Annotated in this window: 62 protein-coding genes (2 of these 62 cut by a window edge); 3 read left to right on the forward strand and 59 right to left on the reverse strand. The window is 28.4% G+C overall.

From position 1 onward, the window contains the following. From ACN6I1_RS11190 to ACN6I1_RS11440, 51 genes are all read right to left on the reverse strand, one after another. Positions 1–1,714, reverse strand: the 5' portion of a protein-coding gene (locus tag ACN6I1_RS11190; protein ID WP_419741980.1) for a histidine kinase dimerization/phospho-acceptor domain-containing protein. Its footprint begins 569 nt before the window's first position; the window shows 1,714 of its 2,283 coding nt (coding positions 1–1,714); it begins with the start codon at positions 1,712–1,714; its stop codon lies beyond the left edge, outside the window. A gap of 31 nt (positions 1,715–1,745) precedes the next feature. Continuing rightward, complete coding sequence (locus tag ACN6I1_RS11195) at positions 1,746–4,118, reverse strand: ATP-binding protein (protein WP_419741981.1); 2,373 nt, start codon at positions 4,116–4,118, stop codon at positions 1,746–1,748. Positions 4,119–4,242: 124 nt separating this feature from the next. Continuing rightward, positions 4,243–4,893, reverse strand: a complete 651-nt coding sequence (sigK, locus tag ACN6I1_RS11200) for an RNA polymerase sporulation sigma factor SigK (protein ID WP_021429616.1) — start codon at positions 4,891–4,893, stop codon at positions 4,243–4,245. A gap of 79 nt (positions 4,894–4,972) precedes the next feature. After that, complete coding sequence (locus tag ACN6I1_RS11205; RefSeq protein WP_419741982.1) at positions 4,973–6,670, reverse strand: peptidoglycan D,D-transpeptidase FtsI family protein; 1,698 nt, start codon at positions 6,668–6,670, stop codon at positions 4,973–4,975. A 61-nt stretch (positions 6,671–6,731) separates the two neighbouring features. After that, positions 6,732–7,361, reverse strand: coding sequence for a uridine kinase (gene udk, locus ACN6I1_RS11210; RefSeq protein ID WP_021429643.1), 630 nt, complete (start codon positions 7,359–7,361; stop codon positions 6,732–6,734). 29 nt (positions 7,362–7,390) lie between these two features. Beyond that, positions 7,391–8,326 (reverse strand): peptidase U32 family protein, encoded by a 936-nt coding sequence (locus tag ACN6I1_RS11215; protein ID WP_419741983.1) that lies wholly within the window; start codon positions 8,324–8,326, stop codon positions 7,391–7,393. Continuing rightward, positions 8,319–8,987 carry an O-methyltransferase gene (locus ACN6I1_RS11220; RefSeq protein WP_419741984.1) on the reverse strand — a complete coding sequence of 223 codons (669 nt, stop codon included), beginning with the start codon at positions 8,985–8,987 and terminating at the stop codon, positions 8,319–8,321. The genes ACN6I1_RS11215 and ACN6I1_RS11220 overlap by 8 nt, the downstream gene beginning before the upstream one ends. A gap of 102 nt (positions 8,988–9,089) precedes the next feature. Continuing rightward, a complete protein-coding gene (gene mltG / locus ACN6I1_RS11225; RefSeq protein WP_419741985.1) occupies positions 9,090–10,145 on the reverse strand; it encodes an endolytic transglycosylase MltG in 1,056 nt (351 codons plus the stop codon). Positions 10,146–10,283: 138 nt separating this feature from the next. Continuing rightward, positions 10,284–11,609 carry a pyrimidine-nucleoside phosphorylase gene (locus ACN6I1_RS11230; protein WP_021429623.1) on the reverse strand — a complete coding sequence of 442 codons (1,326 nt, stop codon included), beginning with the start codon at positions 11,607–11,609 and terminating at the stop codon, positions 10,284–10,286. Positions 11,610–11,660: 51 nt separating this feature from the next. After that, a complete protein-coding gene (locus tag ACN6I1_RS11235) occupies positions 11,661–12,482 on the reverse strand; it encodes a purine-nucleoside phosphorylase (protein WP_021429593.1) in 822 nt (273 codons plus the stop codon). Positions 12,483–12,503: 21 nt separating this feature from the next. Continuing rightward, positions 12,504–13,673, reverse strand: coding sequence for a phosphopentomutase (locus ACN6I1_RS11240; protein WP_114543125.1), 1,170 nt, complete (start codon positions 13,671–13,673; stop codon positions 12,504–12,506). Between the two features lie 25 nt (positions 13,674–13,698). Then, entirely contained in the window at positions 13,699–14,580 is an 882-nt protein-coding gene (locus ACN6I1_RS11245) for a tyrosine-type recombinase/integrase (RefSeq protein ID WP_419741986.1), read from the reverse strand. Positions 14,581–14,592: 12 nt separating this feature from the next. Next, positions 14,593–15,192, reverse strand: a complete 600-nt coding sequence (locus tag ACN6I1_RS11250; protein ID WP_419741987.1) for a hypothetical protein — start codon at positions 15,190–15,192, stop codon at positions 14,593–14,595. A 65-nt stretch (positions 15,193–15,257) separates the two neighbouring features. Then, positions 15,258–15,788, reverse strand: a complete 531-nt coding sequence (locus ACN6I1_RS11255; protein WP_021429595.1) for an NUDIX hydrolase — start codon at positions 15,786–15,788, stop codon at positions 15,258–15,260. Continuing rightward, positions 15,760–16,857, reverse strand: a complete 1,098-nt coding sequence (locus tag ACN6I1_RS11260; protein WP_419741988.1) for a DUF3866 family protein — start codon at positions 16,855–16,857, stop codon at positions 15,760–15,762. Before ACN6I1_RS11260 ends, ACN6I1_RS11255 begins: the two co-directional genes overlap by 29 nt. Positions 16,858–16,861: 4 nt before the next feature. Beyond that, entirely contained in the window at positions 16,862–17,686 is an 825-nt protein-coding gene (locus ACN6I1_RS11265) for a glycosyl transferase (RefSeq protein WP_419741989.1), read from the reverse strand. Positions 17,687–17,691: 5 nt separating this feature from the next. Beyond that, complete coding sequence (locus ACN6I1_RS11270; protein ID WP_021429728.1) at positions 17,692–18,384, reverse strand: glycosyltransferase family 2 protein; 693 nt, start codon at positions 18,382–18,384, stop codon at positions 17,692–17,694. A 19-nt stretch (positions 18,385–18,403) separates the two neighbouring features. Beyond that, on the reverse strand, positions 18,404–19,273 hold the full coding sequence (locus ACN6I1_RS11275) for a copper transporter (protein WP_419741990.1): 870 nt from the start codon (positions 19,271–19,273) through the stop codon (positions 18,404–18,406). 19 nt (positions 19,274–19,292) lie between these two features. Beyond that, entirely contained in the window at positions 19,293–20,414 is a 1,122-nt protein-coding gene (gene steA / locus ACN6I1_RS11280; RefSeq protein WP_021429752.1) for a putative cytokinetic ring protein SteA, read from the reverse strand. Positions 20,415–20,504: 90 nt separating this feature from the next. Further along, the gene (locus ACN6I1_RS11285; RefSeq protein ID WP_419741991.1) at positions 20,505–21,707 is read right to left on the reverse strand and encodes a CCA tRNA nucleotidyltransferase; all 1,203 of its coding nucleotides are present in this window, start codon (positions 21,705–21,707) and stop codon (positions 20,505–20,507) included. A 97-nt stretch (positions 21,708–21,804) separates the two neighbouring features. Further along, positions 21,805–22,623: a sporulation transcription factor Spo0A gene (spo0A, locus tag ACN6I1_RS11290; RefSeq protein WP_419741992.1), complete on the reverse strand. Its 819-nt coding sequence runs from the start codon at positions 22,621–22,623 to the stop codon at positions 21,805–21,807. A 120-nt stretch (positions 22,624–22,743) separates the two neighbouring features. Further along, entirely contained in the window at positions 22,744–23,727 is a 984-nt protein-coding gene (locus tag ACN6I1_RS11295) for a SpoIVB peptidase S55 domain-containing protein (RefSeq protein WP_419741993.1), read from the reverse strand. Between the two features lie 102 nt (positions 23,728–23,829). Next, positions 23,830–25,515 (reverse strand): DNA repair protein RecN, encoded by a 1,686-nt coding sequence (gene recN / locus ACN6I1_RS11300; RefSeq protein WP_419741994.1) that lies wholly within the window; start codon positions 25,513–25,515, stop codon positions 23,830–23,832. Between the two features lie 18 nt (positions 25,516–25,533). After that, positions 25,534–26,343, reverse strand: coding sequence for a TlyA family RNA methyltransferase (locus tag ACN6I1_RS11305; RefSeq protein WP_021433814.1), 810 nt, complete (start codon positions 26,341–26,343; stop codon positions 25,534–25,536). 13 nt (positions 26,344–26,356) lie between these two features. After that, complete coding sequence (gene dxs, locus ACN6I1_RS11310; protein ID WP_419741995.1) at positions 26,357–28,219, reverse strand: 1-deoxy-D-xylulose-5-phosphate synthase; 1,863 nt, start codon at positions 28,217–28,219, stop codon at positions 26,357–26,359. A 43-nt stretch (positions 28,220–28,262) separates the two neighbouring features. Next, positions 28,263–28,700: a divergent PAP2 family protein gene (locus tag ACN6I1_RS11315; protein WP_021429973.1), complete on the reverse strand. Its 438-nt coding sequence runs from the start codon at positions 28,698–28,700 to the stop codon at positions 28,263–28,265. A 9-nt stretch (positions 28,701–28,709) separates the two neighbouring features. After that, on the reverse strand, positions 28,710–29,597 hold the full coding sequence (locus ACN6I1_RS11320; protein ID WP_419741996.1) for a polyprenyl synthetase family protein: 888 nt from the start codon (positions 29,595–29,597) through the stop codon (positions 28,710–28,712). Between the two features lie 2 nt (positions 29,598–29,599). After that, positions 29,600–29,815 (reverse strand): exodeoxyribonuclease VII small subunit, encoded by a 216-nt coding sequence (xseB, locus tag ACN6I1_RS11325; RefSeq protein WP_021429988.1) that lies wholly within the window; start codon positions 29,813–29,815, stop codon positions 29,600–29,602. Positions 29,816–29,827: 12 nt separating this feature from the next. Then, positions 29,828–31,024 (reverse strand): exodeoxyribonuclease VII large subunit, encoded by a 1,197-nt coding sequence (gene xseA, locus ACN6I1_RS11330; RefSeq protein WP_053831745.1) that lies wholly within the window; start codon positions 31,022–31,024, stop codon positions 29,828–29,830. A gap of 2 nt (positions 31,025–31,026) precedes the next feature. Then, complete coding sequence (locus ACN6I1_RS11335; RefSeq protein WP_419741997.1) at positions 31,027–31,992, reverse strand: O-sialoglycoprotein endopeptidase; 966 nt, start codon at positions 31,990–31,992, stop codon at positions 31,027–31,029. Further along, the gene (nusB, locus tag ACN6I1_RS11340) at positions 31,973–32,479 is read right to left on the reverse strand and encodes a transcription antitermination factor NusB (protein WP_419741998.1); all 507 of its coding nucleotides are present in this window, start codon (positions 32,477–32,479) and stop codon (positions 31,973–31,975) included. Before nusB ends, ACN6I1_RS11335 begins: the two co-directional genes overlap by 20 nt. Before the next feature lie 93 nt (positions 32,480–32,572). Further along, complete coding sequence (locus tag ACN6I1_RS11345; protein WP_021430087.1) at positions 32,573–32,920, reverse strand: Asp23/Gls24 family envelope stress response protein; 348 nt, start codon at positions 32,918–32,920, stop codon at positions 32,573–32,575. A 295-nt stretch (positions 32,921–33,215) separates the two neighbouring features. Further along, the gene (locus ACN6I1_RS11350) at positions 33,216–33,860 is read right to left on the reverse strand and encodes a SpoIIIAH-like family protein (RefSeq protein WP_021430062.1); all 645 of its coding nucleotides are present in this window, start codon (positions 33,858–33,860) and stop codon (positions 33,216–33,218) included. Positions 33,861–33,938: 78 nt separating this feature from the next. Continuing rightward, positions 33,939–34,487 carry a stage III sporulation protein AG gene (locus ACN6I1_RS11355; RefSeq protein ID WP_419741999.1) on the reverse strand — a complete coding sequence of 183 codons (549 nt, stop codon included), beginning with the start codon at positions 34,485–34,487 and terminating at the stop codon, positions 33,939–33,941. Between the two features lie 15 nt (positions 34,488–34,502). After that, the gene (locus ACN6I1_RS11360) at positions 34,503–35,072 is read right to left on the reverse strand and encodes a stage III sporulation protein AF (protein WP_046821555.1); all 570 of its coding nucleotides are present in this window, start codon (positions 35,070–35,072) and stop codon (positions 34,503–34,505) included. A 13-nt stretch (positions 35,073–35,085) separates the two neighbouring features. After that, on the reverse strand, positions 35,086–36,258 hold the full coding sequence (spoIIIAE, locus tag ACN6I1_RS11365) for a stage III sporulation protein AE (RefSeq protein ID WP_419742000.1): 1,173 nt from the start codon (positions 36,256–36,258) through the stop codon (positions 35,086–35,088). Between the two features lie 14 nt (positions 36,259–36,272). Continuing rightward, positions 36,273–36,650 carry a stage III sporulation protein AD gene (gene spoIIIAD, locus ACN6I1_RS11370; RefSeq protein ID WP_226887897.1) on the reverse strand — a complete coding sequence of 126 codons (378 nt, stop codon included), beginning with the start codon at positions 36,648–36,650 and terminating at the stop codon, positions 36,273–36,275. A gap of 21 nt (positions 36,651–36,671) precedes the next feature. Next, on the reverse strand, positions 36,672–36,869 hold the full coding sequence (spoIIIAC, locus tag ACN6I1_RS11375; protein WP_021122904.1) for a stage III sporulation protein AC: 198 nt from the start codon (positions 36,867–36,869) through the stop codon (positions 36,672–36,674). A 10-nt stretch (positions 36,870–36,879) separates the two neighbouring features. Beyond that, the gene (locus tag ACN6I1_RS11380) at positions 36,880–37,401 is read right to left on the reverse strand and encodes a stage III sporulation protein AB (protein WP_220796367.1); all 522 of its coding nucleotides are present in this window, start codon (positions 37,399–37,401) and stop codon (positions 36,880–36,882) included. After that, positions 37,391–38,359 (reverse strand): stage III sporulation protein AA, encoded by a 969-nt coding sequence (spoIIIAA, locus tag ACN6I1_RS11385; protein ID WP_220796368.1) that lies wholly within the window; start codon positions 38,357–38,359, stop codon positions 37,391–37,393. The genes ACN6I1_RS11380 and spoIIIAA overlap by 11 nt, the downstream gene beginning before the upstream one ends. Positions 38,360–38,653: 294 nt before the next feature. After that, a complete protein-coding gene (fabF, locus tag ACN6I1_RS11390; RefSeq protein WP_021433826.1) occupies positions 38,654–39,892 on the reverse strand; it encodes a beta-ketoacyl-ACP synthase II in 1,239 nt (412 codons plus the stop codon). Between the two features lie 13 nt (positions 39,893–39,905). Continuing rightward, positions 39,906–40,130, reverse strand: a complete 225-nt coding sequence (gene acpP, locus ACN6I1_RS11395) for an acyl carrier protein (protein WP_021429992.1) — start codon at positions 40,128–40,130, stop codon at positions 39,906–39,908. A gap of 46 nt (positions 40,131–40,176) precedes the next feature. After that, positions 40,177–40,926 carry a 3-oxoacyl-[acyl-carrier-protein] reductase gene (gene fabG / locus ACN6I1_RS11400; protein WP_053831750.1) on the reverse strand — a complete coding sequence of 250 codons (750 nt, stop codon included), beginning with the start codon at positions 40,924–40,926 and terminating at the stop codon, positions 40,177–40,179. Next, a complete protein-coding gene (fabD, locus tag ACN6I1_RS11405) occupies positions 40,926–41,876 on the reverse strand; it encodes an ACP S-malonyltransferase (protein WP_419742001.1) in 951 nt (316 codons plus the stop codon). The genes fabG and fabD overlap by 1 nt, the downstream gene beginning before the upstream one ends. Before the next feature lies 1 nt (position 41,877). Continuing rightward, positions 41,878–42,819 carry an enoyl-[acyl-carrier-protein] reductase FabK gene (gene fabK, locus ACN6I1_RS11410; protein ID WP_419742002.1) on the reverse strand — a complete coding sequence of 314 codons (942 nt, stop codon included), beginning with the start codon at positions 42,817–42,819 and terminating at the stop codon, positions 41,878–41,880. Positions 42,820–42,829: 10 nt separating this feature from the next. Next, positions 42,830–43,816 (reverse strand): beta-ketoacyl-ACP synthase III, encoded by a 987-nt coding sequence (locus tag ACN6I1_RS11415; protein ID WP_114542389.1) that lies wholly within the window; start codon positions 43,814–43,816, stop codon positions 42,830–42,832. 25 nt (positions 43,817–43,841) lie between these two features. Next, positions 43,842–44,855 (reverse strand): phosphate acyltransferase PlsX, encoded by a 1,014-nt coding sequence (gene plsX, locus ACN6I1_RS11420; protein ID WP_247012001.1) that lies wholly within the window; start codon positions 44,853–44,855, stop codon positions 43,842–43,844. Positions 44,856–44,867: 12 nt separating this feature from the next. After that, positions 44,868–45,425: a transcription factor FapR gene (gene fapR / locus ACN6I1_RS11425; protein ID WP_021430034.1), complete on the reverse strand. Its 558-nt coding sequence runs from the start codon at positions 45,423–45,425 to the stop codon at positions 44,868–44,870. Between the two features lie 191 nt (positions 45,426–45,616). Continuing rightward, positions 45,617–45,793 (reverse strand): 50S ribosomal protein L32, encoded by a 177-nt coding sequence (rpmF, locus tag ACN6I1_RS11430; protein WP_021430121.1) that lies wholly within the window; start codon positions 45,791–45,793, stop codon positions 45,617–45,619. A gap of 13 nt (positions 45,794–45,806) precedes the next feature. Further along, positions 45,807–46,334 carry a YceD family protein gene (locus tag ACN6I1_RS11435; protein WP_021429977.1) on the reverse strand — a complete coding sequence of 176 codons (528 nt, stop codon included), beginning with the start codon at positions 46,332–46,334 and terminating at the stop codon, positions 45,807–45,809. Between the two features lie 144 nt (positions 46,335–46,478). Beyond that, the gene (locus ACN6I1_RS11440; RefSeq protein WP_021430090.1) at positions 46,479–47,675 is read right to left on the reverse strand and encodes an acetate/propionate family kinase; all 1,197 of its coding nucleotides are present in this window, start codon (positions 47,673–47,675) and stop codon (positions 46,479–46,481) included. Between the two features lie 312 nt (positions 47,676–47,987). On the opposite strand from ACN6I1_RS11440, the gene ACN6I1_RS11445 reads away from it, so the two are divergent. Continuing rightward, positions 47,988–49,256, forward strand: coding sequence for a nucleotidyltransferase (locus ACN6I1_RS11445; protein WP_419742003.1), 1,269 nt, complete (start codon positions 47,988–47,990; stop codon positions 49,254–49,256). Between the two features lie 167 nt (positions 49,257–49,423). Then, a complete protein-coding gene (locus ACN6I1_RS11450; protein ID WP_419742004.1) occupies positions 49,424–50,614 on the forward strand; it encodes a nucleoside recognition domain-containing protein in 1,191 nt (396 codons plus the stop codon). 28 nt (positions 50,615–50,642) lie between these two features. On the opposite strand, the gene ACN6I1_RS11455 is transcribed toward ACN6I1_RS11450, so the two are convergent. The 6 genes from ACN6I1_RS11455 to ACN6I1_RS11480 all read right to left on the reverse strand — a co-directional run bounded on the left by ACN6I1_RS11455 (position 50,643) and on the right by ACN6I1_RS11480 (position 56,381). Further along, positions 50,643–51,161, reverse strand: a complete 519-nt coding sequence (locus ACN6I1_RS11455) for a hypothetical protein (protein ID WP_021433836.1) — start codon at positions 51,159–51,161, stop codon at positions 50,643–50,645. A gap of 1 nt (position 51,162) precedes the next feature. After that, positions 51,163–51,660: a pantetheine-phosphate adenylyltransferase gene (coaD, locus tag ACN6I1_RS11460; RefSeq protein WP_419742005.1), complete on the reverse strand. Its 498-nt coding sequence runs from the start codon at positions 51,658–51,660 to the stop codon at positions 51,163–51,165. Between the two features lie 2 nt (positions 51,661–51,662). After that, entirely contained in the window at positions 51,663–52,217 is a 555-nt protein-coding gene (gene rsmD / locus ACN6I1_RS11465) for a 16S rRNA (guanine(966)-N(2))-methyltransferase RsmD (RefSeq protein WP_021430067.1), read from the reverse strand. A gap of 41 nt (positions 52,218–52,258) precedes the next feature. After that, positions 52,259–54,319, reverse strand: a complete 2,061-nt coding sequence (gene recG / locus ACN6I1_RS11470) for an ATP-dependent DNA helicase RecG (protein WP_419742006.1) — start codon at positions 54,317–54,319, stop codon at positions 52,259–52,261. A 73-nt stretch (positions 54,320–54,392) separates the two neighbouring features. Continuing rightward, the gene (locus ACN6I1_RS11475) at positions 54,393–56,015 is read right to left on the reverse strand and encodes a DAK2 domain-containing protein (RefSeq protein ID WP_021433839.1); all 1,623 of its coding nucleotides are present in this window, start codon (positions 56,013–56,015) and stop codon (positions 54,393–54,395) included. 15 nt (positions 56,016–56,030) lie between these two features. Beyond that, on the reverse strand, positions 56,031–56,381 hold the full coding sequence (locus tag ACN6I1_RS11480; RefSeq protein WP_021429975.1) for an Asp23/Gls24 family envelope stress response protein: 351 nt from the start codon (positions 56,379–56,381) through the stop codon (positions 56,031–56,033). Positions 56,382–56,589: 208 nt separating this feature from the next. Between ACN6I1_RS11480 and rpmB the strand changes: the two genes are divergently transcribed. Beyond that, a complete protein-coding gene (rpmB, locus tag ACN6I1_RS11485; protein WP_021122933.1) occupies positions 56,590–56,778 on the forward strand; it encodes a 50S ribosomal protein L28 in 189 nt (62 codons plus the stop codon). Positions 56,779–56,933: 155 nt separating this feature from the next. On the opposite strand, the gene ACN6I1_RS11490 is transcribed toward rpmB, so the two are convergent. Then, positions 56,934–57,080: a hypothetical protein gene (locus tag ACN6I1_RS11490; RefSeq protein WP_021430102.1), complete on the reverse strand. Its 147-nt coding sequence runs from the start codon at positions 57,078–57,080 to the stop codon at positions 56,934–56,936. A gap of 128 nt (positions 57,081–57,208) precedes the next feature. Then, positions 57,209–57,671 carry the 3' portion of a thiamine diphosphokinase gene (locus ACN6I1_RS11495; protein WP_419742007.1) on the reverse strand. The gene runs 188 nt beyond the window's last position, so 463 of the gene's 651 nt are visible here — the last part of the coding sequence; its start codon lies beyond the right edge, outside the window; its stop codon occupies positions 57,209–57,211.

The raw sequence follows: 57,671 nt of genomic DNA on the forward strand, positions 1-57,671 counted from the left end.
TATAACTTTGTTTTTTTACTGAATTCGTAACAGCAGCTATCAATCCGCTTTCATTATTTAAAATCTCATCTTTGAAAATAGATTGAATCAATTGATTAGATGACATTATTAAATTTAATGGAGTTTTTAATTCATGCGACATATTTATAAAAAAATGATTTTTTTGTTTATATTCTAGTTTTTTCTTAGCTATTTCTCTTTCTATATTTTCAGCCTTAACTTTTTCAGTTATATCATTCATTATCCCTATACATGTCATTTTATTATTTATTTCCAGGGTAATTCCCCCTAGTTCTACATCTATATATTTTCCTTTCCTATTTTGTATCTTATGTCGCATAAATTTGACATCTTGCCCAAATTTATTTAAAACCCAAGAAATGTCTTTAATTATATGGCTATCATTAAATTCATTTAAACTTTCAAAACCCGACATATTCAAAAGTACTTCATTTACATAAGTAGTTTTTTTATCTTCAAAATCATATATATATATTCCTTGAGGAATAGCATTAACTAACGATATGTAGTTTTTGGCACTTTGTTCTATGCTTTTCAAAAGCACATTATACTCTGTAGTATCCCTTATTATTGCTATATCTTTTTTTATATTGTTTTCTTCAAAACTAGCTTTATTTATATTTAAGTATTTTTTAGTATCTTTATTTAAATATCCTTCAAAACTTCCTTTTGATTTTGTATTTAAAATAAAATCTTTTAATCTATCTTCATATATATCAATTTCTAAATTATTATTATTGTTGTATGTAATTTCATTGTCCTTTGTCACCACAATAGTATGAGGTATAGTTTCTATAGTTTTTTTATACTTTATTTTGTTATAATTAATTATTTTCTGTGAGTATTTTTTATATGTTATATCAGTCATTATACATATAACTCCAATTATTCGATTGCTCACTTTTAATGGAGTATACTCACAGTCAAAATATCTATTGTCTTTGCTAATTATCTCTCTATTTAGCTTAATCCCTATATCATATACCTTCTGCACATCTAATAATACATCCGTACTGTTTTCTATACTCTTATTTAAAAAATGTGAAAACTTTATTTTGTAATTGCAACATGAGTATTCTTTCCAAACATTTGAAAAGCTGCTATCTTCATTTGAAATATATCCGTACTTATCTATTAAAATTACACACTTGTTATTTTGTTCTAATATTATATTTAAAATTTCTTTTTTATTGTTTAATATATCCAATAGTTTTTTTGTTTCTTTTTTACTAGCTTTTAGATTGTCGTTTTTACCTTTAATTTTATTTTTAAGAATCTTTAAATCAATTACTAGATGACTGTTCTTGTCCCTATCTTTTTTTGAATATCTCCTTAAAACTATAAAAAACAATCCTATACTTATAAATGCATTCATTACTATGTTAAATTGTAAAAAATTTTTATTTAAAAAGATTATTAATAAAGATATTAAACACAAAGAGCCTATTTTAAGCTCTCTGTATTTGTATTTTTTAATATTAAAATTGTAAATAGATTGTATAACCATAAAACTACTAATAGTAGCAGCCATATATAAATATGGTGATTGCTTTAAATTTATAAAATTCAAAACTATAGATATTATCAACATTGAACTCATAAAAACTTTATTTTTTCTAGCATACGAGGAAATATAAAATCCACTAGCTAGTAAAATTGATATATTTAATATATATATCAGCTTATATCCCATAATTTACGCCCCCTATGTATTTATGGCCTTATTAGAAATATATATCCGCAAACTCTATATGCATATTTTCAAATATAGAATCTTTTAATACATTTGTATCAACTAATTTTTTTTCATCTATATTTTCAAACTCTTTTAATGAGATTATAAACTCGCTACCTTTACCTTCCTCACTATTTACATTTATATCCCCACCTTGTAATTTTAAAAATGCTTTTACTAAGGTTAATCCAACTCCACACCCTTCTGTATTTCTAGATAAGGTTTTATCAACTTGTCCAAACTTAGTGAATATAAATTTCAATCTATCTTTAGGTATCCCTACTCCATTGTCCTTAACAGCTATATTTATAAAATCATTTTTTTTGTATATATATACTTCTATCAAGCTCCCAATTTCACTAAATTTTATAGCATTAGAAATTAAATTTAAAATTATTTTTTGAACTTTATCTAAATCTATTTTTAAAATACTATAATTTATATCACTATTAAATTTAATATATACACCTTTGTCGTTTAAATAGCCATTCACACAATCTACGATATGTTTTGTAAGATTTATAATGTCACAGTACACAAATTCAACGCCGCAAACTCCATTTTCTACATCTACAATTTCATTCATGTTGTTTATAACTCTTTGTAATCTATAACAGTTTTGTTTAACTAATTTTGTGTAATTTTCTATATGTTTGGAGTTAAATTCAGATTTATTTTGTTCTAATATCTTATTCATATTAGCTACATTATTTATAGGGTCTTTTAGTAATTTAGATGTGTTTATTAAAAATTCATTTTTTACATGATGTTGAGCATTTACTAAATCGAGTTCTTTTATAGCTTCTAAAACTCTTTCTTCATTTTCTAGCAGTCTTACTATAGCTAATAACTGTTGTTCTTCTTTTCTATCTATAATAGTTATACTTGCAAAACAACTTTTACTTTTATCTATTTCATACCTTTTAGTTTCTCCATAGTATTCATTGGAAATATAATCATTTATAAATTTATTTATGCTATCCATTTTAACTTTCTTTAAAATTTTTATCATGGATTTATTTTGATATACATAATCTTTACTGTCTTTATCTATAACTACAATTCCGTCTGGTAAATTTTGTGCTAGTGCTCTATATGTTTTTTGATTTGCTTCTAATTGTTTAAGTGCTTCTTCCATTTCTGTTATGTCTACAACTATACTCAATAAAATATTTGAATCATCAGTTTCTATTTTTGTAGTTATCAATTCTATAAAAATGTTATCTACAGTTTTAAATTTATTTATGCATTTACTTACTTTTCCAAGTTTTACTTCTTCTAAACTTTCATTTAATTGATTCATTTCATTCATATGTATTTTACTTTTTAAATTTTCTAAGCTAATATTTTTTCTACTCTTTTCTATTTTTAATATTTTAAATGCTGAGTCATTTATATACTTTATCTCATTCATATCATGAATTATAACTCCATCAGTTAAAACATCCATAAGTTTTCTATATTTTTCTTCACTATCATTTAGTTGTTTTTGAATCAGAGTACTTTGTGTTATATCATTAAATATACATATTTTGATTTCTTTATTATCTCTTATTTCTTTTGTACATATAAACCTATATACTTTTTCTTCGTTATCATACAAGTTTATAGACTCAAAGCTATTTATTCCTACTTTATTAATCATATCTATACACTCTTGTCCATTTTTAAAATTAGTGCATAAATAATTTAAAATATTAACCTTATTTAGATTAATATTTCTCCAAGAATTCTGATTACAATAAATCATATTATTTTTTTTATTTAACATAACTATAGGCATATCAGACTCTTCAATAGATTTATTTATATTCTTTTCTATTTTTAACGTATCTTCTTTATATTCAAATTGTTTTACTGCTTCATTTTTTATATTTAAGTTCAGTACACTTATATTTTCATTTAATTTTTTTAGTTTTTGTATGTTTTCATCGAGTTTTTCTTTTTTAATTTTCATATTGTCTAGTATAAAAAACTTGCATATAAGTAAATTCATTAAAATATTCAAAGATATATATATATTAAAGTTAATCCCTATATAAATTAAACTTATAATATTTAATGTCACTACAAATATAAATTGTATGTTTTTAATCTTTAATTTGTGCCTTATAAAGCAAAAATACATAGATTTTATAAACGTATATACAGCTAATATATACATATCTATTTTTGTAAATCTATAATTGTTAGAAATTATATATACATATATCAAAACTTCTACAAAATATATAAAATTTATATATTTTGTATTTTTAATTTTTTCAAAAAAACCTATGTATATACCATTTACGAGTGCAGCTATCACAATGATTAAGTTTATATCCAAGATTCTCCCAAAATTACTTGTATAATTAATCATATATTCCCACCTTTTATCCCTTAATTTACTATTTACAATTATATTAGCAGATACTTTCCAAATATTTTGTCATTTCTTGAATAAGCAAAAAAATAATTTTTATTTCTTAAGCGCAAAAAAAGCCTTAATTAAGGCTTTTTTCACATTTTAATTCTTTTCTTAACTTTTTCAATGCTCGTTTTTCTATTCTAGAAACATATGATCTAGAAATATCCAACTTTTGAGCAATTTCTCTTTGTGTTTTATATCCAAGAGGAGTTAATCCATATCTTAACTTTACAATTTCTCTTTCTCTTGGACTTAATATATTTTCCAATTTTTCATAAAGCTTACTGATTTGAACCTTTAACTCTACTTGGTCTAAAATATGGTCTATATCAGTACCAAGTACATCAATTAAACTTATTTCATTACCTTCTTTGTCAGTACCTATAGGATCTTGTAATGAAACTTGCACTTTATTTTTCTTATTAGTTCTTATGTTCATTAATATTTCATTTTCTATACATTTTGACGCATACGTAGCTAATCGAGTTCCTTTTTCCACGTTATAAGTTTCTATAGCTTTTATAAGACCTATTGTTCCTATAGAAATAAGATCATCTTGATCTTCAGTTGAGTTATTATATTTTTTTGCTATATGCGCTACTAATCTCATGTTTCTTTCAATTAATACTTCCTTAGCTGATTCATCTTTTTCTAATTTAAATTTAGTTAGATAATTATACTCTTCTTCAGGAGTTAAGGGTTTTTCAAAAGATTTTAATATAGTCAATCAGGCCACCCCTTTCTTCCTTCCATGTCATTTTAAATTATATGAAAGTGGCCTGATAAAATTGCTTGTATAAAAAAATTTATTTTAATATAGTTTCACAAATCTCTTTAAATAAAGGCGTTGCAGGCTTGCTAGAATCCTTCGTACCTTCAATTATTACAGTTATTGCATATTTAGGATTTTCTTTAGGGTAAAATCCTGTTACCCATCCATGTGTTATTATTTTTTTGCCCATAGTCTTATCTGCATTCTCTACATTAATAGTAGCCTGAGTCGTTCCTGTTTTTACTCCACTTCCTTTTTCTAATGTAGCTAATTCTTTTGCAGTTCCTTCACTCGCTACGGACTTCATCATATTTTTTATTTTACTTACAATATATGGAGATATATCTCCTTTATCTTCCTTCGTGGACCTAAATGCCTTTACGATTTCCTTTTTATTGTTTATTATACTATCATAAATTTGTAAAGGCTCATATGTCCCATTGTTGGCAATCACTTGCGTCATTTGGTTAACTTGAAGCGGTGTAAACATCATTTGCCCTTGACCAATACATAAGTTAACTATATCTATTTCATCTTTTATAGTTCCGCTTTTTTCTCCATATATATCAATTCCTACTTCTTGATCTAAATGAAGTTTTTTAGCAGTATCCATTATCTTTTCTTTACCTACTTTAAGCCCTATATCTAAAAATGCAGTATTACAAGAATTAGCAAATGCTTGTTCTAGAGTTAAGGTTCCATGTCCCTCCAATTTATTACATTTTAGAACTCTATTATGTACTTCTGAAGATCCTGTACATGTATAAGTGTAATTTTCATCTACTACACCTTCTTCTAGTGCAGCATATAAAACCACTATCTTAAATACAGAACCAGGTGCATACATATATTTTATAGCTCTATTTTCCAATTCTCCATTATTCATCTTTAAATATTCACTTATAGAATCTCTATCAAAATTAGGCCTAGATGTCATAGCTAATACTTCTCCACTTTTTACATCAGATATAACTACCGAGCTTGGATTTTGTTCTTTGTCTACTAGCTTTTCTAATTTTTTTTGAATATCATAATCTATAGTTAACTTTAAATGTCTATCATCTTTGTTCTTTTCATTTACTTTTACACTACCATCTAGAACTCCAATTTTTTTGTTCTTACCTGCATTACCTGAACTTCCAGCTTTAAATACTTCTACATAGTCTAAATTTTTATCTTTTAATACGTCATCCTTACTTTTTTCAATACCACTTACTCCATTACTATCTTTATCTATGTATCCTATAGTATGAGCTAGTATATCTTCATCTGAATACCTATATGTCTTTTTGTCTATTATTATGTTTTCCTTTTCCAATCTACCTTTTAAGTTATCATTCATTTTACTTACTTTTAATTCAACTATTGGTGAAACTGGATTTTCTTGTATTTTTTCATATATATGGGAGTTATCAAGCCCTGTAACTTCTTGTATTAATTCCATATATCCATCATCCACATTAATTTTATCTTTTTGAATTATTATTATATCTTCACTTTTAGTATCTGTTATTTTTTTATTGTTTCTATCATATATAGTACCTCTCCCTGAGCTTAAGTTTATGCTAGAGCTACTCTGATCTCTAACACACTTTTTATAAAAGTCAGAATGTGTAATTTGGATGTCTACCAATCTATATATTAAAAATCCATAAATTAATATAAACAATACAAATATAGAATACATTCTGTTTTTACTTGTATATTTTATTGAACTCTTTTTTCTAGACATAAAATCACCCCTTAGTAATTGTAATTCTTGACAATTTCTAAGGGGTTAATACTATTTATTGTTAATGTAATTGTGTTTTTATTCTTGCTATTACCATATCTATTGCAACTTCGTTTTGTCCACCTTCTGGTATTATTATATCTGCATATTTTTTATATGGCTCTATAAATTGATCGTGTGCAGGTTTAACAGTTGTTAAATATTGCTCTATAACAGAATCTACTGTTCTACCTCTCTCTTTTATATCTCTTTGAATTCTTCTTAAAATTCTTAGGTCATCTTCTGTATCTACATATATTTTTATATCTAACTTATTTCTTAATTCTTCATCTTCAAGTATCATTATCCCTTCAACAATTACTATGTCCTTAGCCTCTGTAGTTACAGTATTCTCTAAGTCTCTAGTGTGAAGTTCATAGTCATATATAGGTTTTTCTATACTTTCTCCATTACATAACATATCTAAGTGCTTTATTAATAATTTATTATCAAAAGCTAATGGATGGTCATAGTTAGTCTTTAATCTATCTTCAAATGATAAATGCGCTTGATCTTTGTAGTACGCATCTTGTTCTATTATAGCTATGTTTTCCTCTGGTATACTTTCCTTTATTGATTTGCAAACTGTACTTTTTCCTGATCCTGTCCCACCTGTAATACCTATTATCAGTGTCTTTTTGTCCTTTGTCATCTTTGAATCTCTCCTTAAAAATTTTTTATTTATTCATAATCATCTGGCATAGCTTCGCCTGTGTAGAATCCATGTGTCAATGGTCTATGACTTTTTTCTTTTATTTGCTCTAACCAAATAGGATTGAATTCCCATTCATTAGGGTTTTTATAAAATTCATCTAGAGCTTTTCTATAGACTTTTATAACTGTTTCTAAGTATTCGTCGCTTTGTAATCTTGAATCTATCTTTAAACTAGTCACACCTGCTTTTACAAAGTCAGGTACAAAGTTTAACATACATAGGTCTTTTGAGTTAAATAAGAAAGTTCCTTTTTCATCTTCAAAAACTGGGTAGTATTCCCCTTGTCTTTTTTCTTCTAATAAGTTATACTTATTGTTTCCTTCTTTGTACTCTACATTATCTTTACTTCCTAAATAGCTACTTAAAAGCCTTCTTCCTGAATAAGATATACATATAGGTCCATGGACAAAAGTTTCTATTTCCATATCTAATGGAGTTTTAGCTCTTATTGTACTTATTTCATCAAAAGATAATTCACTAGTAATAATTATCCTTCTAACTCCTTGGTCATACCAAAAGTTAACTGAATTAAAATTAGTTACGTTTGCTTGCTGCCCCATGTGAATTTTAACGTTAGGTATAGTATTTTTAGCTATTGTTAAAACACCAGGATCTGTTACTATTATTCCATCTATGTTTAACTTTTCAAGTTCTACTAAGTAATCCTTTAAACTATCAAAGTCCTCATTGTGTGGCATAACATTAACAGCTACATAAACTTTTTTATTGTTGTGATGGGCAAATTCAACGCCTTGCTGTAATTCTTCTCTTGAGAAGTTTTTAGCTATAGCATCAATTCCAAATGAATCTCCACCTATATAAACAGCGTCTGCACCACTTTCAAACGCTAATTTCAAGCTATTTAAATCTTTAGCTGATGATAAAAGCTCAACTTTATGCATTAAAATCACCTCTTACTTTCTTTTTATAGCTAAGTGTAACTCCATCTCCAATAGGGATTATAGATGTGTCTAAGTAATCACAATTGCATATATAATCTAGATAACTTCTCATTCTCTTAACTATAGTTTTTTTTCTTCTGATTACATAACTGTCATGAGCTACCATTCCTTTGTACAGAATATTATCAGATATTAAAAGTCCATCTACTTTTAATTTATCTATTATCATATCATAAAATAACTTATATTGTCCTTTAGCTGCATCTAGGAAAATCATGTCAAATTCACCTTCAACTTGTTTTAAAAGTTCTTCTGCATCTCCTTCTAATATAGTTATATTATTTTCTAATCCAGCTTTTTTAATATTTTCTTTTGCCTTTTCGATCATTTTTTCATTTCTCTCAACAGTTATTATTTCTACATTTTTATCTAAAACTGTTGCAAATAGTATAGATGAGTATCCTATTGCACAACCAACTTCTAAAATTCTCTTTGGTCTTTGAACTTTTAATAATACTTTTAAAAAATCTGAAACTTCTTTATGAACTATTGGAACATTATGCTCTTTAGCATACTCTTCCAATTCTTTTAGTAACCCTTCTTTATCCCTTAAAGTATTTCTTATATAATCTTCAACTAAATCATCAACTATATTACTCATATCTTCAACTCCTTGAGTTGCCCTAAAAAAAGACAAAGTTACGCCTTAAAACTTATATTAAGCTTTGCGATAATCCTTTGCCTTTTTGGACAAATATTTTATTTATTTTTCTGTTTTGTCTTCTTTAACTTTATCTCTTTCTTGCTTGTAACTTTCTACATGTTTTAAATGTTCTTTATACGTTTTGCTGTAATTATTCTTTCCTCCTACAGTTGCTACAAAATATAGATAATCCGTATTAGATGGATATAGTGCAGCTTCTATCGATTTAACTCCGGGACTACATATAGGAGTAGGTGGTAATCCTTTATTTAAATAAGAATTATAAGGAGAATCGACTTTTAAATCCTTATACATTACTCTTTCTTTTCTTTTATCAAACGCATATTGTAAAGTAGCATCTGACTGAAGAGGCATTCCTATTTTTAACCTATTATAAAAAACACTAGCAATCATAGGTCTATCTTCATCTACAACAGCTTCCTTTTCTATTATAGAAGCTAAGTTTACAACTTGTTGAAGAGTTAATCCCATTTCCTTTTGCTTTTCTTTAAATTTATCATTATAAACTTGTTCAAATCTCTTTAGCATTGCATATAAAACTTCTTTTTCTGTACTTTCTTTATCAAAATAATAAGTATCAGGATATAAAAATCCCTCTAAGTTCTTTATATCGGATTCTTTTAAGAATGCAAAATCAGCGTAAAATTCTTTAGGATTATTGATTAATTGCTCATATTTTTCAGCACTTCCTAATTTTTTATCTGTTAAAGATTTTATTACTTCCTTATAAGTTAATCCTTCCGGTATAGTTACCTTTGTTCCATCGTTGTGAACTTTTCCATCAGTAAGTATACTTAAAATTTTAGAGTTTGAATAACTTTGACGTAATAAATACGTCCCCGCTTTGACTCCATGTTTATTAGGTTTTACCTTTTCTACAGCTTTAAATAAAACTTTATTTTTAATTAATTTATTTTCTTGTAAAATATCTGCTACATCAGTTAATGTTGCTCCATTAGGTATTTCAACTATTATTTCTTTTTTGCTGCTTTTATTGTATGGTCCTATTTGACTATATATATATCCAGCAAGTAAAGCCAATATAATTACTATTATAATAGCTACTATTTTCAAGTTTACCTTTCTAAAATTCATAGGGTTATCTACTCCTTATGTATATTTATATCCTTTATATTATAAATCTAAGAATAAAAATTTTCAATAAAATTGTCGAAACTAAATAAAAAGCCTAACGTTATTTTTTACACGTTAGGCTTTTTTTAATCATATCTATTAGAATTTTAAAGTTTTATCTTTAGTTACAACCCCATAAACTAGTTTTCCTGCTTCCACTTTTTCATCAGATATTGTATAAGCTTTTAAGAATCTATCTTTTGCTCCTTCAATTTTATCTAATTTATTGTAATGCATATATGCTATTGTTTCGCCTTCATTTACAAAGTCTGAAACTTTTTTAGTTAAAACTATACCTGCTGATAAATCTAGTTCATCTTCTTTAGTTTCTCTTCCTGCCCCTAGCATCATAGCAGAAACTCCAACTTCTTCAGCTTCTATTTTTGCTATATAACCAGTTTTCGGAGCTTTTATTTCCATTATTTCTTTTGCTTGAGGTAAAAGAGAATAATCATCAACTATATTACTATTTCCACCTTGATTTTCTATAAATTCTTTTAATTTATCAAGTGCACTTCCTGTAGTTATAGCTTCTTGAATCTTGGCTTTACCATCTTCAAAATTATCAACTACTTTTGCTAATAGTAACATATATGCACCTAATGTTTCGCATAACATTACGAAATCTTTAGGTCCTCTTCCTTTTAAAGTTTCTATAGCTTCTATAACTTCTAATGAGTTACCTACTGCAAATCCTAGCGGTTCATCCATATCAGTTATAAGTGCTATAGTTTCTCTATTCATATTATCTCCGATATCAACCATTTCTTTTGCCAGTGCAAATGAATCTTCTATAGTTTTCATAAATGCACCGTCTCCAGTTTTGACATCCAATACTATAGCATCAGCTCCAGATGCTAATTTTTTGCACATTATACTACTTGCAATTAACGATATATTATCAACTGTTGCTGTTACATCTCTAAGTGCATACATCTTTTTATCTGCTACAGCTATAGATGCAGTTTGTCCACATACAGCTATATTATGCTTATTAACTGATTGTATAAATTTTTCTGGTTCCATTTCTATAGAAAATCCAGGAATAGCTTCTAGTTTATCTAATGTTCCTCCTGTATGCCCTAGACCTCTTCCTGACATCTTAGCAACTGGTGCTTTACATGCAGCAACTAACGGTGCTAATGCTATTGTAGTTTTATCTCCTACACCACCTGTACTATGCTTGTCCACTTTAATTCCATTTATAGCTGATAGGTCTATAACTTCACCTGAGTTCATCATAGCCTCTGTTAGAAACGCAGTTTCTTCTTTAGACATTTTATTTATATATATAGCCATTAAAAGAGCAGATGCCTGATAATCAGGAATCTCTTCTTTAGAGTATTTCTCTACGAAAAAGTTTATTTCTTCTTTAGTTAATACTTCTCCATCTCTTTTCTTTTTTATAATGTCATAAATTCTCATAACGAGTCTCCTTTGTATCATTATTTTATAGTTTTGTAGTACGTTAAATTCTTATAATTTGTTAACTATTGATTTAACTAAGTTTAAAAATTCTGATTTAACTTTTTGTGTTGTCTCTATAACTTCTTCATGATTTAAAGGTTGATTTAATATTCCTGCTGCCATATTTGTTATACAAGATATACCTATAACATCTAAGTTTGAATGTCTAGCTACTATAACTTCTGGAACAGTTGACATTCCAACTGCATCTGATCCTAAAATTTGAGCTAATTTAACTTCTGCAGGTGTTTCATAAGTTGGACCACTAAAGAAAGTGTATACGCCTTCTCTTACTTGTATTCCTAAATCTTTAGCACATTCCTTTGCTAATTCTACATACTTTGGAGTATATGCTGTTGACATATCTGGGAATCTTACTCCTAATCTATTATCATTAGATCCTATTAGTGGATGATGACCACTAAAGTTTATATGATCTCTTATTATCATTAAATCTCCTGGTTTGAAATCTTTATTTGCTCCACCAGCTGCATTAGTAACTATTACAGTTTTAACACCTAAAGCTTTCATAACTCTTACAGGGAATGTTACGCTCTCCATTGAGTATCCTTCGTAAAAATGGAATCTTCCTTGCATAGCTATAACAGTTTTTCCTTGTAAAGTTCCTATTACTAATTGTCCATTATGTCCTTCTACTGTAGAAACTGGGAAATTTGGTATTTCATCATATTTTATTTTTACAGGATTTTCTATCTCATCACCTAAAACACCTAACCCAGAACCTAATATAAGTCCTACTTCTGGAGCTTGTTCTATTTTAGATTTTATATAATCTGTACTCTCTTGAATTTTATCATATAAATTTTTCATATTTTTCCTCCAACTAGCTAATTATTTTATAATGTCATTTTTAAAACTATTACCATGTTTAGGCATTTTTACATTTAATAGATCAGCAACTGTAGCTCCTATATCTGCAAAACTGCTTCTAGTTCCTAAATTTAATCCACTCTTAACGTTTTTACCGCAAATTAACATAGGTATATATTCTCTTGTATGATCAGTTCCTTTGTATGTAGGATCATTACCATGGTCTGAGTTTATAATTAATATATCATCATCTTCCATGTTTTCTAATATTTCAGGTATTCTAGCATCAAATTCTTCTAATGCTTCTTTGTATCCTTTAACATCTCTTCTATGACCATATTTAGAGTCAAAATCAACTAAATTTGTGAATATAAGACCATTATTTTCTTTCTTCATGTAATTTATAGTTTGGTCTACTCCATCCATATTATCTTTAGTATGTATAGCCTCTGTTATACCTTGTTTATTAAATATATCTTCTATTTTTCCAACTCCTATAACATCTAGGTTTGAATTTTTTATATTATCCAAAACTGTATCTTCAAATGGGCTTAAAGAGTAATCTCTTCTGTTAGAAGTTCTTTCAAATGCTCCTGGTTGTCCAACAAATGGTCTTGCTATTATTCTTGCAACTGCATTATCGCCCATCATTATTTCTCTTGCGATTTCACACATTTTATACAATTCATCTAAAGGAATTATTTCTTCATGTGCTGCAATTTGGAATACACTATCTGCAGAAGTATATACTATGACTTCTCCAGTTTTCATTTGTTGCTCTCCTAATTCATCTAGTATAGCTGTTCCAGATGCAGGCTTATTACCTATAACTTTTCTATTTGTCTTTCTTTCAAATTCATCTATTATTTCTTTTGGGAATCCATTTTCATATGTTTTAAAAGGTGTTTCAACTAAAACTCCTGTCATCTCCCAGTGTCCAGTTGTTGTATCTTTACCCTTAGATACTTCACTAGCTCTACCAAATGCTCCTATAGGGCTTTCTACGCCTTCTAAACTATCAATACCATCTATATTACCTAACCCTAATTTCAGCATATTAGGTAATTTTATATCTTTATAATTTTTAACTATGTTACCCAAAGTGTTTACATTTACATCTCCAAATTTTTCTGAATCAGGAAGTGCTCCTATCCCAACACTATCAATTATCATCCATATAACTCTGCTCATAAAATTTTTCCTCCTAAATGTTAGTTTATTTTCTAGGATGTTTTTCCTTTAGTTCTTGTCTTATATTCTTATCTATACAATTTAAATAATATTGTAAACTTGATAAATTAGAATTTCCTAAAATTTTGCTGACTACAGCTATGTTTGCACCTTGATTTAATAAGTGTATAGCAAATGAATTTCTAAGAATAGTTGGATTTATATTTTTATTTATATTTGCTCTTTTTGCATGTTTTTTTAGTAATTTCCAAAGACCTTGCCTTGTAAATCTAGTTCCATTAGAGTTTGTAAATAAAGCCTTTTCCTGGAAGTTAGTTTTTAAAATCTCACTTCTTGACTTAGTTAAATAGTTGTCTAAATATTTTTTTGTAGTTTTAGACATAGGTATTACTCTAGGATTTTTTCCTGATTCACAACAAATATAATCAAATTCTAAATTAACATCATCTAAATCTAAATCTATTAGCTCTGTTACTTTCATACCTGTCCCATATAAAATCTCAAATATAGCCTTGTCTCTTATATCTTTTGCATTTTTAGGTTCAGGAAAATCTAGTAAGGCCTCTATTTCTTTTAAACTTAAAATATCTATTTCTTTTTTTTCTATCTTAGGTTTTTTTATATTTTTAGATATATTACTTTCTATGTATCTATTTAAAAATAAATATTCATAAAAAGACTTTATAGATGATATACTCCTAGAAATCGTAGCTGTAGATACATTATTTTTTTCTAATTCTATTATATAACTTATTATATCATTTTCTGTTGATTCAAATAAGTTAATACTTTTATTTTCTATATATGTTAAATACTTTTTTATATCTATAAAGTAAGAGCTCACTGTATTTTCTGTCAACTTTCTTATAGATTTTATATATTCTATATATTCATTTAGTAGTTGCATATTGTAGTCCCTTTAAAATATTTTTAGTGTTATTGTAGATATAGCATTTAAAATAGTTTGTGCAGATACACTAATCATTATTATAAGAAATGAGTTTATTATATACCTTTTCATTAAATATGTACAGTTTGTTTTATTTTGTTTTCTTACATTTTTTATAAATTCTTCAAAGTACTTAAGTGATATTAATGCTAGTATTATCATACCTGGAAGTACTATTGAAAATTTAATAAGTGTCACACATAACATTTTAAATGAACTAGCCTTCATAGCTATTATGAAAGTATTTATAGTATACCCTATCGATAAGCCTTTTACCGCAAAAACAATTAAAGCTATAGGTGCTAAAATTATGCTTAATGTACATATCGACATCCCTGCTAATAAACTTAAGTCCATTTTAAAATTTGACATTAAAACTTCTTTTATTTTCATTCCTGAATCATAGTAGCTATTTGTATAAGTTATGTTATTACTTATTACCTCTGTATATTGAGGAAAAATTTTATTTAACAATGATCCTAAAATAACAAATAATATAAACAAACTAGATATAATTATCATATCCTTACTTATTTTATCCAATGTGGTTCTTCTATTTATCCTTCTCAAAAACTACAACCCCCTCTTTTGTTCTTACATAATTTTTATGCAAGAGAAGAGGAGGTTATTCCTAATTATAAAAGTTCTTTCGCAAGCAAAAGACCTATAGATGTTTTAGCATCTTCTATATCATTTTTATTAATCATTTCATATGCATCATTTAAATTAACTTCATGTAATTCTAAGAATTCATCTTCATCTAGACAACACTCACCCTTTTCTAGGTCTGTAGCTAGATAAACATATATTTTTTGATTAGAAAATCCTGATGACGTATAAAATTTATGTATTAATTTCATATTATTTGCACTATATCCAGTTTCTTCTTTTAGTTCTCTAATAGCACAGTCTTTTGGACTTTCTCCCTGTTCTAACTTTCCAGCAGGAATTTCCCATAAAACTTTTTCTATTGCTTTTCTAAACTGTCTAACTAATAAAACCTTATTATCATCAGTTATAGCTACTATTCCAACTGCCCCAGGATGTTCTATTATTTCTCTTTTTTGATAGCCTTTTTTAGGAACTTCGACAGTATCTACTTTCAGGCTTATAACCTTTCCAGTATATATCCTGTCACTACTTACTGTTTGCTCTTCTATTATCATAACAAACCTCCATTAAGTAATATGCTGCACTACTTGCAGCATCAAAGAATTCACTATCTTGTTCATAATTTCTACCCATACTCTTAACTTTCAATTCAAAATAGTTTAAATCGTCTAAGGTACTGCCTGGATTTACATATGCTATATTGTGCTTTTCAGCTAATTTACTTTCTTTTATTTGGTTATTTACATAATCTAGTTTTTCTTTATCTTTAAGCCCTATAGGTATATTAACTTCTACATTTACTATCTCGCTTAATACAGTTATACTATGATGACTTATACCTACATGTCTATCTCTTTTGTCTGCAAAGCTCATTCTCGGAATTGCAATAGGATTGCCTCCTAGCTTTTTAACAGCATCTAGTATTGGCCCTTGTTCTATACCTGTGAAACCATATTTAGTTCCTGTACCTGCTATTCCAGGCCCCATACTTACAAATACTGCATCAGCATTTAAAACTTCTTTTGCAGTTATTAATGCTGAATAAATATTTATACATTCATAATCTCCGCCAAATGCATTACCTATTGTTATAGTATCATCTATCAATTTTTTATTTTTTAGATTTTCTACATTCTTACTTAAGTATATAGGTAGAGATGCTCCATCTGTCATTATATATACTAATTTTTTATCCGGATTATGTCTTTTGTATGATGCAACAAATGGAGTAAGCATACTATGTAATGTACCAACAACAACAGGTAGGTTATCTAGGCTTTTAAACTCATTTATTTTATCATGTAGTTTACTATCTTGTTCCTCTACAGAATCTACTTTAACCTGTAACGGTGTATATCTCAATTTCATAATATGACCACCCGGAGTCATATCAGATTCTATTTTATTTAAATTAGTTATTACAAAATGATAACCACCTGTACCAAGACTTAATTCAACTGCAGTTGTATTTAATACAACTTCATCGCCTATATCTACACTTCCCGTCATCTTAGGATAATTATAAGCTTTTTCTATATTACCATTAATATTTACAGTTATTTCTTCTAAGTTTTGTGACTTACTTTTTATAGATTCAACTACTCCAATTCTTTTACTTATCATAAGATTACCTTCCTAGTTTATCAATAAAATTTAAAACCTTATTATTTTCTATTATTTTTGTTAAAGAGTATTTTTCAGTAAGTGCATGTATAAATACTAAAAATACTAACCATCCAATTCTTATAGGTCTAGCGTATCCTATAGCAATTAAGATTCCTATAGATATACCTAATACATTAGATCCTGTATCTCCCATCATAGCTTTAGCTTTTAAATCATCAAAGAAATATACAATTACACTCGGTAATAATATAAGAACTAAACCTTTAGGATAACCTACTAAAGTTAATAATAGCGTTATAATTATAACTAAATATACTTTTATTGCTCTTCCTGGTCTTAAATCTAGTAAATTCATTAAATTAGTAGATAAAGCTATTATTAAAGTGTTTATACATATATCAGCTATATTTTTAGATATTGCAACTGATATAGCAAGACCTACAAATCCTCCAAATAATGCTTTAAATCCACCCGTTGTAAGATGTCCTTTTAATAAACTTTTAAAATGTCCCTTTAATCCACTTACATCTCTGTTGCCTACAATATCGTCTAAAATACCTACTAAGCACATAGATAATAGTCCAAATATATACATAAATGTATATACTAAGTCGCTATAGTTAGTTGTAAAGTATACTAAAATAATACTATTTATAACTATCGTAGGTAGAAAAACTAATCCCATACTTACAGGTATCATATCTTTTTTATAATTTGGTCTTATTACATTACTCGACACCAACATATTTCTAAAAAATGGCATAACAACATAAGTTGTTGCTACACCAACTAGTAGCATTATCATATACAGTATCATATTATTCAATAACACTACCTCCATTCTTTTCTCTTCTTATTAGCAATTTTCTTTATATGGTAGTATTGTTTGCCTCTGTGTATAAAACCTTTTAAATCTCTTCCTGTTTCATTATGTGTCATATTAACTAAAATTTCTTTTATAGAATAACCATATTTTAATATATCTATTGTCATTCCAACTTCAACTCCATAACCAAAAGGTATTTCATCAAATTTTTCTAAAACTTCTTTTTTGAATATTCTTTGACCAGATATAGTAGCATCTAACTCTACTCCGGTCATCTCAAATACTGAATCTTTAGCTAATCTTTTTACAAATCCCATCCCACCCTTTTTCTTAGCAGGTGGGAATTTTGCTATTGTTACATCAACTTCATTATTTATTACAGGTTTTATAAGCTTAATAGTTTCACTTGATGAACTACCTAAATCTCCATCTAAAAATCCTATTATGTCTGCATTTTCCATAGCTTTTTTTAATCCATAGTTTAATGCATAGCCTTTACCTCTATTTCTATCTAACTTAAAAACTTTTATTTTATCATTTACAATAGATTTAGCTGCTTTTTCAGTGTTATCACTTGAACCATCATCTACAACTATTATTTCATTTATTTCTTCAATATCTACTACTCCTAGTAAAGTATCTTTTATTTTATTTTCTTCATTGTATGCAGGTATTATTATACTTACATAAGGATTCATATTTACATCTCCTTTATTTTTACTTAAACGGTATTATAGAATCTACTTTATCTCCTATACCAAAGTTTCCTTTTTCTACAGAATCTCTAAGAGCGTAAACTAAAGATAGTTTACCTGTTCCTTGCTGAGAATTGTTTATAGTTGGTATTTTATCTTTTTTATAGTTTTCTAAATCAGAGAATTTAACATCACTTTTTTGAGTTCCTATTACATATTTACCATCTTCTTTTAATTTATCTATTATTATTTTATCTATATTCGTAAATTTATTAGAAGATTCATTTGTATCTCCACTTGCCATAACAACTTGAGAAGAGTCTAAATAGTTATCTGATAAATAATTTATTTTTATCATCTCTAATTTTTCTAATTGTTGTAGTTTATCCATAGCATTTTCTTCTTTTAAGCAGCTCATTATGTAATTAACTACATCTTTTTCAGTTTTTAACTGTAATTGTAATGCACTATCAAGTTCTTTTATCTTATCTTTATTAGTTAACCCTGATTTTAAAACAATATCATATGCTACACTTCCATTTGCATCTGTTATAGTCTTAGATATGTCTTGTGTATAATCATAATTTTCTGTTGTTGATATTATTCCTACATTTTTACCTTGTAATTGGTCTTTTATTAATACTAAATAATTTTGATTTAAATAATTTACTAGTTTTTTGTATTCGCTTTCTTTTTTGTCTAGTTTACCTTCTAATTCATCATTTGTTGTTTTTATGTCTTCAAATTTAGCATCTAAATCATCTATTATAGCAGCTTGTTGCTTGCTAAGTTCTTGATCATAATTTAAGTTAAATCCTACTAGCATTCCTATTCCTAATGCAATAAATATAGCACCTATCGTTACTATATAATACTTCATATTTATATGCATGTTAATCCTCCTCAATTAATTACATCTGTAATAGTAGTCTCATTTTTAATTCCATCAAGTGCATAAATTGTTGAACACTTGGAGAGAATGATGCAAGTATTAAAACTGGGAATAAAGCAGTTGCTATAAGTGCCCATATATACTTTAATTTTAATTTACTTCTATATAATAAGTTTACACCTTTTGCATCTATTAGCTTTGATCCTATTTTTAGTCTTACTAAAAATGTACTAGCCATACCAGGTCTTCCTTTTTCTAAGAAGTCTATCATATTAGAATGTGTCCCTACAGCTACTATAAGTTCAGCCTTATACTCATAAGCAGTAAGCATCGCTATATCCTCACTTGTTCCAGGCGCAGGAAATACCACAGCTTCCAATCCTAAGTCTTGTACTCTCTTAAGTCCAGGTGCTCTTCCGTCTGTGTATGCATGAACAACTATTTCTTTTGCTTTTTGTAAAGCTTCATCACTTACACTATCCATATCTCCTACAATTACGTCTGGAGTATATCCAAACTCTAGTAAAGCGTCAGCTCCACCATCTACACCTACTAGTATAGGTTTCATTTCTTCTATGTACGATAATATTGTGCTTAGGTCTTGCTTATAGTCTTGACCTCTAACAACTATCAATACATGTCTATTCTTGTAATCTGTACTTACTTTTGGTATTTCAACTTCTCCAAGAATAAGTCCTTTTTCTTTTTTAGCATAATCTATAGTATTATCTATAAATCTATCCAACTCTACAGCCAAATTTTCATATGCCAATCTTATCTTGTTATCAACTTCGTCTTTATCTAATACTTCTCCTTGGCCTAATAATTCTCCATCTCTATAGATTTTTCCATCTATAACTTCTATTATTTGCCCCTCCTGTAAGTTATTGAATAGTTCTTCACCTACATTATCTACAATAAGTATATTTTTATCTACAAGTATTCCAGGTCCTTTATTTGGGTATCTACCACTTATAGATTGAGATGCATTTATAACAAGTTTTATCTTTCCCTCTACTAATGAATTTGCAGCAACTTCATCTACATCTTTATGATTTATAACTGCTATTTCTCCGCCAGTAAGTCGCTTTGCAAGCCTTTTTGTTTTTCTGTCTACCTTAATAGGGGCTTCGACTCTCATACTTAAAACCTCCAATTTTCGTTTTTGAAATCACATTACATTATAGCATTATTTTACAACAATTTAAATAATTAAAATTACGCGCCCTTCTTATAAGCTATTTATAATATTAATTAAATCTGTTTTATTGTTTATATTAGGATTTTCAATCACATTATATAGTAAAAAGTTTAATTTTTCACCTATTTCCTTGCCTTTATAGCCTAAATCATTTAAATCCCTTCCATTTAGTGCTAATTCTTTTAATGAATAACACTCTTTTTTTAAATCAATTTCTTTAATTAAATTATTTATTTTGTCATAATATTTTTTTTCAAATTCCATATCCAATACTTTTTTTACATATAATAGATAATTTAGACTTTCATGTCCTATTTCCTTTAAATAAATCTTTATAGACACTTTATCATCGATTATTTTATTATCTAGATTATCTAAAATTGTAATGCATTGACTTTTTATTTTGTTAGAATATCTTAATAATTCCAATATTTTTTTGCTTTCGTTAATGTCCCCTAGAATATACATAAATATACTTAATCTTATCACTAAATCTTTTTTACTCGACTTAAGTTTAGCTAAGTCATTTTTATTCATTTTTATATTTTTCATTTCAAATATATCAAATATTTTTGCATCGTAAAGTATATATATTTTTTCAGGATAATTACTAAGTAAAATTTTATTTAATTCCTCTTGTATTCTTTCTGAGCTTATATTTTTTATCAATTTTATATTTGCATAAATACTTTCCAATGTTTTACTATCTATTTTGAAATTAAGTTTAGAACTAAATCTAACAGCTCTTATTATCCTAAGCCCATCCTCTTTAAATCTTTCATCTGGATTTCCAACTGTTCTTATTATTTTTTTATTTATATCTTCTATCCCATCAAACGCATCAACTATACCTACTTTATGATTATAGGCAATAGAGTTTATAGTAAAATCGCGTCTTTTTAAATCTTCTATTATATCCCTTGTAAACTCTACATATTCAGGTCTTCGGTTGTCAGTGTATGTTCCATCAATTCTATATGTTGTAATTTCATATTCATTTTTATTTTTTATTAAAGTTATTGTTCCATGCTTTATTCCAGTTTCAATTATTTTATAATTTTTAAATATACTTATTGTGTCTGTAGGTTTTGCATTTGTTGTTATATCGTAATCGTTAGGTTTTATTCCTACAATTGAGTCTCTTACACATCCTCCTACTATATAAGCCTCATATCCATTTTCATATATATCATCTATTATCTCTTTTACATCCATTGGTATGTTTATTTTCATTATTTCACCTCAGTTTAGTAAATTACTATATATTTTATACATTTACACAAAAAAATAAAGCCTTCAATTTATGAAGACTTTGTTTTTTCATAATTTATTATTTAACCATACTGTGTTCTAATCTTAATTTATCTGCAATCATCGCTATAAACTCAGAGTTTGTTGGTTTACCTTTTGTATTATGAACTGTATATCCAAATAATTGATTTATAGTGTCAACCTTACCTCTGCTCCATGCAACTTCTATTGCATGTCTTATAGCTCTTTCAACCCTACTTGGAGTTGTGTTAAACTTTTTAGCTATACTTGGGTATAGTTCCTTTGTTACTGCCCCTAATAATTCCACATTGTCTATAACCATTTTTATAGCTTCTCTTAAATATAAATATCCTTTTATATGAGCTGGAACTCCTATTTCGTGTATTATATTTGTTATTTCAGTTTCTATATTTCCTACATTTTTAACGAAATCAGTTTTAGTCATTTTTATATCCATATTATGATTTGATCTTGAATTAGAATCTACTACTGTATTTTTATTTGAAACTAATCCTCTTATTCTATTTATAAATATTACAAAGTCAAAAGGTTTAACTATGTAATAGTCTGCTCCTAAGTTTATTGCACTTTGTGTTATTTTATCTTGACCTACTGCAGATAATACTATTATCTTAGGCATTTTAGGCAAGTTCATAGCATTTAGTTTTTCAATTACCCCTAAACCATCAAGATGTGGCATTATAACATCTAAAACTAATACATCTGGTTGTGTTCTTGAAACTAAATCTAAAGCTTCTATTCCATCCTTTGCAATTCCTAATATTTCAATATCATCCTCATTAGATAAATACTCTCTTAATACTTGACAAAAATCCCTGTTGTCATCTGCTAAAACTATTTTTATTTTTTCGCTCATTAAATTTTTCCCCCCATAGAATTATAAATTTATTTAAATATTTTCTAATTTTTCACTAATAACCTATTCGACATTTAATATTTATATTCCTTCTGTTTATTTTTATTTTTATATATATACTTATATTATCATCTTATCTATAAAAATTCCATATCCTATTTTAGAGTTATCTATAAAAACATGCGTAACAGCCCCAATTATTTTATCATTTTGTATTATAGGTGCTCCACTCATTCCTTGAACTATACCACCAGTATAATTTATCAATCTCTCATCTACTACTTCAATCACCATATCTTTATCATCTTTTTTGTTATTATATTTAATTTTTTTTATGTTTATTTGATATTGCCCGATTTTTCCATCTTTATTTTGAAATAAAATTATCGCTGGTCCAAGCTTTATATCTTTACTGTCACCAACTTCTAACATTTTTTCTTTTCCTTCATTATCATATGTCGTTAAATTGCCACTTATTCCAAAACTGTTATTTTTTTTAAAATTACCTATCGGTTTATCGCCATCAAATTCAGCTTTTATTTGCCCTACATGTTTAACTCTTCCCTTTTCAATCGAAATGTCTTTAGCATTGTATATATTTCCACTCTTAACTTTTATCAATTCATTTGTATCTACATCTTTTATTGGATGTCCTAATGCCGAAAATGTATTGTTTTGCGGATTATAAAATGTCATAGTTCCTATTCCAGAAATTTTATCTCTAATCCAAATTCCAAGTTTATATTCGTTATTTTCTTTTTTAACTGGAATTTGCTTTGATATTAGTTCTCCATCCCTGTCCATTATTATCTCAACTAAATCTTTATTATAGTTATGTAAAACTCTTTTTACATCTTTACTACTATATACATTAATTCCATTTATACTGATTATATTATCTCCAGCTTCCACTCCATCTATATAATCAACACTCGAATCTTCATTTTCTAATACTAATATTCCATCTGTGTTAGCCCTTATACCTACAACATTTCCAAGTGGAACTAAATATCTTGTTTCTTTTTTATTTTCTGGTTTCGATATTCCCAGTATAAATATAGGTATTATTAAGACTAAAGATAAAACTATATATATTTTTTTCATTTTATATCGTCCCTTCATAAATTTATATACATATAGTTCCATTTTTCATTTATTTTTATCCAGCTTAATCTAAATATAATTTTACACAAAAAAAGTACCTAATTAATTAGGTACTTTTTTTGCAAGTTCTATTATTTCACTAGCATGTTCCATTGTTTTTTCAGTTATATTACTTCCTGCTATAAGCCTTGCTATTTCATCTTTTCTTTGATTATCGTCAAGTCTACTTATAACAGTAAATGTTCGTTCATTAGATGTCTTTTTCTCAATACAATAGTGAGTGTCTGCATTTGCTGCAATTTGAGGTAAATGCGTTATACAAATTATTTGCTTTTTCTTAGCTATCAATGATAATTTTTCTCCAACAATCTGAGCTGCTATACCACTTATACCTGTATCTATTTCATCAAACACAAGAGTATCTATTTCATCTATGTCCGCTAAAATCGTCTTAAACGCTAACATAAATCTAGACATCTCTCCGCCTGATGCTACCTTATATATAGGCTTTATATCTTCACCTAGATTGAATGAAATCATAAATTCTATATCATCTTGTCCTTTTGCATTAAATGTAGATTTACCAAATGAAACTTCAAAAACTACATTTTTCATGTTTAAGCTTTTAAGCTCATACAATAGTTTTTCTTGAAGGTTTCTTGCAACTTCTTTTCTTTTCTGAGTTAATTTTTCAGCTTTAATTACTAAAATGTCTTCGACTTTTTTAAGCTTTAATTTTAACTCTTCAACTTTCTCATCTCTATTTAATATTTCATCTAATCTTTCATTTATTTTATCTTTATATGCTAAAATTTCTTCTATTGTATCTCCATATTTTCTTCTAAGAGTATTTATTTCATCTACCCTCTGCTCTATTTGTTCTAATTCATAAGGTGAAAAATCAATGTTTTCTTTATAACTTCTAATGTCTCTAGATATATCTTGAAGCTCATACATTATTCGCTCTATTGTATCATTATAATCATTTAATTTTTCATCATATTGAGCTATGGCACCTAAATCACCTAGTGATTTAGATATAAGATCTACAGAATTTATACTTCCATCATATAAATTTAAATATGCATTATTTAAGTTAGTAAAAATCTTTTCACCGTTTCTATAGACTTCTCTTTGTTTTAATAAATCTTCATATTCATTTTCATTTAAGTTTGCCGATTCTATTTCATTTATTTGAAATTTTATCAAGTCTATTTCTCTTTGAATTTGCATATCGTCTTTATTTTCTGTTAGTACATTTAAAGCTTTTTTTACTTCATTGTATTCAATATATGTCTTTTCATAATCACTTTTAGATTCATATAAGAGTTCTTCTCCAAATAAATCTAAAAAATCAATATGTGTATCTTTATCAAATAAAACTTGATTTTGATGTTGTCCATGTATATCAATTAAGTAGTTAGAAATTTCTTTTAAAAATGATACTTTTACATTTCTTCCATTTATTCTTGATATACTTTTTCCGTCATCAAATATTTCTTTGCTTATTATTATTTGATTATCCTCTTCTATATCTATTCCATTTTCTAGTAGCTTCTCTTTAAGCTTTTGATTATTAACATCAAATAACGCTTCTACTAAACCTTTTTCTGTGCCTTTTCTTAAAAAGGATCTATCATATTTACCACCTAGACATAAACCTAAAGCTCCTATTATTATAGATTTACCTGATCCAGTTTCTCCAGTTAATATGTTTAGATTTTTATCTATATCTAGCCTTAGTTCCTCTATTAATGCACAGTTTTTCATATATAATTCAAGGATCAATTTAAATCCCCCTCTTTATTACATTAAATTATGTGAATTGTCTACAACTTTATCTATAGTTATTTTAAACTCTTCTTTATTGTATTCATAACCTTCATTAGAGTTTTTTAAATGAATTAAATATTCAATATTTCCTTCAGGTCCTTTTATAGGAGAGTAATCTAATCCTAATATTGTAAACCCGATTTCTGCTGCAAAATCTGCTACTTTTTCTATAACTTCTATATGTGTAGATTTTTCTCTTACTACACCTTTTTTACCAACTTTTTCTCTTCCAGCTTCAAATTGAGGTTTTATTAATGCTACTACTTGTCCACTTGGATCTAATAATTCTTTTGCTTTTGGTAAAACTAATTTAAGTGATATAAAAGAAACATCTATAGATGCAAATTGTCCAAATTCTTTAGTATCTTCTATAGTTACATGTCTTATGTTTGTTCTCTCCATACATACAACTCTTTCATCTTGTCTAAGTTTCCAAGCAAGTTGTCCATATCCTACATCTATTGAAAATACTTTTTTTGCTCCATTTTGAAGCATACAATCTGTAAATCCACCTGTTGATGCTCCTATATCTAAACAAACTTTGTTCTCTAATGTTATATCAAAGTTTTTCATTGCCTTTTCAAGCTTTAGTCCACCTCTACTAACATATGGTATAGGATTCCCTTTTACTTCTATTTTACTTTCCTCTTTAACCTCTGAGCCAGCCTTATCACATCTTTGATTGTCTACAAATACTAGTCCAGCCATTATAGCTTTTTTAGCTCTTTCTCTACTGTCAAAATATCCTTGTTCTACAAGTAATACGTCTATTCTTTTTTTCATATAAATTACCTTTCTATCTTAATAAACTCTCAATTTGTTGAGCTATACCTGAAGGTGAGATTCCACATTGTTCATATAGTACGTTAACATCCCCGTGAGGAATAAATTCATCTTTAATTCCAATATTAATAATCTCATTATCAAGTTTATTATCTATAATAAATTTATTTATTCTACTTCCAAATCCACCTGTAAGTACATTATCTTCTACAGTAACAATATATTTATGATTTTTAGCTAAATCCATTATCAATTTTTCATCTATAGGTTTTAAAAATCTTGCACTAACTAAAGTTGGATTAATACCTGATTTATTTAATATGTCTACTGCTTCAATTGATTGTTTAACCATATTGCCTATTGCTAATATAGCAATGTCTTTACCTTCACTTAATAGTTCATATGTACCAACTTTTATAGGCTTATACTCGCCCTTATCCACAAAGTAACTACTTCCTCTTGGATATCTAATAGCCATAGGTCCTTCTATTTCTAAAGATAAATCCATCATTAGCTCTAGTTCCTTTGTATCTTTAGGAGCCATCACAGTCATGTTAGGTATATTATTTAAATAGCTTAAATCAAATATTCCATGGTGTGTTTCTCCATCATTACCTACAAGTCCCGCTCTATCTATAAGTAAAGTTACATTCTTACTTGTTATAGCAATATCATGTATTATTTGATCATATGCTCTTTGTAAGAAAGATGAGTATACTGCAAAATATGGTTTCATTCCAGCTTTTGCTAGTCCTGAACTAAATGTAACTGCATGTTGTTCTGCAATACCAACGTCATAATATCTGTTTGGGTATATTTCAGAAAACTTATTTAAGCCTGTTCCTGATGGCATAGCAGCTGTTATAGCAACAACATTTTCATCCTTAGTTGCAAGGTCTATTAACTTTTCTCCTACTACTGAAGATATACTCTTTGATGAAGATGGCTTTAATCCAGTTTTTATATCAAATTTAGAAACTCCATGGTATTTATGTGGCTCATCTTCTGCAAACTTGTAACCTTTACCTTTTTTAGTTATCACATGAAGTAATATTGGTCCATTTTGTTGTTTTGCTTTTTCTAATGTTTTTACTATTTCATCTATATCATGTCCATCTATAGGCCCTAAGTATGTTATTCCTAAAGAATCAAAAAAAGCACATTCTTGTAATGTAAAGTTTCCTTTTATGCTATCTTTTACTTTGCTTGCCGTTTTAGATAGTATATTGCCTCCAGGAGTAACATTTAATATTTTTTCAACTTCATCTTTAACCTTATTGACAGTTGAATTTTTTATAATAGCTGATAAATGTTTAGACATTCCTCCAACATTTTCATCTATAGACATTTCATTGTCATTTAATATTACTATCATATTCGTATTTATATATCCTATATGGTTAAGAGCCTCTAAAGCCATTCCTCCTGTTATTGATCCATCTCCAATTATAGAAACTACAGAAAAATCTTCACCTTTTATATCTCTAGCACATGCAATTCCACTTCCTACAGATATAGATGTACTACTATGCCCTGTATCAAATATATCATGTTCACTTTCGCATTCTTTCGGAAATCCACTTAATCCATTAAATTGTCTTAATGTATCAAACTGATCTTTTCTTCCTGTAAGTATCTTGTGAACATAAGCCTGGTGTCCTACATCCCATATAAATTTATCTTTTGGACTATCAAATACCTTATGTAGTGCTAAAGCAAGCTCTACAACACCTAAATTAGATGCTAAATGTCCACCTGTCTTAGAAACTGATCTCACTAAAAATTTTCTTATGTCTTTAGCTAGTAAATCTAGCTCTTTAGTGCTCATTTTTTTTATATCTTTAGGAGAATTTACATTATTTAAATAATTATACATAACTTTCTCACCTTTTATCTAAGTAGTTTTTAGCATTAATACTTTAACTAAATACCAATGCTGTAATAATTCCTAAAATAGCGCCAAAAAAAACTTCTACTGGCGTATGTCCTACTAATTCCTTTAATTTTTTTTGTTCAATATGCTTTTTATGCTGTAAATCATCTACAATTTGATTTAATATTACTGCTTGCTTTCCAACTGCACGTCTTACTCCAGATGCATCATACATTATTATCATAGAAAACACTGCAACTACTGCGAATTCTGTTGAATTAAACCCATACTCCATTCCTACTAATGTAGATAAGGATGTAACAAAAGAACTATGAGAACTTGGCATACCCCCAGAAGTAAATATCCTAGATATTTGAATCTTTTTTTGATCTCCTGTAAAAATCTTAAAAAGTTGTGCCAAGAAACAAGCAAACATACTTATAAGCAACACTTTGTTGCTAAAAATTTCTGAAATAAAGCTCATCGTTCCTCCTTAATACTCTCTATCTACTATATAATCAGCTAAGTTGTTTAAAAACTCACTATCTTTATTTATATAATCAATACTCATTTTAGCTTCTGCTATTAATTTATTAGCAGTTTCTTTTGACTTTTCAAGTCCTATAAGTGATGGATAAGTAGATTTTTCATTATCTATATCGCTTCCTACTTTTTTACCAAGCTTAGCCTCATCTCCAACAATATCTAATATATCATCAACTATTTGGAATGATAATCCTATGTTTTTTGCATATTTAGTTACATTCTCTAACTCTTCTTCACTTGCTCCACCAATTATAGCTCCTGCTCTCATACATCCAATGATTATTGCTGCTGTTTTATTCATATGTATAAAGTCAAGTTTTTCCATATCTATTGATTTACCTTCACTTTCAATATCAACAACTTGTCCACCAATCATACCATATATCCCAGAAGCTTTAGCGATTTCATTTATAGCTTTTAAATATTTTTCTGGCTCACCTTTACTTAAAGACTCTCTAAGCATTATTTCATAAGCATAATTTAAAAGTCCATCTCCAGCTAAAATAGCCATAGCTTCTCCATACACTTTATGATTAGTTTTTCTTCCTCTTCTAAGATCATCATTGTCAAGAGCTGGAAGATCATCATGTATCAAAGAATATGTATGTATCATTTCTATAGCTACAGCAAATGGATATGCATCTTTTTCATTTCCCCCAACTAGTTTACAAGCTTCTAATGTAAGTATTGGTCTTAGTCTTTTTCCTCCAGCTTTTAAACTATAATTCATTGAGTCAAATATAGTTTTTTGGGATCCTTCAACTTTAGGCATATACTCATTTAATAAATCTTCTATATTTCCAACTCTATTTTTTAATTCTTCTTTAAAATTCATAACTACTCCTCCTCTATACTAAAGGGTACCTCTTTCCCATCTTTGCTAAACTTATCTATTTTTAAATTTGCTTCATCTAATAATTTATTACAATGACTATAAAGTCTTATTCCCTCTTCATATAAATTAAGAGAGTCATCTAAACTTGTAGTTCCAGACTCCAATTTATTTAAAATTTCTTCCAGTCTTTGATAAGCTTCTTCATAAGATAAATTCATTTTTATACCTCTTTAATCTTTAATTTTTTCAATTATACAATCAGCTGTACCATCTTTAAATTTAATTGCTATACTATCCTTTTCTTTCAGGCTATTTATTGTATTTATAGTAGTTTTATCCTTTTGTACTATACTGTACCCTCTATCTAATGTAGCAAGTGGACTTAAGCTATGCAAAAGAGATCCACTACTATCTAAACTTCCTTTTTTAAGTTTTACTACATCATTAATCTCATTAGTTATTTTATCATATATTATATCTATTTGTATAATTTTATCTCTTATTATATAAGACTTAACAATAGTATTTAGTCTATCATAAACATTATTTAATTTATTTTTATCTAGCTTAGATTGATTTATAAGAGCCTTATCTAATCTGTCTTTAGAGTTTTTTAACTTGTATAATAGATCTTCTAATTTTGGGGTTGCTATTTCTGCAGCTGCAGATGGTGTAGGTGCCCTCATATCAGCCACAAAATCAGCTATTGTAAAGTCTGTCTCATGTCCTACAGCTGAAATTATAGGTATGTGAGAACTAAATATCTCTCTTGCAACGCTCTCTTCATTAAAAGACCATAATTCCTCTATGGATCCCCCACCTCTTCCAAGTATTATTGTATCTACATTATTAGCATTATTAAAAAATTTAATTCCTTCACATATCTGTTCAGAAGAGTTTTTTCCTTGAACTGAAACAGAATAAAGCTTTATATTTACTTTTGGATATCTACGCTTTACAACATTAATTATATCTTTTATAACGGCTCCTGTCTCAGATGTTATTATACCTATATTTTTAGGCATTTTAGGTATAGGCTTTTTATGTATATAGTCAAACAAGCCTTCTTTTCCTAACTTTTCTTTTAATTTTAGAAATTCTATATACAAATTTCCCAGTCCATCTAATTCCACGTTTTCTATATACAATTGATATGATCCATCTCTTTCGTACACAGATATATATCCTGTTGCTATAACCTTCATTCCATCTTCTAAATTTAGTGAACTATCATAATTATTTTTAAAAATTACACAGTTTATTTTAGATGATTTATCTTTCAGAGTCAGATATACATTTTTGCTGCTATGAACTTTAAAGTTTGAAATTTCACCTTTTACTTTTAAGTTATATAAAACCGCATCATTAGTTAAGATTCTTTTTACGTATGAATTAACTTCACTTACATCTAAAGCTCTTAATTTCATAGCTATTCTCCTATAAATTTATTTAATCCTATAAGTGCACAACCTAATGCATTATCTGTGCTATATTCAGGTTTTGCAAAAAAGCTTATTACTTTATCCTTATATAGTTTTTGACTTAACTCCTCTTTTATATATTTGCTTGATGCAACCCCTCCAGCAAATACAACTTCGCTTATATCATACTCTTTACATAAAAATCTAAGCGCTTTATATAAACTTCTCACTATCGAGTCCATTAGTGATTTAGATATATATTTTTCATCAAAATCATTTTTCAGCTTAGTGATTTGATTTTCTATTCCAGATAGGTTCATATACCCATCTTTTACAGATGTCTTTATTCCTACATCTATATTTTGATTACATTCTAAAGCATTTTTATCTATATATTTTCCACATGGAAACTCATATCCTAATTGAACACCTAATCTATCTATTAATTGTCCAAAACTTATATCTTTACTTCCACCTATTATTCTAATATTTGATATATCGTTATGTTTTTCAACTAATAATATTTCTGTTGTTCCTCCCGACATATGAACAGAAATAAATCTATTACTTTTTAATTTTTTTTCATATACGCTTGCTTCAATATGATTTTCTTGATGAGTTGTTGAATATAAATTAATATTATTCATACTGCTAAATAATTTTGCAAAATTATATCCTACTGTAAATGCAGGCATATACGAATCATTTATCGGCCTTGGTTTTTCAGATGCACATATTGCACATATATTATATCCGTTCATTATATTTTTTAATTCTTCACTTATTTCCCCTAAATTATTTACGTGTTGAAAAACCATTTCGCTTTGTCTTAGCCCTTTTGAATCTTTCTTTACTTTTAACATGATTTTTTTATTAAATACTATACTTTTCTCTAAAGATATAGCTGCTATAGAAGTTGTATAGCAGCTAGTATCTATTCCTATTATTATATTTTTATTTTTCTCCGATTTCACTTACAACACTTCCTAATATTCCATTTATAAACTTAGGAGATTTGTCATCACAGTAAAGCTTAGATAATTCTATAGCTTCATTTATAGAAACTTTAGTAGGCATTTCTGACATGTATAGTATTTCACAAATAGCAAGTCTAAGTATTGCTAAGTCTACTTTAGCCATTCTATTTATAGTCCAGTTTTTAGCATATTTATTTATTAAAGCATCTATATTTTCTTTATTTTCGTTAAAACTTTCAACTAATTCTTTGCTGTATTTTAAATCAATAAATTGACTTAACTCTGTTTCTTCTAACTCAACGTCCGCTTCATTTGAAAATTGTAATTTTAATTCCTCATATCTATTCTTTATGTATTCAAAGTTATCGTTTAAGAAGTTTTCTAATTTAGCATTTAAATCAATTAGATCCTCTTTATTCATGTCTATTTGGTATATAAACTTCATCATATACTCTCTCGTCGTTATCATTTTTGCTTTTTTCATTTGCTTATTCCTCCTTTGAATTTAGTATATACATATTTACTCATAAAAAAACCCTCTGATTTTCAGAGGGAAATATTAATTTATCGTAGATGATTACTTTGCTTCTGCCTTCTCAACTTTTTCCTTTTTAAAGTTGATTCCTTGAACATGTATATTAACTTGAGAAACTTTTAATCCAGTCATTGTTTCAACTGTATTTTTTACATTTTCCTGTACTTTAAAAGCTATATCAGGTATAGATATTCCATAATCAATTATTATCATAACATCTAAGATAACTTCGTCTTCCTCTATTTGTATCTTAACACCATTATTCTTTAGTAATTTATCTGTGAATGTCGATGTAGTTCCTACTCCTTCTACTTCAATAGCTGCTAATCCTGCTATAGTAGCGATGACATCATTTGATATCTTAACTTGTCCAAAGTTATTATTTTCCATCATATATCACATCCCTATATAAACTATTTTATTATATAATAATACCAAATAGAGCTTTAATTTGCAATAAAAAGTTCGATTTGCTTAATCTAGTATTTATGTAATCAACTTATTACCGTGCATAAAAAATTCGCTTCGCTCATGTCGCCAACGACTCCGTCCGTTGCTCAAAATGTCATTTTTTACTTTCACCAAAAAATTTGTATCACTATGTTACATAAGTTATCCACAAAATTTAATTAAGTATAATTTCCTTAAGCGTAAAAAAGCCCCAGTATAACTGAGGCATTTATACTTATTTAGAATTACTACTCATAAGTTTTATATTATCATAGTTAACTTTTGACTCATTTGCAACTAAATCAAATATTTTAGCTGCATCTTTTTGTTGTAATTCTTTGTTTACTACTACATTAACAGTTTCTTCACTTATGTACACTAATGAATCTTCAAATCCTTTTGCTCCTAATAAATCTTCTATTTTAATTTCTAATTCTTGATCTTTTACAAGTTGTAATTTCATATTAGATGCTTGCTTTCTAGTTTCTTCTGATGTAGATGGATTATTTATTATTTCATTTAAATCTTCTGTTAACTCATTTCTTTGTTTTTCTCTATTCATTTTCATATCTACTGCATATGATGCTTTTTTCATATTTTTATCAGAAGTCATTTTCTTTTCTATTTCTTTACTAGTTTCTTTAGCTTTTTCATTAACTACAGTGTCTTTGCTGTCTACAACTTTAACATCTTTTTTAGAGTCCTTTTTATCATCATTTTTTGATAGTTGAGCATCTTCATACATTTCCATTTCCTTAGATGCTTCTAATACAGATTTTTTACTTAAATTATAATTTACTGTCCCAACCACCACTAACATAAGTGTTAATGACATTACGACAAACCCTCTACTTTTAAACATACTTTTGTTAAATTTCATTTATACTCCCCCTAATTAATAATTATATTCTTGTAATATTTATATGTACGAGCTTTTTTATTATGAATATTTTTTTACCTATTTAGAATAAATTTCAACTTGGTGACCTGAAACCTGAAGTGATGTTTGAACTGCTGAGTATAGACTTTGTTTTACATTTGGATCACTAGCCCCACTAGAAACCACTATAACCCCTTTTATTTCTGGCTCTGACGTTTTTATAACTACAGGTTTACTTTCTCCTGAAGTTATCATTGTTTTATTTTCACTTGACGTAGTAACTGTTCTTTCTCCACCTTGAGCATCTTTTTCAGTCGTCTCTTCCTTTGTAGCATTTGAGTTGAATGCTGGTTCTATTTGTTCCCCAGATGAAAAAGTAATCATCACGTCAACTTCTCCTGCTCCCTCTATTTGAGATAATATATTTTTAAGTTGACTTTCTAAATCATTATCTTTTTTTACTTCTACTTGTGCAGACTTTTGATCTTTTTTTTCCTCAAAAGTTTCTTTATCTTTTTTGTCAACTGGATTTTTTGTAAATATAGCTAGTCCCATAATACACACAAACGACAGCGCGGCTAGAGTGTATATCTTTTTCTTATCATCTTCCTTTAAGTTTTTAAACATACCTATTCTCAACCCCTATTTATCAATTTCTATATTTTCAACGGATATATCAAGTATGTCTACTAAGCTCTTTTTAACTTCATCTTTTGATTTTGTATCTTTATCATTTGAGCTTTCTTTAAATACTTGTTTATCTTTTTCACCCTCACTAGATTGTATGTCCTTTTTTTCTTCTTTATTACTATTTTTTTCTTTAACCTTAACTTTACTCACATCAGATCCGTCTAATTCAATATCTTCAAGTTCATAACCATATTCATCTAGTTTTAATTCCAATATACTTTTTAATCCGTCTTCATAACCAGACTTTATGCTTTTTCCCCCTGTGTCTTTAGCTAGACTATTCATACTATCAACATATTGTTGATTATATTTCGTATATGTTTTTAATAATTTGTCCTCTAAGCTTGTTCCATCTGAAAAAAAATTAATGACTGGATTTATAGCAATGAATATAAATATAAAATTTAAAACTAAATTAATATATGACTTTAACTTTGAAGAAGGAAGAATCATATTAACTATGTTAACTATAAATGCTGCAATTAAAATACTTATTATCCAAGCTTTAATACTTTCTAACATAATATTCCTCCTTTTACTGTGCTACAACACTAATAGAAACTACTATAGCTATAGTAACGAAAAACATTATTGTTATAGCTATGATACATGCTAACATTATTGCCATAAGATTTGAAATCTCATTTAAAAAGTTTGAAATACTCTCTTCTCCAACTGGTTCTACTATCATTGCTGATGTTTTATAAACTAATATTATTGAAATAATTTTTATTATAGGAATTAAGCATATCCCGACTAATATTATGAGCCCGACTCCTCCAAATAAGTTTTTTATAAGTTGAGATGAAGATAATATTATATCAAATGAGTCTGATACAAATCCTCCTACAACAGGTATAAAATTTCCTATCGCAAACTTAGTACTTTTAACTGCAAATCCATCTAAACTCTTAACGTACATCCCCTGCATAGATACTAATGCTAAATATATAGTAAATATGGCTCCAATTGTTATCAGATTTATTTGTTTTATAAAAGATGCCAATTTTTTAAGTTTTATACTATTAGATAAATTATTTATAACAAGTATTGCAAAACCTATTGTAATAGATACAAATAGGAAGTTTTTAAAAACTATATTTATAAATGTTACTCCTCCCATAAATATAGGGGTCATAACAGTAGATGTCATAGGAAATCCCATTACCACTAAAAATGTTATTAATATTGGCATTAGTATCTGCATCAAATTGATCATGCTATCAATGGTGGTGTTACATATATTTAAAACATCTTTAAATCCTACCAATGTTAAAGTTACCATTACTATAAATACAATATAGGTTGTTACTTGGCTTATCGCCCCAGATGAGAATGAATTGTCTAAACTTTTTAAAATAGATGATAAGAGCGCTAAGACAAATATTATTGATGCAACTTTTAAACTTGCTCTCAATTCATCGAATAAGAATAGTTTAAGACCCTCTTTATCAAATAAATCTAGCATTGTTTTCTTACCAGATATTAAATCTTTCATAAATGTTTTAAGATCTACATCTTCTATAAACTTTTCATCTTTTATTTGATTTTGAATTTCTTGTAAATTAATTTTATTTAATTGTTCACTTATATATGTATCTACACTTTCTTTTACTTTTTTATCATTTTCTTCTTGTGCAAATGAAACATTTGCAAATGTTAGCCCCATTAGTATACATAAAATTATACTAGTCATAATTTTTTTCATAAGTAATCATTCTCCTATGGAATCAAATTTAAAATCATATCAACAATAGATATTAATATAGGGAATGACATAGTCATAACTATAATTTTTCCTCCGAATTCAAGCTTAGCTGCAATATTTCCTTCCCCACAGTCTTTGCATATCTGAATAGCAAACTCCATTAAGTATGCTATTCCTATAAGTTTGATTATTAAAGATATATACATAGTAGGTATGTTAGCCTTATTTGCTAATTCATTTATACTTTCAATTATAAAATTGAATTTATAGGTTACAGAAAGTAAAATCATAATTCCTGTTAGTATTCCTATAAACATAGCCATTTCTGGTCTATCTTTTTTTATAATTAAGCATAATATAGTAGACATAAGCGCAAGACCTACCAATTTCATTACATCCAAAAGATCTCCCCCTTAATATAACTGAAACATCGTTCTAACTGCATTGAATAGATCATTTATCTCAGTTATTACCATCGTAAGAACAATTATCACACCTGCAAGAGTTGTTAAGGTAGTCCAATCTTTTCTATCAGTCTTCTCAAGAACCATATTTAAAACAGATATTAATAACCCAATCCCTGCAACTTTAAAAATCAAAGTTATATCCATATTAACCCTCCTATATTAAAAGTATCCCTATAACTAACCCAATTATAGTAGATAGTTTTTTGTATACTATACCTTTTTTCTCTACATCTTCTTTACTTTCTGTTGTGAGTTTTTTTAAATTTTCAATAGATAAATCAATCATCCTCTCTTGAGAATAAACATCCCCTTTTCCAAGAGTAAGTATTAATTTTTTTAATTCATCTACCTCCTTATCTTGAAAATAACTTTCTTTAATCATAAAATCAGCATTCTTTGATAATATAGTTTCTAATGTTTTACTATTATCTTCTTTTAAATCTGTACTCATATGTTTAAAGAAAGGTCCAAGTGAAAACTCTTTATTTTCTCCTATCCTATAAAATATTTCTTCCAATGTGTACAATCCAAATGATAGGTCCATTCGCATTACCTCTAATATCCTTATGAGCTCATTTAACTGTTTATGCCTTTTTGTATAAGCTTTGTATAAATACTCTCCAATCAAATAGCTACATGCTACTAAAATACTTATTAGAGCTATTTTAATTTGCAAAATACCACCTCTTTTCTTCTAAGTCATATATTTTTTCAATTGTCCCCGGCCCATTTTTAGCGGAAAGTATTATTACTTTTTTGAATAATTCTTTATCGAGTAATTTGCTTAATTCCTTTCTTTCCCTTATATCTTCTATGGAATTCCCATGTACTGTCGTTATTAAGCTAACTCCCCCATTTAAAGCTGTGTACAAAGCTTTTATTTCCTTTTCACTACCTATTTCATCCGTTACTATTAAGTTAGGTGACATAGCCCTAAGCAACATCATTATTCCTATATCTTTTGGGCATGTTTCTATTATGTCTGTTCTTATTCCAACATCCATCTGAGCTATTCCTAAATATGATCCTGAAATCTCATTCCTTTCATCTATAAGAGCTACTTTAATTCCACTAAACCCTTTTTCTTTGTTCCCATTACTTAAATTTCTAACTATATCTCTAAGTAATGTTGTTTTACCACATTGTGGCGGTGAAATTATTAAAGTATTATTTACTTCGTTAGAACTCTTAATTATGTGATTTAATACTTTTTCAGAGCAATTTAATACCTCTCTAGAAATCCTTATATTTAAAGATGATATGTGCTTTATATTTTTAACTTGTCCATCTTCAATTATTACCTTTCCAACTATTCCAACTCTATGCCCACCTTTTAATGTTATAAACCCTTTTTTAATGTCATCTATAAATGAATGAATTGAATATTTGCACATAAGTTGAAATGTCTGTTCTATATCTTCTTTTTTTACAACATACGAATTTGAATTTTTTGTATCTAGCTTGTTCATAGAGTTATTATAAAAATAGTCTCTATTATTAGAATTTATTATTAATGGTTTCTCTACTCTAAGTCTTATTTCTTCTATATTTAGATCTTCATATTGTACATTTATTATTTTTTCTCTTAGCTTAGGCGATAGAGAATTTAAAATTTCATCTGAAAGTTTATTCATATCCCTTGTCCTCCTTTGTTTATATAATTATATTTTCAAGGTTAAATATTTATGACAAAAAACAAAAATTCACTTCGCTCATATCGCTCAAATTTCATGTCGTCAACGTCCACTCGCAACTCGTGTCCCGTTACTCAAACGACTTCGTCCGTTGCTCAAAAATCTTTTTTACGCTCAAAAATATAATATTAATACAACTAAGTTTCATAGATTATCCACATATTTTTAGTAATCATAATCTACTTAAGCGTAAAAAAAGAGTTACCTATTTTAGGTAACTCTTTTAATAATTATTTATTCATATTTTTTAAATGCTAAAGTTGCATTGTGTCCACCAAATCCTAAAGAATTTGACAGTGCATATCTAACATCTCTTTTCTTACCTTCGTTTACAACGTAATCTAAATCTAACTCTTCATCTAAGTTTTCTACATTTATAGTAGGAGGAACATATCCATCACTTATAGCCATGGCGCATACAATAGCTTCAACTGCTCCTGCAGCTCCTAATAAATGGCCTGTCATAGACTTTGTAGATGATACGCAAAGTTCATACGCTTGGTCTTTAAAAACACTTTTAATTGCCATTGTTTCAAACTTATCATTATAGTAAGTAGATGTTCCATGAGCGTTTATATAATCAACTTCATCAAGAGGAATATTTCCATCTTTCATTGCCATGCTTATAGATCTAGCTGCGCCTTCTCCATTTTCTGCTGGAGTTGTCATATGGTATGCATCTGCTGTTGCTCCATATCCAACTATTTCAGCATAAATCTTAGCACCTCTTTTTATAGCATGATCTAAATCTTCTAGTATTAATATACCTGATCCTTCTCCCATTACAAATCCATCTCTATCTTTATCAAATGGTCTTGAAGCAGTTTTTGGGTCATCATTTCTAGTAGACATAGCCTTCATATTACAGAAACCGGCAAATGAAAGTGGTGTAACACCAGCTTCACTTCCTCCTGCTACCATTATATCTGCATCGCCTCTTTGTATAGCTTTAAATGCATCTCCTATAGCATGAGACCCTGATGCACAAGCAGTAGATACATTAGTGTTTGGTCCTTTTGCACCTAATGCAATAGATACTTGGCCTGCTGCCATGTTAGAAATCATCATAGGAACGAAAAATGGACTAACTCTTCTATTTCCTTTTTCTAGTAAAATTTTGTGTTGCTCTTCTATTGTAGCAACTCCTCCTATACCAGAACCTATTATAACTCCCATTTTTTCGCTATCTACTTTGTCTAAGTCAAGATTTGCATCTTTTACTGCCATTTGCGAAGATGCTATGGCAAAATGAGTAAATCTATCCATTCTTTTTAATTCTTTTTTATTTATATAATCTTCTGGATTAAAATCTTTTACTTCTCCAGCTATTTGTGTTTGAAATGAGGATGCGTCAAAGCTAGTTATTTTATCTATACCACAAACTCCATCTTTTATGTTGGTCCAAAATGTTTCTTTTCCTGTTCCAACTGGAGTAACACAACCTAATCCAGTTATAACAACTCTTCTTTTCATAACATTTCCTCCACTATTTGTTTGCTTCTATATATTTAACTATATCTCCTATGCATACGAACTTTTCTGCTTCTGTATCTGGTATTTCTATTGAAAATTCATCTTCAAGAGCCATCATTATTTCAACAGCGTCTAATGAATCTGCTTCTAAATCTTTCATTAATGAAGTCTCCATAGTTACTTCTTTATTGTCTATTCCTAATTGATCCTTTATTATTTCTACAACTTTTTCAAACATAATTTAATTCCTCCTAAATTTTATTTAAACTTATATTTTTACTTTTTTATTGCATTACCATTCCACCATCTACATTTATAACCTGACCTGTTATATAACTTGCCATGTCACTTGCTAAAAACAATACTGCATTAGCTACATCATCAGGCTCTCCAAATCTATTTTGCGGAATGCTTTTTAACATATTAGATTTTAAATCTTCATTTAAAACACTAGTCATATCTGTATCTATAAATCCTGGAGCTATAGCATTTACACTTATGTTTCTTGATGCCAATTCTCTAGCACTTGATTTTGTAAGGCCTATTACACCTGCTTTAGAGGCACAGTAGTTTGCTTGCCCTGGATTTCCTATTATTCCAACTACAGATGATATGTTTATTATTTTTCCATATCTTTTCTTCATCATATATTTAGTAGCTGCTTTTGTGCAGTTGAAAACACCTTTTAGGTTTATATCGATAACCTTGTCAAAGTCATCTTCTTTCATTCTCATTAAAAGTCCATCTTTTGTTATACCAGCATTGTTTACTAATATATCTACTTTTCCAAACTCTTTAACTACAGACTCTATCATATTGTCAACTTCACTACTTTTAGATACATCGCATTTTACTATCATGCTTTTAACACCATATGATTCTATTTCTTCTTTAGTTTTTAAAGCATGTTCTTCATTTGATGTATAGTTTATTACAACATTGGCTTTTTGTGATGCTAGTTTTTTAGCTATAGCTTTACCTATACCTCTAGATCCTCCAGTTACAATTGCTACTTTATCTTGTAAGTTAACCATTATATTTCACCTCTTTTATAAGCTTCAACAAAGTCATTCATAGATTCCATATTATCAATGTTATAAACTTTAGTATCAACTTTATTCTTTTTGGAAATTTTATTTATAAATCCTTTTAGCACTTTTCCTGGTCCGATTTCTATAAATGTATCAAATCCTTCATTTATTAGCTTTTCTATTGAATCTTCCCATAAAACAGATGAGCTAACTTGACTAACTAAAAGATCTTTATAGTTATCTGTATAATAATCTGCTTTTACATTTGAAACTACAGATACCTTACATTTTCTTAGTTTAATATCATCTAATTCTTTTTTTAGCTTTAACCCAGCTGGTTCTAGCATAGATGAATGAAAAGGTGCACTTACATTTAATACAACAGCTTTTTTTGCTCCATTTTCTTTAAATAAACTTATACTATCTTTTACCGTACCTGTCTCCCCTGATATTACAATTTGACCTGGAGAGTTATAATTTGCAACCTCTATTATTCCATTATCAACTTGTTCTATAACCTCATTTACTTTTTCTCTATCTAACCCTAGTATAGCTGCCATAGTCCCCTTTCCTAAAGGTACACTTTCTTGCATATACTTACCTCTTTTTTTAACTACTGCTACAGCATCATTAAAATCCATTGCATCTGCTGCTACTAAAGCACTATATTCTCCTAGTGATAGTCCTAAGCATGCATCATATTTCAAATCTATCTTATCTTTTAAACTTTCAAATAACGCTATACTATGAGTAACTATAGCTGGTTGAGTATTTTCTGTTTTAGCTAGTTCTTCATCACTACCTTCAAACATTATCTTTTTTAAATTTATTCCAACTGATCTTTCTGCTTCATCAATAATTTTTTTAGCTATGTCATCATTGTTATATATATCACTTGCCATACCTACATATTGAGCTCCTTGACCAGGAAATACTAATGCAACCTTACCCATACTATACCTCCAATTTTTTATTTATTTTAGATAATATAGATTTTGATTCTTCCATTATATCTTCTATTATTTGTTTGCAAGGCTTCACATCATTTATATAAGATGCTATTTGACCTGCCATAAATGATCCATTATCTACATCTCCATTTACAACTGCCATTCTTAATGACCCTACACCTTTTTGATCTATATCTAAAGGATTAACTCCTTCTTTTTCCATATTTAATATTTCTTTAGCCAATTTGTTTTTTAATGTTCTAACCGGATGTCCAGTACTTCTTCCTGTAACTATTGCATCTCTATCTCTTGATTTTAATATAAAATTTTTATAGTTTTCATGAGCTATACATTCATCGCTACAAATAAATCTTGTTCCTATTTGTACACCACTAGCCCCTAAGCATAGTGCTGCTGCCAATCCTTTCCCATCAGCAATTCCTCCTGCTGCAATTACAGGAATATTTACATTGTCTACAACTTGAGGAGTTAGAACCATTGTTGTTAGCTCTCCTATATGTCCTCCTGCTTCTGTTCCTTCAACTATTACTGCATCTGCACCATGCTTTTCCATTCTTTTTGCTAGTGCAATAGTTGGAACTACGGGTATAATCTTTGTATTTACTTCTTTTAATCGCTCTATATATTTTGCTGGATTTCCAGCTCCTGTAGTTATTACTTCTACTCTTTCTTCTACTATTAAATCCATTATCTCATCTACAAATGGAGATAATAGCATAACATTAACTCCAAACGGTTTATCTGTTAATTCTCTGCACTTTTTTATTTGCTCTTTTATTACTTCTTTTGGTGCATTTCCTGCTGCAATTATTCCTAATCCTCCAGCATTTGATACTCCTGCTGCTAATTCAGCAGTTGCTACCCAAGCCATCCCACCTTGGATTATAGGGTATTTTATATTTAATAATTCACATAAATCCTTCATAATTTCCTCCTTATATACTCCATCTAACTAAAGAAGCTCCCCATGTCAATCCGCCTCCGAATCCTACTAGAACTACATTATCGCCTTTTTTAATTTTTCCTTCTCTATAGGCTTCATCTAGCGCTACCGGAATTGATGCTGCTGACATGTTTCCATATCTATCTAAGTTCACATATACTTTATCCATACTTAAGTTTAATCTTTTTGCTGAAGCTTCTATTATTCTTATATTAGCTTGGTGTGGTATAAGGTAATCTACATCTTGTATACTCAAGTTAGCACTTTCTATACATTTAACAGATGCATCTTGCATTATTCTAACAGCAAATTTAAATACATCACTTCCTGCCATTTGTATGTAATGCAATCTATCTTTAACAGTTTCTTCACTAGCTGGCAACTTAGAACCTCCAGCTGGTACTTTAAGATAATCTTTACCATTTCCATCAGAGCCTAAATTTGTAGATAAAACTCCGCCTTCTTCAACTGGTCCCATAACTACCGCTCCAGCTCCATCTCCAAATAATATTGCTGTAGATCTATCTTCATAATCTAATATTGTTGATAAAGCTTCTGCTCCTATTACTAATACATGTTTATATGTTTTAGTTTCTATAAATTGTTTTGCTATTGTTATACCATATATAAATCCTGAACATGCCGCTTCAAGGTCAAAACCTGCTGCTTTAGTTGCATTTATGTTTGCTTGAACTAAGCATGCTGTAGATGGAAATACCATGTCTGGTGTAATTGTAGCTACTATAATTAAATCTATATCTTCTGGAGTCAAGTTTGCATTTTCTATTGCTTTTATAGCTGCTTTAGTTGCAAGATCTGATGTTGCTTCATTTTCATCTACTAATCGTCTTTCATTTATTCCTGTTCTTGTTCTTATCCATTCATCTGATGTATCCATTATCTTTTCAAGATCGAAGTTAGTCATTACCTTTTTAGGAACATAACTTCCAACCCCTAATATACCAGCCTTTGTATTCATAAATTAACCTCCAAGTGGTACTTTTCTATTCTTCTTCGCTATTTTCTTCTATAGTCTTTATAAATTCTTTAATATCTTCGACTACATCTCCCTTTGCAAATTTTATTGCTTGGTTTATAGCATTTTTTATAGCTTTTGCATCAGAACTTCCATGAGCTTTTATAACTCCTCCATTAACACCTAAAAGAGGCGCTCCTCCATATTCTGAGTAATCCATCATAGTTTTTAATTTTCTTAAATCATCTTTTAACAGCATTGCTCCTAATTTACCTTTTGTACTAGCTAGGAAAGTTTCCTTTAAAAGGCCTAATATTGACATCGCAATACCTTCTGCTGATTTTAATAAAATATTTCCTGTAAATCCATCACACACAACTATATCTGTATATGAGTTTATTAATTCTCTTGCTTCTATATTTCCAATGAAGTTTAAATTTAATTTTTTAAGCTCTTCATATGATTTCTTTGCTAAGTCATTTCCCTTGCCCTCTTCTATTCCTACATTCGCAAGAGCAACTCTAGGGTTTTCAATTCCTAATACTTTGTTTGCATAAATGTTACTCATACCTGCAAACTCAACTAAGTTTATTGGTTTACAATCTGCATTAGCTCCTCCATCTGCAATAAGTGTCATTCCACCTTTTACATTTGGTATAGCTGGGCATAAACAAGGTCTGTCTATTCCTTTTATTCTACCTACCACAAATAAACCACCTGCTAATAATGCTCCTGTATTTCCTGCTGATACTATTGCATCTGCTTTATTTTCTTTTACCATTCTTAAAGCTACAACCATTGATGAATCTTTTTTAGATCTTATTGCTTTAACTGGTTTATCTTCATTCTCTATAATTTCAGTAGTATGAACTATTTCTAATTTACTTTTGTCAAATTCATGCTTTGCAAATTCATTTTCTAATATTTCTTTATCTCCAGTGATTATTATATCTACACCATATTCTTTTATAGCATTAACTACACCTTCTACATTAGACTTTGGTGCATTATCTCCGCCCATTCCATCAATTACAATTTTCATATTATTCTCCTCCTAAACTAACTCTTCAAATATAAATTTTCCTCTGAAAATTTGCTCTTGCGCTTTATTGTTAACAACAACTTTTACATAATGTTTTTTATCTATGTTTTTATAAATCTCAGCTTTCGCTATGAGCCTATCTTTTTGTTGTATATGTTTTAGCGTTTTTATATTAGCAAATCTCATTATTACCTTAGGCGCATCTAAAATCGCCATAGCTAATGAATTAGCCATTGAAAATATATATTCATCCTTAAGAGTTCCAGTTTTGGAGTAGATCATGTCTTCGGTAATATCCAACATGGATATGCCTAATTGACCTACAGATAAGTCAATTATCTCTCCTGTTATCTCTTTTATACCTAAAGTTTTAACTTTAGATGTTTCAGTTTCAGCTATTTGCTTAACTCTCTCCCTAAGTTCTGGGATATTTAATGCAAGTCTATCAAGTCTTATGGTTTGTATACTTACATCAAAGATGCTTGCTAATTCTTCATCTGTATAAAAAGGATCGTCTTTTAGCATTCCAACAAGTTCTTCTTGTCTTTGTGCTTTGCTCTTCTTTTTCATATTACCTCCAAGTTTTTATAGTTGGAATTAGTACCAACTACTAATAGTAGTATATAATATTAATTATAAATAATCAACTACTTATTTATTTTTTATTTATAATTTTTGCGTACACTTAAATATTATCACAATTTTTTTCATATTTAAGCAAAAAAAAACATGTAGAGTATTCTACATGTTTTTTAGAAGTATTACTTAGAAACAACTTCTTTACCTTTATAATATCCACAATCTGGACATACTCTATGTGGTAACTTTGGCTCATGACATTGTGGGCAACTTACGAATCCAGTTGCTACCATCTTTGAGTTAGCTGCTCTTCTCATTTTTGTATTTGATTTAGATGTTTTACGCTTTGGTACTGCCATTTACGCCACCTCCTTAGTCATTTTTAAACATTTCTTTTAATTTAGCAAAACGGGGATCTATTATCTCCTCGTCGTTCGCAGTTTCATCACAAGAACAAACTTTTTTATTTAAGTTTGTCCCACAAGTAGGGCATAGGCCTTTACAATCTTCATCACAAAGAACTCTTTGAGGCAGATTAAAATCTAATGTTTGTTCTATTAAATCTATGAAATCAACTTCATCGTTTTTATAAGTATAAACATCAAACTCTTCTACTTCATTTTCATCCACTTCTTGTTTAACTAAAAATCCTTGAATAGGATAACTTAATTTTACTTCTACTTCACTTAAACATCTAGCGCAATTATCAACTATATTAAATTCAACATTGCAATCTAAAAATAAACCCTTATTAGTTTTACTTATTGTTCCGTTTAAATTAAGTGGAGAAGTTAATTTATAAGTATTATCACAATAATTAATACTATCAATTTTTTCGCAAAAATTCAAGTGTAAATTATCAGTTTCTTTTCTTATAATCTTATCTAAACTAATCTTCATTAAGTTCACCTCAATTTATTGCCAAATTTATTATACAAATATAAGCTTTGTTTGTCAAGTATTTTTACTTGATAGTTAATTTATTTCTTGGCAAAAATTAAGGTAGGTTTTAACCTACCTTAATTATATTATATCCAATTGCAATTATTTTACTAATGCAACAGTATCTCTTGCTATCATTAACTCTTCGTTAGTTGGAACTAATAATATCTTAACTTTTGAATCTGCAGTAGATATTACTGTTTCTTTTCCTCTAACTTTGTTAGCTTCTTTATCTAAGTTCATTCCTAAGAATTCCATGTTAGAAGCTATAGATTCTCTTATCTCTATACCATTTTCACCAACACCAGCAGTAAATACTACAGCATCTACACCGTTCATTTCTGCAACGTAAGCTCCTATGTATTTTTGAACTCTTTGAACATAAGCATCTAATGCAACTTGAGCTTTTTCATCTCCCTTTGCAGCAGCTCCTTCTATATCTCTGAAGTCACTTGATATACCAGTCATTCCGTATACCCCAGATTGTTTGTTCATTAAGTCAGATAATCCTTTAGCGTCTAATCCTTCTTTTTCCATTAAGAATGGTAATATAGCAGCATCTATATCTCCACATCTAGTTCCCATTATTAATCCTTCTAATGGAGTGAATCCCATTGAAGTATCTACACATTTACCACCATCAACAGCAGCTACAGAAGCTCCGTTTCCTAAGTGACAAGTTATTATTTTTAAGTCTTCTACGTTCTTTCCTAACATTTCTGCAGCTCTTTGAGATACATACTTGTGAGAAGTTCCGTGGAATCCGTATCTTCTTACTCCATACTTAGTGTATAATTCATGAGGTAATCCATATAAGTATGACTTCTTAGGCATAGTTTGATGGAATGCAGTATCGAATACTCCAACCATTGGTACTCCTGGAAGTATAGCTTCACAAGCTTCTATTCCCATTATGTTAGCTGGGTTATGAAGTGGTGCTAATTCAACACACTCTTCTAATGCTTTCATAACTTCATCATTTATCTTAACTGAACTAGCAAATTTCTCTCCACCGTGTACAACTCTGTGTCCTACAGCTTCAACTTCGCTTATATCCTTAACTCCACCGAATTTAGGATCAACTACACCTTCTAATACTAATTTTATAGCATCTTGGTGATTTTTCATTGGTTGCTCTACTACAAGCTTACCTTCTACTCCATCTTTTTCTTGCTTTAATATAGAACCTTCGATTCCTATTCTCTCAACTAATCCTATACATAAAACTTCTTCATTTGACATATCTATTAATTGATATTTTAATGAAGAACTACCACAGTTTAATACTAATACTTTCATTAGTATACCTCCTTAAATCTTTAACAATAATATGTAATTATTTTTAATTAACAATTTTAAAAATCGATATCATTACTTGTATACATTAAACAAATTTATCACTATTTACTATACCATTTTTTTTCATAAAAGTACATAGTTTATGATATTTTTTAAGTTATTTATATTTAACTCAAGAATTATTGTTCTCAATTTTGTTTAATATTATAATAGGATATAACTTATTTTTATAAAAAGCAAACAATAAATAATTCTATATATAAACAATAAATCCTTTGTTTTTGTATATATTTAATATAAAAGGAGGTTTTTATGAACATTTTAGGTCTTATAGTCGAGTATAATCCATTTCATAATGGTCACTTATATCATTTAAAAGAATCTTTTAAAAAAACAAATGCTACTCATAGTATAGCTGTAATGAGTGGTAATTTTTTACAAAGAGGAGAACCTGCTCTATTTGATAAATATAAAAGAGCTGAAATTGCAGTTTCAAACGGAGTAGATTTAGTTGTAGAGCTTCCTACTCTTTTCGCGTGCCAAAGTGCAGAATTCTTTGCTCATGGGGCTATAACTCTACTAAACTCATTAAATTGCATAGATTCTATATGTTTTGGTAGCGAAGAAGGTAATATAGATTTACTAACTGAGATATCAAAAGTATTAGTTTCTGAACCTGAGGATTTTAAATTACTTTTAAAGAAAAACCTAGATGAAGGAATTTTATTTGCTACAGCGAGAAGCAAAGCTTTGTGTGATTATTTGATTACAAATAATGTTATAGATAATCTATATAAGCAAAATTTAAATACAATATTAAATTCTTCTAATAATATCCTAGGAATGGAATACATAAAAAGTTTATTGAAACATGAAAGCGACATAAAGCCTTTCACAATAACTAGAGTACAGGCATCTTATAACTCTGAAGACATTAGTAGTGAAATTTGTTCTGCTACTGCAATTAGAAAATCACTTAAAGATTCAAGAAATATACATGGCATATACTCAGTTGTTCCCGAAAAAACTTTCAATCTAATATCTGATTCTATAAATTCAGGATTTAATCCTATGTTTGATGAAGTTTATTTTGATACTATAAGAGAATTAGTTATACGAGATTTTGATATATTGAGCAGTTATTTCGATGTTAATGAAGGTATAGAAAATAAAATATACAAATCAATTTTCACATGTAATAACTTATATGAACTTCAACAAAGTGTTAAATCAAAAAGATACACATTAACTAAAATAAAAAGAATATTGAATAATATATTACTTGGAATATCAAAGAAAGATATAGCGTTAGTAAAAGATATAAACGAAATGCCTTATGTCAGGATTTTAGCTTTTAACGATAAAGGTAGAGAGATAATAAAACAAATAAAATTAAACTCTGATATAAAAATTATAAATAAATTTTCAGATATAAATTTCGCTGAAAATGAAACTTTCAAAACACTAATCAAATATGATATAAAAGCTACAAATATGTATAATATCCCTTATTATAAAAATAGTAATTCTTTACTTAAAGGCCCTATGGATTATTATATATCACCTAAATACATAAAGTAACTGATAAAAACCTGCCTTTCTTAGGTAGGTTTTTATCAGTTTCAAAGTTAATTTTTTACTATATGAAATGCTTCAAGCATTTAACTCCTCAAAGCCAATGAATTTTATCATAGTTCATAATTACTTTTAATATACTTATTAAAGAGTATAGCAAAGTAGGTGATATTTTGAAGAAAATAAAATTTTTAAAGTTTTTAACTCCATCTTTAATCGTTATGCTACTTATAATAGGTATAATTTTATTTCCTAAAGATTCTATTTTGGCGGCTAAAAATGGATTTTCAATATGGGTAGACACCTTGATACCATCCTTATTACCATTTATAATAGCTGCTAATTTAATAGTTAGACTTAAATTTGTAGATGTTTTGGGATTAATAATCAATCCAGTTACAAAAAAACTTTTTAATGTATCTGGTAAAAGTTCTTTAGTTTTCGCTATATCTACAGTATCAGGATATCCAGTTGGAGCAAAGCTTGCTTCTGAACTTAGACAAAACAATGAAATTTCTAAATTTGAAGCTCAAAGGCTAGTTTCCTTTTGTTCTACATCTGGTCCACTTTTTATAGTCGGTGCAGTTTCCATTGGAATGTTTAATAACCCTTCATTAGGCTATTTAATGTTACTTTGCCATTACTTAGGATCTTTAACTGTTGGAATATTATTTAAAAATTATGGCAAAGAAAGTGTAAGTAATGATAACTTCAATTTTAAATTTGAAGTAAAAAAAATTATGGAATTTAGAAAAAAAGAAAATAAAGGATTTTTTGTTTTATTTGGAGATGCTGTTTTTAGTGGGGTAAATACAATACTTATGGTTGGCGGATTCGTCATAGTATTTTCAGTTGTATTTAAAGTTTTATCTATATTTAAATTTATAAATTTGATTTCTTACATAATTTACATTCCATTATCTATATTTGGATTTTCTCTTGATCTATGTTCTTCTTTTATAAGCGGTTTATTTGAAATAACGATTGGATGTAATCAAATATCTAACATATCTAATATACCTGAAATAATACGAGCTTCATTATGTAGCTTCATAATAGCATTTAGTGGTCTTTCTATATTAGCTCAATGTTGTAGTTTTTTAGCTCAAACAGATATAAATACAGGTACATATATAATTTCTAAATTTTTACATGGAGTATTCGCAGCCGTTTTCACTTTTGCATTTTATCCATTAATAAATTCTAGTAATTTATTTATAAAACTATCTACTACATCTAATGTGTTTTATAATAGCTCAATTTGGAGCTTATACATAAATAACTATCATATAATTTTGCCTTTATTAATAATAATTTACTTTATATCCTCTTTTATGATTTTTAAAAAAATAAAAAATAGCTGACTCAATCGCATTTTGAGTCAGCTATTTTTTATTCACTTAGTTCATTTCTATTTATTGATATTTCATCTATTATGCTTTGAAGATTGTATTGTAATCCCTCTAAAACATCATCTGCATATCTTATAGATCCTAATTTAATCTCTTTTGCAGTGTATTCTGCTTTTTCCACTATAGATTTAGCTTTTTCTTCTGCTTCTACTACTAACCCATCTGAATCTATGTATGATTTTATTATTTCTTCGGAATTTTTTTTCATATCTTCACTTTCTTTATTTGCTTTTTCAATTATTTGGATAGCTTCTTTTTTTGCTTGTTCTATCAAAATTTCTGCATCTTGATTCGCATTATTAAGTATTTTTTGTCTTTCTTTATTTATCCATACAGCTTGTTTAACTTCTTCTGGAAGTATAACTTTTATGTCTGATATAATACTTAAAACTTCTTCTTTGTCTATTCCTGATTTATGCGAAAAGGGAATTGAACTTGCATTATTTATAGCACTTTCTAACTCCTCTAATAGTTCCATTATTTCTAAATCTATATTCATGTTATTTCCCCCTATTAGTTTTTCTTTTTAATTCTTCTAAAATCACCTTAGGCACTAAATTCTCTATATTTGCATCAAAATTTAACACTTCTTTTATAAGAGATGAACTTATGTATGAATACTTAGTAGTCGTAGGTAATATTACAGTCTCTATATTTGGATTTAATTCTTTATTCATATGAGCCATTTGAAGTTCATACTCTACATCCGCTCCATTTCTTATACCTCTTACTAGAGTCTGGATACCATTTTCTTCACAATAGTTGACTAAAAGCCCATCAAAACTAACTATTTTTATATTAGAAATATGGTTTGTGCATTCTTTTATTAACTTAACTCTTTCTTCAAATGTAAATAGTCCCTTTTTATTCGGATTATAAAGTACCCCTATTTGTAGTTCATCGAATAATTTAGAAGCTCTTTCTATTATGTCTAAGTGCCCATTTGTTATAGGGTCAAAGCTTCCTGCAAATATAGCTTTTCTAACTGTATTTTCCATTATTAATCCTCCATACTATAAAATGTAAGCGTAGTGTTTCCATATTTTTTATTTCTGTTTTTAACTAGGTTCCCAACATTCTCTGGAAATTCTTGTTTTGTATCATGTTCAACAACTATGATACCATCTTCTTTTAGTATGTTTGACTTATCAATTCTCTCTAATGCATCTTGGAACATATCTTTGTAATATGGAGGGTCCATAAATATAACATCAAACTTGTACGAATTATTTTTAACTCTTTCAATTGCCGACTTAAAATCAACATTCATGACTTCACTATTTTCTTCTACCCTAGCTTTTTTTATATTACTTTTTACTATATCAATACTACTTCTGTTTAAATCTACAAATACACATTTGTTAGCACCTCTTGATAAACACTCTATACCTAGAGACCCTGTACCTGCAAATAAATCTAAAATATCTCCATCCATTATGTATGGGTTAATTATATTAAATAAAGATTCTTTAACTCTATCAGTAGTTGGTCTAACATCTTCACTTTTAGGTGTATTTAATTTTAGTCCTCTGGCTTTTCCTGAAATTACTCTCAATATAATTTCTCCTTCCATTTTATTTTATCACAAATTATTTCCTAATTTAATGATATTTCTTCCAATCTATTTTCAAATTTCTTCAATATTTCTTTTTTTATTTTTTCATTTTCATAATTATTAAGTTTTGGGTCTTCACTTATTATATATCTAGCCTCTTGTTGAGCTATTTTCAATATTTTCATATGCTTAAATATATTAGCCACCTTTAGCTCTGGCAACCCATGTTGTCTTGTTCCAAAGAACTCACCTGGGCCCCTAATCTCAAGGTCTTTTTCTGAGATTTTAAATCCATCCGTTGTTTCTTCCATGATGGACATTCTTTGAGAGCACACTTCTGATTTCGATGAATAAATCAATATACAATAAGACTTATGACTTCCTCTACCAACCCTACCTCTTAACTGATGTAGTTGAGCTAATCCAAATCGTTCTGCATTTTCAATTATCATAAGGGTTGCATTAGGTACATTTACTCCAACTTCAATAACAGTTGTTGATACTAGTATATCCAATTCTTTGTTCTTAAATTTTTTCATTGTTTCATCTTTTTCACTAGGTTTCATTTTACCATGCAAAAGACCTAATCTCAAGTCACTAAAAAATTCACTCTTTAGTTCCTCTACTAAATCTACAGCAGCCTTAGCCTCTATAGCTTCACTTTCTTCTACCAAAGGGCATACTATATAAACTTGTCTACCCTTTTGAACTTCAGACCTTACTAAACTATTATACGCTTTTTCCCTCTTATCCTTATACACAGCTAAAGTTTCAATAGGTTGTCTTCCCGGTGGAAGTTCATCAATTATAGATATATCTAAATCTCCATACAAAATTAAAGCTAAAGTTCTAGGAATTGGAGTAGCTGTCATAACCAAAATATCAGGATTATATCCCTTTTCTGAAAGTTTATTTCTTTGTCTAACTCCAAATCTATGTTGTTCGTCGGTTATTACTATGCCTAAGTTGTTAAACTCTACCTTATCTTCTATAAGCGCATGCGTTCCAATTAAAATATCAATTTCATTATCTTTTACTCTTTGTAATACATTCTCTTTTTGTTTTTTCGTTAAACTACCTACCAGCAATCCTACATTAATTCCAAACGGTGATAGCGTTTCATTTAAAGATATAAAGTGCTGTTCTGCTAATATCTCAGTAGGCGCCATTAAAGCCCCTTGATAGCCATTTAAAACACAATTTGCCAATGCCAAAAGTGCTACTACTGTTTTACCACTCCCTACATCTCCTTGAACCAATCTATTCATTACTTTTTCACAGTTCATGTCATCAATAATTTCATTTAATGCTCGATTTTGTGCGTTTGTAAGTTTAAATGGTAAAGAGTTTAAGATTTCAACAAGATTTTGCTCTTTTTCAAACTTAACACCAGATTTTTCAGTAACACCATTTTTGAATAGAAATAGCCCTAGCTGAAGCATTAAAAATTCTTCAAATACTAATCTGTATAGTGCTACTTTTAAACTTTCTTTATTAGTCGGCGAATGTATATTTTTAACTGCAAAATCAATACTGCAAAGTTTATATTTTTGTATAATTTTATTTGGAAGGTATTCCTTAATATAAATTTGCTCATTACTAAAAACAGTTTTTACTATGTTTATAAGCTCTTTATTTGTTAATCCATATGTCAGTGGGTATATAGGCATTATTCCACATGTATTTTTAGGATTGTTGCTCATTTGTTCAACTTCACAAGAACTCATCTCAATTCCATAGGAAGTTTTCTTAACCTTTCCAAATACAAATACAGTATCTCCTTTTTTCAAAGTAGAACTTATATACTCTTGGTTAAAAAATACTAATCTAGCGAACCCCGTTTCATCCCTTACGCCTACCTTAGTTATCACTAGACCCTTTCTAACATTAGACGTCTCTATACTACTTACAATAGCTCTTATAGTTACTTTTTCTTCATCTTTTAGTTCAAATATTTTTCTTAGATTATTTCTATCTTCATATTGTCTTGGAAAATAAAAAAGCAAGTCAGATACAGTAAATATACCTAATTTACTTAGTTTATTAGCACGTTTTGGACCAATTCCTTTTACATATTTAATTTCTTTATTTAAATTATTCATATTTATCACCCTAAAAAAAATCCTGTATAATTTAACTTACCTAATAGTAAGATTATACAGGATTTCTGAAATATTATTCAACAGATATTAAATAATAGTATATTGGCTGACCGCCATAATAAAGTTCTATATCTATATCTTCGTATTTTTCTTCTAATATCGATTTAAACTCGTTAGCTTCTTCTTCAGTTACTTCTTCTCCATAGAATAAAGTTATAATTGCGCTGTCTTCGTCTACTAATTTTTCTATTAATCCTAAAGTTATATCTTCTTTCTTTTCTCCTGCCGATAATAGCTTTCCTTCACCTATTCCTATGAAGTTTCCTTCTTTCACTTCTATATCATTCATAACAGTATCTCTAACTGCATAAGTAACTTGCCCTGATTTTACCATTGATAAAGCTTCTACCATTGTAGCTTCATTTTCTTCTACACTTGCATCAGCATTAAAACTTACAAGAGAAGTAAATCCTTGTGGTACGTTTTTACTTGGTATAACTATTATGTTTTTGTCACTTAATGCTTTAGCTTGGTTTGCAGCCATTATTATATTACTATTGTTTGGTAGTATTATAATATTTTCTGCATTTATAGACTCTATAGCTTTCATGAAATCCTCTGTACTAGGATTCATTGTTTGCCCACCTTCTATTATGTAGTCAACTCCAAAGTCTTTAAATATATCTGCTAATCCACTACCCATTGATGTAGCTATAAATCCATATTCCTTAGCAGGTTCTTCTGATACTGCTGTTTGATTTTCAACTAAAATATTTTCATGCTGAACTTTCATATTCTCTATTTTTATAGTAACTAATTGTCCATATTTTAAAGCCTCTTGAAGTACTGATCCAGGTTCATTAGTATGAACATGAACTTTTATTAATCCTTCATCTCCAACTACTGCTAAACTGTCTCCATAATCTAACATTATATCTCTTATTTTATCATAAGTTACTTTATTACTTTCTAATATAAATTCTGTACAATAAGCAAATTTTATATCATCAGTGTTTATCTCACCTTGCATAGCTTCCACTGAAGAAGAACTTGATGATCCTGGCCCATTAGCAGCAATCACATTCCCTTTTAATGCCTCATACATACCTTCATATATAAGTACTAGTCCTTTACCACCTGAATCAACAACTCCAGCGTCTTTTAAGTTTTTAAGTAAATCTGGAGTTCTTTCTAAAGACTCATTAGCTTCTTTTATAACCAATTCTAAAAATTTCAGTATATCTTGCTCTTTCTTAGCAGCTTTTATAGCATACTCTCCACTTTCTCTAACTACAGTTAATATAGTTCCTTCTATTGGTTTTATAACAGCCTTATAAGCCGTGTCTGATCCATTTTTAAATGCTTGAGCTAAATCCATAGAACTTAGTTTTTCTTTTCCTTCTATAGATTTTGTGAATCCTCTTATTATTTGAGATAATATAACACCTGAGTTACCTCTAGCTCCCATTAAAGATCCTTTTGCTAAAGATTTACCTATATTAGTTATATCATCTTCACTAACTTTTGATAATTCTTTCATAGCATAAGATATCGTAAGAGACATATTTGTCCCTGTGTCTCCATCTGGAACTGGGAACACGTTCAGTTTATCTACATAATCTTTACTGTTTTGAAGATTATTTGCACCAGAGACAAACATGTCTCTTAAATTTTTCCCATCAATATATTGAATCATATTTTTCCTCCTAAATTACTTAACTCGTATACCTTGAACATTAACATCTATTTTACTTACTTTTAACGCAGTTATTTTCTCAATTGTATATTTTACTTTATCTATTATGTTATTTGCAACAGTTGATATATTTGTTCCATATTGCATTATTACGTAAAGTTCTATAGCTATAGTTCCATCTTCTAGTTCTTGTACGCTAACACCTTTAGTAGCATTTTCTCCTTTTAATAATTCAACTATGCCTTTTGTCTTATATGCCAGTCCTACTAATCCATAACTTTCCATCGCAGATTGATATACTATTTGTGCTATAACATGCTTGTCTATTTCTATTGTTCCAAATTCGTTGTTTATTTTAGCGCTCATGGTTTGACCCCCTAAAATTATTTTTAATTTTATTTTTAACTTTAATATTTACTTTATATAGAATTATATATATAATTTTATATGATAACAAGAATTTCTTCAATATGTGTAAGACAAATATATATTTCTATTGCATTTTTTAGAGATTTATGTTAATATAAACTGTGTTTTCAGTGTTATAGTTATCATTTAAGGAGGTGTACGTAAAATGGCAAAGGTATGTAACGTATGTGGTAAAGGTAAAGTTTCAGGAAACCAAGTGAGCCACTCAAATAAACATAGCAGAAGAACTTGGTCTGCTAACTTAAGAAACGTTAGAGCGATAATAGATGGTACTCCAAAGAGAATAAAAGTTTGTACTAGATGTTTACGTTCTGGAAAAGTTGAAAGAGCTTAGTTTTAGTAAAAAAAGCCTACACGCAGTAGGCTTTTATTTTTTTGTCTCAAGACTATTTTTTTCTCATAAAAAAAACTATTATCTTAGATAAAAATTTTGGACATTTAACAGTTATTACCTTCATTCCAATATCCCCCTTAAAAATAATATTTATTTTACATAAATAACATTACTCCACACCCTATAAGGACAATAGCTAGCAGTATCATCCACATCCAATTTGGAAGTATCAACGCTAAAATTACAGTTAATCCCGTTGCTAAGCATAAAATTCCAAGTAAATTTCTGTATTGATTCCTCAAACTATTCCCTCCTATAAATAACTTCCTACAATATCATATTCATGATTTCTTTTCTTTAATACAAATTACTAAAAATAGACCAAGCTATACGATATTTTATTAAAAATATAGAGCCAGCATAGCTTAAACTATACTGGCTCTATGTTTTTAACTATCAACAAAGTTCCTTTGTCGACAGTTATTCTACATTTATCACTTTCCATTACATTTGATATACCTATCGGGTCTCCATATTCTATAGTTGCATCTTTAAGTGGGTATTCAAGACCTTCAAGAGTTATACCTGTAGAATCTCCATTAACAGGTAAAACAGATATCGTGTCTCCTTTTTTACCGGATATATCGATATATTCACTTTCTATCATATGTAAATCTTCTTTATTGTTTTTTATTACAGGATTTAGTCCTAATTTTTTGATATAGTACATAAGGTTTATATTAGCGACAGTATGGTCTATACGCCCTCCTAATGCCCCTAAAAGGTCTATATCAACAATACCTAACCCTTTAGCTAAATGTATACACAATTGCGTATCTGTTTCGTTTTTTCTTTCAGGGAATTTTTTAAAATTTACACCTTTTTCTTTAAAG

This window comes from Paraclostridium dentum (assembly GCF_048568265.1).
GTDB classification, from domain to species: domain Bacteria; phylum Bacillota; class Clostridia; order Peptostreptococcales; family Peptostreptococcaceae; genus Paraclostridium; species Paraclostridium dentum.

Excerpts from the sequence above, each read along its gene's own strand:
- ACN6I1_RS11195 (WP_419741981.1), bottom strand. The coding sequence starts at position 4,118 with ATGATTAATTATACAAGTAATTTTGGGAGAATCTTGGATATAAACTTA.
- ACN6I1_RS11205 (WP_419741982.1), bottom strand. The coding sequence starts at position 6,670 with ATGTCTAGAAAAAAGAGTTCAATAAAATATACAAGTAAAAACAGAATG.
- udk (WP_021429643.1), bottom strand. The coding sequence starts at position 7,361 with ATGACAAAGGACAAAAAGACACTGATAATAGGTATTACAGGTGGGACA.
- ACN6I1_RS11215 (WP_419741983.1), bottom strand. The coding sequence starts at position 8,326 with ATGCATAAAGTTGAGCTTTTATCATCAGCTAAAGATTTAAATAGCTTG.
- ACN6I1_RS11220 (WP_419741984.1), bottom strand. The coding sequence starts at position 8,987 with ATGAGTAATATAGTTGATGATTTAGTTGAAGATTATATAAGAAATACT.
- mltG (WP_419741985.1), bottom strand. The coding sequence starts at position 10,145 with ATGAATTTTAGAAAGGTAAACTTGAAAATAGTAGCTATTATAATAGTA.
- ACN6I1_RS11230 (WP_021429623.1), bottom strand. The coding sequence starts at position 11,609 with ATGAGAATTTATGACATTATAAAAAAGAAAAGAGATGGAGAAGTATTA.
- ACN6I1_RS11235 (WP_021429593.1), bottom strand. The coding sequence starts at position 12,482 with ATGAAAAATTTATATGATAAAATTCAAGAGAGTACAGATTATATAAAA.
- ACN6I1_RS11240 (WP_114543125.1), bottom strand. The coding sequence starts at position 13,673 with ATGAGCAGAGTTATATGGATGATAATTGATAGTGTTGGGATAGGAGCA.
- ACN6I1_RS11245 (WP_419741986.1), bottom strand. The coding sequence starts at position 14,580 with ATGCAACTACTAAATGAATATATAGAATATATAAAATCTATAAGAAAG.
- ACN6I1_RS11255 (WP_021429595.1), bottom strand. The coding sequence starts at position 15,788 with ATGATAATAGAAGAGCAAACAGTAAGTAGTGACAGGATATATACTGGA.
- ACN6I1_RS11260 (WP_419741988.1), bottom strand. The coding sequence starts at position 16,857 with ATGATAAGTAAAAGAATTGGAGTAGTTGAATCTATAAAAAGTAAGTCA.
- ACN6I1_RS11270 (WP_021429728.1), bottom strand. The coding sequence starts at position 18,384 with ATGAATCCTTATGTAAGTATAATAATACCTGCATACAATGAAGAAAAT.
- ACN6I1_RS11275 (WP_419741990.1), bottom strand. The coding sequence starts at position 19,273 with ATGCATATAAATATGAAGTATTATATAGTAACGATAGGTGCTATATTT.
- steA (WP_021429752.1), bottom strand. The coding sequence starts at position 20,414 with ATGAGAGTCGAAGCCCCTATTAAGGTAGACAGAAAAACAAAAAGGCTT.
- ACN6I1_RS11285 (WP_419741991.1), bottom strand. The coding sequence starts at position 21,707 with ATGAAAATAAACATACCAATGGATGTAAAAGAGATAATAGATGATATA.
- spo0A (WP_419741992.1), bottom strand. The coding sequence starts at position 22,623 with ATGAGCGAAAAAATAAAAATAGTTTTAGCAGATGACAACAGGGATTTT.
- ACN6I1_RS11295 (WP_419741993.1), bottom strand. The coding sequence starts at position 23,727 with ATGAAAAAAATATATATAGTTTTATCTTTAGTCTTAATAATACCTATA.
- ACN6I1_RS11305 (WP_021433814.1), bottom strand. The coding sequence starts at position 26,343 with ATGAAAAAAAGAATAGACGTATTACTTGTAGAACAAGGATATTTTGAC.
- dxs (WP_419741995.1), bottom strand. The coding sequence starts at position 28,219 with ATGTATAATTATTTAAATAATGTAAATTCTCCTAAAGATATAAAAAAA.
- ACN6I1_RS11315 (WP_021429973.1), bottom strand. The coding sequence starts at position 28,700 with ATGAGCTTTATTTCAGAAATTTTTAGCAACAAAGTGTTGCTTATAAGT.
- ACN6I1_RS11320 (WP_419741996.1), bottom strand. The coding sequence starts at position 29,597 with ATGAATTTTAAAGAAGAATTAAAAAATAGAGTTGGAAATATAGAAGAT.
- xseB (WP_021429988.1), bottom strand. The coding sequence starts at position 29,815 with ATGAATTTATCTTATGAAGAAGCTTATCAAAGACTGGAAGAAATTTTA.
- xseA (WP_053831745.1), bottom strand. The coding sequence starts at position 31,024 with ATGAAATTAAGAGCTTTAGATGTAAGTGAAGTTAATTCATACGTAAAA.
- nusB (WP_419741998.1), bottom strand. The coding sequence starts at position 32,479 with ATGAAAAAAGCAAAAATGATAACGACGAGAGAGTATATGATGAAGTTT.
- ACN6I1_RS11345 (WP_021430087.1), bottom strand. The coding sequence starts at position 32,920 with ATGGAAAATAATAACTTTGGACAAGTTAAGATATCAAATGATGTCATC.
- ACN6I1_RS11350 (WP_021430062.1), bottom strand. The coding sequence starts at position 33,860 with ATGAAATTTAACAAAAGTATGTTTAAAAGTAGAGGGTTTGTCGTAATG.
- ACN6I1_RS11355 (WP_419741999.1), bottom strand. The coding sequence starts at position 34,487 with ATGTTTAAAAACTTAAAGGAAGATGATAAGAAAAAGATATACACTCTA.
- ACN6I1_RS11360 (WP_046821555.1), bottom strand. The coding sequence starts at position 35,072 with ATGTTAGAAAGTATTAAAGCTTGGATAATAAGTATTTTAATTGCAGCA.
- spoIIIAE (WP_419742000.1), bottom strand. The coding sequence starts at position 36,258 with ATGAAAAAAATTATGACTAGTATAATTTTATGTATACTAATGGGGCTA.
- spoIIIAD (WP_226887897.1), bottom strand. The coding sequence starts at position 36,650 with ATGAAATTGGTAGGTCTTGCGCTTATGTCTACTATATTATGCTTAATT.
- spoIIIAC (WP_021122904.1), bottom strand. The coding sequence starts at position 36,869 with ATGGATATAACTTTGATTTTTAAAGTTGCAGGGATTGGGTTATTAATA.
- spoIIIAA (WP_220796368.1), bottom strand. The coding sequence starts at position 38,359 with ATGAATAAACTTTCAGATGAAATTTTAAATTCTCTATCGCCTAAGCTA.
- fabF (WP_021433826.1), bottom strand. The coding sequence starts at position 39,892 with ATGAAAAGAAGAGTTGTTATAACTGGATTAGGTTGTGTTACTCCAGTT.
- acpP (WP_021429992.1), bottom strand. The coding sequence starts at position 40,130 with ATGTTTGAAAAAGTTGTAGAAATAATAAAGGATCAATTAGGAATAGAC.
- fabG (WP_053831750.1), bottom strand. The coding sequence starts at position 40,926 with ATGGTTAACTTACAAGATAAAGTAGCAATTGTAACTGGAGGATCTAGA.
- fabD (WP_419742001.1), bottom strand. The coding sequence starts at position 41,876 with ATGGGTAAGGTTGCATTAGTATTTCCTGGTCAAGGAGCTCAATATGTA.
- fabK (WP_419742002.1), bottom strand. The coding sequence starts at position 42,819 with ATGAAGGATTTATGTGAATTATTAAATATAAAATACCCTATAATCCAA.
- ACN6I1_RS11415 (WP_114542389.1), bottom strand. The coding sequence starts at position 43,816 with ATGAATACAAAGGCTGGTATATTAGGGGTTGGAAGTTATGTTCCTAAA.
- plsX (WP_247012001.1), bottom strand. The coding sequence starts at position 44,855 with ATGAAAATTGTAATTGATGGAATGGGCGGAGATAATGCACCAAAGTCT.
- fapR (WP_021430034.1), bottom strand. The coding sequence starts at position 45,425 with ATGAAAAAGAAGAGCAAAGCACAAAGACAAGAAGAACTTGTTGGAATG.
- rpmF (WP_021430121.1), bottom strand. The coding sequence starts at position 45,793 with ATGGCAGTACCAAAGCGTAAAACATCTAAATCAAATACAAAAATGAGA.
- ACN6I1_RS11435 (WP_021429977.1), bottom strand. The coding sequence starts at position 46,334 with ATGAAGATTAGTTTAGATAAGATTATAAGAAAAGAAACTGATAATTTA.
- ACN6I1_RS11440 (WP_021430090.1), bottom strand. The coding sequence starts at position 47,675 with ATGAAAGTATTAGTATTAAACTGTGGTAGTTCTTCATTAAAATATCAA.
- ACN6I1_RS11445 (WP_419742003.1), top strand. The coding sequence starts at position 47,988 with ATGAACATTTTAGGTCTTATAGTCGAGTATAATCCATTTCATAATGGT.
- ACN6I1_RS11455 (WP_021433836.1), bottom strand. The coding sequence starts at position 51,161 with ATGAATATAGATTTAGAAATAATGGAACTATTAGAGGAGTTAGAAAGT.
- coaD (WP_419742005.1), bottom strand. The coding sequence starts at position 51,660 with ATGGAAAATACAGTTAGAAAAGCTATATTTGCAGGAAGCTTTGACCCT.
- recG (WP_419742006.1), bottom strand. The coding sequence starts at position 54,319 with ATGAATAATTTAAATAAAGAAATTAAATATGTAAAAGGAATTGGTCCA.
- ACN6I1_RS11475 (WP_021433839.1), bottom strand. The coding sequence starts at position 56,015 with ATGATTCAATATATTGATGGGAAAAATTTAAGAGACATGTTTGTCTCT.
- ACN6I1_RS11480 (WP_021429975.1), bottom strand. The coding sequence starts at position 56,381 with ATGAGCGCTAAAATAAACAACGAATTTGGAACAATAGAAATAGACAAG.
- rpmB (WP_021122933.1), top strand. The coding sequence starts at position 56,590 with ATGGCAAAGGTATGTAACGTATGTGGTAAAGGTAAAGTTTCAGGAAAC.